At 68.4% G+C, this 55,834-nt stretch carries 55 protein-coding genes (2 of these 55 only partly in view); 31 read left to right on the top strand and 24 right to left on the bottom strand.

The features are described 5' to 3' along the window. A protein-coding gene (gene flgK, locus FB547_RS21570) for a flagellar hook-associated protein FlgK (protein WP_145745721.1) crosses the window boundary here: on the top strand, positions 1-885 show its end. It extends 1,074 nt beyond the left edge of the window; 885 of the gene's 1,959 nt are visible here — the last part of the coding sequence; its start codon lies beyond the left edge, outside the window; the stop codon is at positions 883-885. Positions 886-921: 36 nt separating this feature from the next. Next, positions 922-2,130 (top strand): flagellar hook-associated protein FlgL, encoded by a 1,209-nt coding sequence (flgL, locus tag FB547_RS21565; protein ID WP_145745720.1) that lies wholly within the window; start codon positions 922-924, stop codon positions 2,128-2,130. A gap of 18 nt (positions 2,131-2,148) precedes the next feature. On the opposite strand, the gene fliR is transcribed toward flgL, so the two are convergent. From fliR to fliF, 13 genes are all read right to left on the bottom strand, one after another. Beyond that, complete coding sequence (fliR, locus tag FB547_RS21560; RefSeq protein ID WP_145745719.1) at positions 2,149-2,943, bottom strand: flagellar biosynthetic protein FliR; 795 nt, start codon at positions 2,941-2,943, stop codon at positions 2,149-2,151. A 12-nt stretch (positions 2,944-2,955) separates the two neighbouring features. Beyond that, positions 2,956-3,225 carry a flagellar biosynthesis protein FliQ gene (gene fliQ, locus FB547_RS21555; protein ID WP_015866953.1) on the bottom strand — a complete coding sequence of 90 codons (270 nt, stop codon included), beginning with the start codon at positions 3,223-3,225 and terminating at the stop codon, positions 2,956-2,958. 9 nt (positions 3,226-3,234) lie between these two features. Next, positions 3,235-3,996, bottom strand: coding sequence for a flagellar type III secretion system pore protein FliP (gene fliP, locus FB547_RS21550; protein ID WP_145745718.1), 762 nt, complete (start codon positions 3,994-3,996; stop codon positions 3,235-3,237). Next, positions 3,993-4,478, bottom strand: coding sequence for a flagellar biosynthetic protein FliO (gene fliO, locus FB547_RS21545; RefSeq protein ID WP_145745717.1), 486 nt, complete (start codon positions 4,476-4,478; stop codon positions 3,993-3,995). The genes fliP and fliO overlap by 4 nt, the downstream gene beginning before the upstream one ends. Then, positions 4,475-4,942 carry a flagellar motor switch protein FliN gene (gene fliN, locus FB547_RS21540; protein WP_015866950.1) on the bottom strand — a complete coding sequence of 156 codons (468 nt, stop codon included), beginning with the start codon at positions 4,940-4,942 and terminating at the stop codon, positions 4,475-4,477. Before fliN ends, fliO begins: the two co-directional genes overlap by 4 nt. Beyond that, on the bottom strand, positions 4,935-5,936 hold the full coding sequence (fliM, locus tag FB547_RS21535; RefSeq protein WP_124956755.1) for a flagellar motor switch protein FliM: 1,002 nt from the start codon (positions 5,934-5,936) through the stop codon (positions 4,935-4,937). Before fliM ends, fliN begins: the two co-directional genes overlap by 8 nt. 21 nt (positions 5,937-5,957) lie before the next feature. Further along, positions 5,958-6,455 carry a flagellar basal body-associated protein FliL gene (gene fliL / locus FB547_RS21530; RefSeq protein ID WP_145745716.1) on the bottom strand — a complete coding sequence of 166 codons (498 nt, stop codon included), beginning with the start codon at positions 6,453-6,455 and terminating at the stop codon, positions 5,958-5,960. A 107-nt stretch (positions 6,456-6,562) separates the two neighbouring features. Further along, positions 6,563-7,927, bottom strand: coding sequence for a flagellar hook-length control protein FliK (locus FB547_RS21525; RefSeq protein WP_145745715.1), 1,365 nt, complete (start codon positions 7,925-7,927; stop codon positions 6,563-6,565). A gap of 15 nt (positions 7,928-7,942) precedes the next feature. Next, positions 7,943-8,398, bottom strand: a complete 456-nt coding sequence (fliJ, locus tag FB547_RS21520; protein WP_145745714.1) for a flagellar export protein FliJ — start codon at positions 8,396-8,398, stop codon at positions 7,943-7,945. A 26-nt stretch (positions 8,399-8,424) separates the two neighbouring features. Continuing rightward, entirely contained in the window at positions 8,425-9,861 is a 1,437-nt protein-coding gene (gene fliI / locus FB547_RS21515) for a flagellar protein export ATPase FliI (RefSeq protein ID WP_145745713.1), read from the bottom strand. 6 nt (positions 9,862-9,867) lie between these two features. Continuing rightward, on the bottom strand, positions 9,868-10,611 hold the full coding sequence (gene fliH, locus FB547_RS21510) for a flagellar assembly protein FliH (RefSeq protein WP_225612655.1): 744 nt from the start codon (positions 10,609-10,611) through the stop codon (positions 9,868-9,870). Between the two features lie 118 nt (positions 10,612-10,729). After that, entirely contained in the window at positions 10,730-11,725 is a 996-nt protein-coding gene (gene fliG / locus FB547_RS21505; RefSeq protein ID WP_145745712.1) for a flagellar motor switch protein FliG, read from the bottom strand. Next, the gene (fliF, locus tag FB547_RS21500) at positions 11,722-13,401 is read right to left on the bottom strand and encodes a flagellar basal-body MS-ring/collar protein FliF (RefSeq protein ID WP_145745711.1); all 1,680 of its coding nucleotides are present in this window, start codon (positions 13,399-13,401) and stop codon (positions 11,722-11,724) included. The genes fliG and fliF overlap by 4 nt, the downstream gene beginning before the upstream one ends. 293 nt (positions 13,402-13,694) lie before the next feature. Between fliF and fliE the strand changes: the two genes are divergently transcribed. From fliE to FB547_RS21395, 21 genes are all read left to right on the top strand, one after another. Next, entirely contained in the window at positions 13,695-14,012 is a 318-nt protein-coding gene (gene fliE / locus FB547_RS21495) for a flagellar hook-basal body complex protein FliE (RefSeq protein WP_015866941.1), read from the top strand. 166 nt (positions 14,013-14,178) lie between these two features. Further along, a complete protein-coding gene (locus FB547_RS21490; protein ID WP_145745710.1) occupies positions 14,179-15,417 on the top strand; it encodes a FliC/FljB family flagellin in 1,239 nt (412 codons plus the stop codon). Positions 15,418-15,540: 123 nt separating this feature from the next. Then, the gene (locus FB547_RS21485) at positions 15,541-15,888 is read left to right on the top strand and encodes a flagellar protein FlaG (RefSeq protein WP_145745709.1); all 348 of its coding nucleotides are present in this window, start codon (positions 15,541-15,543) and stop codon (positions 15,886-15,888) included. 42 nt (positions 15,889-15,930) lie between these two features. Beyond that, positions 15,931-17,379, top strand: a complete 1,449-nt coding sequence (fliD, locus tag FB547_RS21480; RefSeq protein ID WP_145745708.1) for a flagellar filament capping protein FliD — start codon at positions 15,931-15,933, stop codon at positions 17,377-17,379. A 27-nt stretch (positions 17,380-17,406) separates the two neighbouring features. Beyond that, complete coding sequence (gene fliS / locus FB547_RS21475; protein ID WP_145745707.1) at positions 17,407-17,829, top strand: flagellar export chaperone FliS; 423 nt, start codon at positions 17,407-17,409, stop codon at positions 17,827-17,829. A gap of 25 nt (positions 17,830-17,854) precedes the next feature. Continuing rightward, entirely contained in the window at positions 17,855-18,184 is a 330-nt protein-coding gene (locus FB547_RS21470; RefSeq protein WP_261380349.1) for a flagellar protein FliT, read from the top strand. Positions 18,185-18,208: 24 nt separating this feature from the next. Further along, positions 18,209-19,444 (top strand): flagellar hook-length control protein FliK, encoded by a 1,236-nt coding sequence (locus tag FB547_RS21465; protein ID WP_145745706.1) that lies wholly within the window; start codon positions 18,209-18,211, stop codon positions 19,442-19,444. Then, positions 19,441-19,734 (top strand): EscU/YscU/HrcU family type III secretion system export apparatus switch protein, encoded by a 294-nt coding sequence (locus FB547_RS21460; protein ID WP_145745705.1) that lies wholly within the window; start codon positions 19,441-19,443, stop codon positions 19,732-19,734. Before FB547_RS21465 ends, FB547_RS21460 begins: the two co-directional genes overlap by 4 nt. 201 nt (positions 19,735-19,935) lie before the next feature. Beyond that, the gene (gene flhD, locus FB547_RS21455; RefSeq protein ID WP_186454215.1) at positions 19,936-20,274 is read left to right on the top strand and encodes a flagellar transcriptional regulator FlhD; all 339 of its coding nucleotides are present in this window, start codon (positions 19,936-19,938) and stop codon (positions 20,272-20,274) included. Next, positions 20,271-20,879, top strand: coding sequence for a flagellar transcriptional regulator FlhC (gene flhC, locus FB547_RS21450; RefSeq protein ID WP_145745703.1), 609 nt, complete (start codon positions 20,271-20,273; stop codon positions 20,877-20,879). The genes flhD and flhC overlap by 4 nt, the downstream gene beginning before the upstream one ends. A 63-nt stretch (positions 20,880-20,942) precedes the next feature. Beyond that, complete coding sequence (gene motA / locus FB547_RS21445) at positions 20,943-21,803, top strand: flagellar motor stator protein MotA (protein WP_145745702.1); 861 nt, start codon at positions 20,943-20,945, stop codon at positions 21,801-21,803. An 18-nt stretch (positions 21,804-21,821) separates the two neighbouring features. Beyond that, on the top strand, positions 21,822-22,769 hold the full coding sequence (motB, locus tag FB547_RS21440; RefSeq protein WP_145745701.1) for a flagellar motor protein MotB: 948 nt from the start codon (positions 21,822-21,824) through the stop codon (positions 22,767-22,769). A gap of 43 nt (positions 22,770-22,812) precedes the next feature. Beyond that, entirely contained in the window at positions 22,813-24,876 is a 2,064-nt protein-coding gene (gene cheA, locus FB547_RS21435; RefSeq protein WP_145745700.1) for a chemotaxis protein CheA, read from the top strand. A 26-nt stretch (positions 24,877-24,902) separates the two neighbouring features. Further along, entirely contained in the window at positions 24,903-26,216 is a 1,314-nt protein-coding gene (locus FB547_RS21430; RefSeq protein ID WP_145745699.1) for an EAL and HDOD domain-containing protein, read from the top strand. Between the two features lie 12 nt (positions 26,217-26,228). Then, on the top strand, positions 26,229-27,050 hold the full coding sequence (locus FB547_RS21425; RefSeq protein WP_145745698.1) for a CheR family methyltransferase: 822 nt from the start codon (positions 26,229-26,231) through the stop codon (positions 27,048-27,050). A gap of 61 nt (positions 27,051-27,111) precedes the next feature. After that, positions 27,112-27,753, top strand: coding sequence for a chemoreceptor glutamine deamidase CheD (cheD, locus tag FB547_RS21420; protein WP_145745697.1), 642 nt, complete (start codon positions 27,112-27,114; stop codon positions 27,751-27,753). Continuing rightward, entirely contained in the window at positions 27,750-28,832 is a 1,083-nt protein-coding gene (locus FB547_RS21415) for a chemotaxis response regulator protein-glutamate methylesterase (RefSeq protein WP_145745696.1), read from the top strand. The genes cheD and FB547_RS21415 overlap by 4 nt, the downstream gene beginning before the upstream one ends. A 30-nt stretch (positions 28,833-28,862) precedes the next feature. Continuing rightward, positions 28,863-29,258: a chemotaxis response regulator CheY gene (cheY, locus tag FB547_RS21410; RefSeq protein ID WP_026284205.1), complete on the top strand. Its 396-nt coding sequence runs from the start codon at positions 28,863-28,865 to the stop codon at positions 29,256-29,258. A gap of 1 nt (position 29,259) precedes the next feature. Further along, the gene (gene cheZ, locus FB547_RS21405) at positions 29,260-29,916 is read left to right on the top strand and encodes a protein phosphatase CheZ (protein WP_124956710.1); all 657 of its coding nucleotides are present in this window, start codon (positions 29,260-29,262) and stop codon (positions 29,914-29,916) included. Between the two features lie 78 nt (positions 29,917-29,994). Further along, positions 29,995-30,546 carry a nucleotidyltransferase family protein gene (locus tag FB547_RS21400; protein ID WP_145745731.1) on the top strand — a complete coding sequence of 184 codons (552 nt, stop codon included), beginning with the start codon at positions 29,995-29,997 and terminating at the stop codon, positions 30,544-30,546. A 16-nt stretch (positions 30,547-30,562) separates the two neighbouring features. Then, positions 30,563-31,036: a VOC family protein gene (locus FB547_RS21395; RefSeq protein WP_145745695.1), complete on the top strand. Its 474-nt coding sequence runs from the start codon at positions 30,563-30,565 to the stop codon at positions 31,034-31,036. Here the strand turns inward: FB547_RS21395 and FB547_RS21390 are convergent. The 11 genes from FB547_RS21390 to ugpB all read right to left on the bottom strand — a co-directional run bounded on the left by FB547_RS21390 (position 31,033) and on the right by ugpB (position 45,814). Further along, entirely contained in the window at positions 31,033-31,764 is a 732-nt protein-coding gene (locus FB547_RS21390; RefSeq protein WP_145745694.1) for an RNA polymerase sigma factor FliA, read from the bottom strand. The two genes, FB547_RS21395 and FB547_RS21390, sit on opposite strands and share 4 nt — an antisense overlap. Beyond that, positions 31,739-32,635, bottom strand: a complete 897-nt coding sequence (locus FB547_RS21385; RefSeq protein WP_145745693.1) for a MinD/ParA family protein — start codon at positions 32,633-32,635, stop codon at positions 31,739-31,741. Before FB547_RS21385 ends, FB547_RS21390 begins: the two co-directional genes overlap by 26 nt. After that, a complete protein-coding gene (gene flhF, locus FB547_RS21380) occupies positions 32,632-34,986 on the bottom strand; it encodes a flagellar biosynthesis protein FlhF (protein ID WP_145745692.1) in 2,355 nt (784 codons plus the stop codon). Before flhF ends, FB547_RS21385 begins: the two co-directional genes overlap by 4 nt. Further along, positions 34,983-37,076, bottom strand: coding sequence for a flagellar biosynthesis protein FlhA (gene flhA / locus FB547_RS21375; protein ID WP_145745691.1), 2,094 nt, complete (start codon positions 37,074-37,076; stop codon positions 34,983-34,985). The genes flhF and flhA overlap by 4 nt, the downstream gene beginning before the upstream one ends. Next, the gene (gene flhB, locus FB547_RS21370; RefSeq protein ID WP_145745690.1) at positions 37,073-38,221 is read right to left on the bottom strand and encodes a flagellar biosynthesis protein FlhB; all 1,149 of its coding nucleotides are present in this window, start codon (positions 38,219-38,221) and stop codon (positions 37,073-37,075) included. The genes flhA and flhB overlap by 4 nt, the downstream gene beginning before the upstream one ends. A gap of 125 nt (positions 38,222-38,346) precedes the next feature. After that, complete coding sequence (locus FB547_RS21365; RefSeq protein ID WP_145745689.1) at positions 38,347-40,797, bottom strand: DUF3772 domain-containing protein; 2,451 nt, start codon at positions 40,795-40,797, stop codon at positions 38,347-38,349. Between the two features lie 74 nt (positions 40,798-40,871). Next, positions 40,872-41,621 (bottom strand): glycerophosphodiester phosphodiesterase, encoded by a 750-nt coding sequence (gene ugpQ / locus FB547_RS21360; RefSeq protein WP_145745688.1) that lies wholly within the window; start codon positions 41,619-41,621, stop codon positions 40,872-40,874. A 3-nt stretch (positions 41,622-41,624) separates the two neighbouring features. Further along, complete coding sequence (locus FB547_RS21355; protein WP_145745687.1) at positions 41,625-42,632, bottom strand: sn-glycerol-3-phosphate import ATP-binding protein UgpC; 1,008 nt, start codon at positions 42,630-42,632, stop codon at positions 41,625-41,627. Between the two features lie 3 nt (positions 42,633-42,635). Beyond that, positions 42,636-43,487, bottom strand: a complete 852-nt coding sequence (gene ugpE, locus FB547_RS21350) for a sn-glycerol-3-phosphate ABC transporter permease UgpE (protein WP_145745686.1) — start codon at positions 43,485-43,487, stop codon at positions 42,636-42,638. A gap of 33 nt (positions 43,488-43,520) precedes the next feature. Further along, positions 43,521-44,402: a sn-glycerol-3-phosphate ABC transporter permease UgpA gene (gene ugpA / locus FB547_RS21345; RefSeq protein WP_015866909.1), complete on the bottom strand. Its 882-nt coding sequence runs from the start codon at positions 44,400-44,402 to the stop codon at positions 43,521-43,523. Positions 44,403-44,500: 98 nt separating this feature from the next. Beyond that, positions 44,501-45,814, bottom strand: coding sequence for a sn-glycerol-3-phosphate ABC transporter substrate-binding protein UgpB (ugpB, locus tag FB547_RS21340; protein WP_145745685.1), 1,314 nt, complete (start codon positions 45,812-45,814; stop codon positions 44,501-44,503). Between the two features lie 228 nt (positions 45,815-46,042). Between ugpB and serA the strand changes: the two genes are divergently transcribed. The 8 genes from serA to ubiB form a co-directional block, all read left to right on the top strand. Then, on the top strand, positions 46,043-47,275 hold the full coding sequence (gene serA / locus FB547_RS21335; RefSeq protein ID WP_145745684.1) for a phosphoglycerate dehydrogenase: 1,233 nt from the start codon (positions 46,043-46,045) through the stop codon (positions 47,273-47,275). Positions 47,276-47,469: 194 nt separating this feature from the next. After that, on the top strand, positions 47,470-51,348 hold the full coding sequence (locus tag FB547_RS21330) for a DUF3683 domain-containing protein (protein WP_145745683.1): 3,879 nt from the start codon (positions 47,470-47,472) through the stop codon (positions 51,346-51,348). After that, the gene (locus FB547_RS21325) at positions 51,345-51,782 is read left to right on the top strand and encodes an HIT family protein (RefSeq protein WP_145745682.1); all 438 of its coding nucleotides are present in this window, start codon (positions 51,345-51,347) and stop codon (positions 51,780-51,782) included. Before FB547_RS21330 ends, FB547_RS21325 begins: the two co-directional genes overlap by 4 nt. Next, a complete protein-coding gene (locus FB547_RS21320; RefSeq protein WP_145745681.1) occupies positions 51,782-52,195 on the top strand; it encodes a gamma-butyrobetaine hydroxylase-like domain-containing protein in 414 nt (137 codons plus the stop codon). Before FB547_RS21325 ends, FB547_RS21320 begins: the two co-directional genes overlap by 1 nt. Before the next feature lie 155 nt (positions 52,196-52,350). Further along, on the top strand, positions 52,351-53,082 hold the full coding sequence (gene ubiE / locus FB547_RS21315; protein ID WP_124956674.1) for a bifunctional demethylmenaquinone methyltransferase/2-methoxy-6-polyprenyl-1,4-benzoquinol methylase UbiE: 732 nt from the start codon (positions 52,351-52,353) through the stop codon (positions 53,080-53,082). Positions 53,083-53,116: 34 nt separating this feature from the next. After that, positions 53,117-54,127: a Tim44 domain-containing protein gene (locus FB547_RS21310; protein WP_145745680.1), complete on the top strand. Its 1,011-nt coding sequence runs from the start codon at positions 53,117-53,119 to the stop codon at positions 54,125-54,127. 48 nt (positions 54,128-54,175) lie between these two features. Beyond that, complete coding sequence (locus tag FB547_RS21305; RefSeq protein ID WP_145745679.1) at positions 54,176-54,748, top strand: hypothetical protein; 573 nt, start codon at positions 54,176-54,178, stop codon at positions 54,746-54,748. Further along, positions 54,745-55,834: the 5' portion of a ubiquinone biosynthesis regulatory protein kinase UbiB gene (gene ubiB / locus FB547_RS21300; protein ID WP_145745678.1), read on the top strand. It continues 476 nt past the right edge of the window; 1,090 of the gene's 1,566 nt are visible here — the first part of the coding sequence; it begins with the start codon at positions 54,745-54,747; its stop codon lies off the right edge, out of view. The genes FB547_RS21305 and ubiB overlap by 4 nt, the downstream gene beginning before the upstream one ends.

The following is a 55,834-nucleotide window of genomic DNA, read 5'->3' as shown; positions in this document are numbered from 1 at the left end:
AGCGACTATTCGGTGCAGGTGAAGGACGTGGCGGGCACGCTCACCTACAGCGTCACGCGGCTGTCGGACAAGCAGCCGATGGGCGACTTCACCACCTTTCCCGCCAGCTTCGACGGCGTGAGCCTCGCAGTGGCCAGCGGTACCGCGCAGGCCGGCGATTCCTTCCTGGTGCAGCCGACGCGCAGCGGCGCGCGCGACATGGACGTGCTGGTGCGCGACACGGCCAAGGTGGCCGCCGCATCGCCGCTGGCCACGGGCAAGGCGGTGGGCAACAAGGGCACCGGCGCGCTGAGCCCCGCCGTGGTCGACGCGGGCTACCTGGCCACGCCGCTGGCCGCGACGGTCACGCTCGCCTACGACGCCGCGGCCAACGCGCTGTCGGGCTTTCCGGCCACCTCCCCCGTGACGGTGACGCTGGCCGATGGCACATCGACCAACTATGCGGCCGGCACGGCCGTGCCCTACACCGCGGGCGCCTCCATCCGCTTCGACGGCATCGAGGTCAAGCTCAGCGGCGCGCCCGCCGATGGCGACACCTTCACCATCGGCAAGAACGCGGGCGGCGTATCCGACGGCAGCAATGCATTGCTGCTTGGCGCGCTGCAGCGCAAGACCGCGATGGACGGCGGCACATCCACCTTCAACGGTGCCTTCGCCAAGCTGGTGAGCGAGGTGGGCAACCGCGCCATGGAAATCCGCGTGGCAGAGAAGACGCAGGAAAGCGTGACGGGCCAGATCCGTGCGAGCCGCGACTCGATCTCGGGCGTGAACCAGGACGAGGAAACCGCCAACCTGCTGATGTACCAGCAGATGTACCAGGCCAATGCCAAGGTGATCCAGACCGCATCGACCATGTTCGACGCGATCCTGGGCATCCGCGGCTGAGCTGGCCGCCTTTAGAAAAGAACCTACGGAGCCGCGATGCGCATCAGCACCCAATCCTTCTACGCCCAGAGCATGAGCTCGCTGGGTTCGCAGCAGCAGCAGCTGTTCCGCATCCAGCAGCAGCTCGCCGCGGGCACCAAGTTCCTGACGGCTGCCGACGATCCGGTGGCCGCCGCGCGTGCGCTGGGCGTGAGCCAGTCGATGGCGGAGTCGGCGCAGTACGCCACCAGCCGCAGCCGCGCGATGCTCTCGCTCTCGCAGGAAGAGACCGCGCTGAAGTCGGCCACCTCGATCATGCAGAACATGAAGACGCTCGCGGTGCAGGCCGGCAACGGCACGCTGTCGGACGCCGACCGCGCCTCGCTGGCCACCACGCTGCAGGGCAACCTGGACCAGCTGGTGAACGTGGCCAATGCCGACGACGGCAACGGCCAGTTCCTGTTCGCCGGCTTCAAGAGCGCGAGCCAGCCCTTCGTGGCGGGGGCCGGCGGCATCCAGTACATGGGCGACCAGGGCCAGCGCCTGATGCAGATCGACGTGTCGCGCCAGATGTCGACCACGGACGACGGACGCAGCGTGTTCCAGTCGGTGCAGGGCGGCGCGGGCTACGTGAGCTCGGCGGGTGCCGGCAACACCGGCTCCGGCGTCTTCGGCGCCGTGGGCGTGACCGATGCGAGCGCGGCCAACTACGGCAAGGACTTCGTGATCAGCTTCAGCGGCGGCAACTACACGGTGGCCACGCAGGACACGCCGCCCGTGGTGGCCGCATCGGGCGCCTACGTGCCGGGCGCCGCGATCTCGTTCGGCGGCCTGCAGATCACCATGAGCGGCGCGCCGGCCGACGGCGACACCTTCCAGGTGGCCACGGCGCGCAATGCCGGCACCGACGTGTTCGCCGCCATCGGCGAGCTGGTCACTGCGCTCAGGCAGCCGCTGGCCGGCAACGGCGACGCGGCGAAGGCCGATCTGCTCAACGCGCTGAGCACCTTCAACGTCAAGATCATCAATGCGCACGACAACGTGCTCACGGTCATGTCGTCGGTCGGCTCGCGCATGAACGAGCTCGACGCGCTCAACACCAGCGGCGCCTCGCGCGACCTGATCGACAAGGGCTACCTCTCGGAGCTGGTGGACCTGGACCCGGCCAGCGCCATCTCGGAATTCCTGCAGCGCCAGACCTCGCTCCAGGCCACCCAGCAGACCTTCGCGCGGCTGCACAGCATTGCGCTGTTCAACTACCTGTGAATGCGAGCGGCGTGCGGCTCAGGGCCGCAGCGCCTGCATCAGCTGGGGCAGCGAAGACAGCGCGGCGGCAAAGCGCGGCTCCATGAAGGCGCCGAGCTGCGGCATCAGCAGCTGCAGCATGCCGATGCCCGCCAGCAGCGTGAGCGGAAAGCCGACCGCAAAGATGCTGAACTGCGGCGAAGCCCGGTTCAGGATGCCCATCGCAAGGTTGAGCGTGAGCAGCGCGGTCACCAGCGGCAGCGCCAGCATCAGCCCGTTGGCAAAGATCCGTCCGCCGCCGGACACCAGCAGCATCCAGCCCTGCGCGGCCAGCGGCGCATCGGCGATCGGCAGCGTGTGGAAGCTCTCGGCCAGCGCCGCGAGCATCAGCAGGTGGCCGTCCACCGCCAGGAAGAGAAGAATGGCCAGCATGTGCATGAGCCGCGCAATCACCATGGTGGCGCCGCCGGCCATGGGATCGAAGAAGGACGCGAAGGACAGGCCCATCTGCAGGCCGATGTACTCGCCCGCGGCCAGCACGGCCGCGAACACCATGCGCATCGCGAAGCCGATGGCACCGCCGATGAGCACCTGCTGCACGATGATCCACACGCCGCCCGCGGAGACCACCGGCACCGCGGGCATGGGACCGAGCGTGGGCGCAATGGCCACCGCCAGCAGCGCGGCAACAGCCACCTTGGTCTGGCGCGCGACGCCGGGCTCGCCGAACACCGGTGCGGTGCTCACCAGCGCCAGCATGCGCACGAAGGGCCACAGGAAGGCCGTCAGCCAGGCGGTCAGCTCCGCCGAGGTGACGGAGAAGATGGCGGGCATGTCAGCGCGCGCTCAGGCGACCAGCTGCGGGATGCTCGAGAACAGCGTGCGGATGTAGTCGAGCATCTGCGCCAGCATCCAGGGGCCGGCAAGCACCAGCACCGCGAACACCGCCAGCAGCTTGGGAATGAAGGACAGCGTGGCTTCGTTGATCTGCGTTGCAGCCTGGAAGATGCTGATGACCAGGCCCACCACGAGCGCCACCAGCAGCATCGGCGCGCCCAGCAGCAGCGAGACGTGGATGGCCTGGCTGCCCAGGGACATGACGGATTCGGGAGTCATTGCGCGCCTCTAAAGATAAAAGCTCTCGGCCAGTGCGCCGATCAGCAGCTGCCAGCCGTCGGCCATGACGAACAGCATCAGCTTGAAGGGCAGCGCGATGGAGGCGGGCGGCACCATCATCATGCCCATCGACATCAGCACGCTGGCCACCACCAGGTCGATGATCAGGAACGGAATGAAGATCGTGAAGCCGATCTGGAACGCGGTCTTCAGCTCGCTGATCACGAAGGAGGGCAGCAGGATGCGCAGCGGCACTTCCTCGGGGCCCTGCATGTCGGGGATCTTGGCGAGCCTGGCGAACAGGGCCAGGTCGTTCTCGCGGGTCTGCTTCAGCATGAAGGACTTGAAGGGCGCAATGCCCTTCTCGAGCGCCTTCTCGGCCGTGATCCTGTTTTCGGAGAAGGGCTTGTAGGCCTCGTCGTGGACCTTGTCGAACACCGGCGCCATCACGAAGAAGGTGAGGAACAGCGACAGGCCCACCAGGATCTGGTTGGGCGGCGACGACTGCGTGCCGATGGCCGTGCGCAGCAGGCCCAGCACGATGAGGATGCGCGTGAAGCTCGTCATGCTCAGCAGCAGCGCCGGCAGGAAGCTGAGCGAGGTCAGCATCACCAGCGTCTGCACGCTGAGCGACCAGGTCTGGCTGCCGCCCGGGCCGGGCGTGCTGGTGAGGCCGGGCAGGCCCTGCGTCCAAGCCGCCGTCGGCAGCGCGAGGGCGAGCAGCATCAGCGCGAAGCCGGCAAGGCTTCGCTGGCGGGCGGTGCGCATCATGGGTGGGGCCGCTGCGCAAGGCCGAGCGAGTCGCGCAGCTTCTGGGCGAACAGGCCCGCCGCGCCGGCCAGGCGGGCGTCGGGCACTGCGCGTGCAGGGGCCGCCGCGGGCAGCGCCTGCGCCGGCAGCGAATGCAGCGCATTGACCCGGCCGGCCGCAACGCCCAGCACCAGCCAGGTGCCGCCGACCTCGACCACGACCACGCGCTCGCGCTGGCCGACCATGGTGCTGGAGACCACCTTCACCGATTGGCCGCCGCCCAGGCGCTGCAGGCCGAAGCGGCGCGCGGCCCAGGCGCACAGGAAGATCAGGGCCAGCACCGCGAACATGCCGAAGCCGGCCTGCAGCAGGCTGGAGGCGCCGACGGCCGGCGCCGCCTCGGCGGGCGAGGGCACGGTCGGCAGCGCCGCGTGGGCTGCGAAGCATGCGGCAGCCGCAATCGATGCGGCGGCCTGCGGCAGCCGCCTGGCAAGGAGATTCATGACCGCCCGAGCTTCTGCATGCGCTCGGAGGGCGTGACGATGTCGGTCAGGCGGATGCCGTACTTCTCGTTGACCACCACCACCTCGCCCTGCGCGATCAGGTAGCCGTTGATCAGCACGTCCAGCGGCTGGCCGGCCAGGCCGTCGAGCTCGACCACCGAGCCCTGCGAGAGCTGCAGCAGGCTCTTGATGGTGATGCGGGTGCGGCCGAGCTCGGCCGTGAGCTGCACCGGCACGTCGAGGATGCGCTCCACGTCCACGGGCGAGCCGGCGCCGGTCGCCATGGCCTGCAGCGGCTGGAACACGCGGCTGCCGGCGGGCGCGGCGGCCGGTGCGGGAGCGGGAGCGATCGCCGGCGGGGCGGCGGGAGCGAAGGCGGGAGCGGGAGCGGAGGCCGCGGTCTGTTCGGCCAGCGCGCTGGCCCAGTCGTCCGCATCGCTGGTGGATGGGGTGTTGTCAGTCATGGTCGTTCTTCGGATCGCTGTCTTGGTGGGAGATCATCTGCAGCACGCGCAGGGCATAGCGTTCGTTCGACACCCCGTAGCCGCATTCCATGACCGGAATGCCGTCCACGCGCGCGGTGATCGAGGAAGGGAGCTCGATGGGCAGCACGTCGCCCACCTGCAGCTTGAGCACCTCGCCGATGGTCGAGGGCAGCGTGATGAATTCGGCGCTGAGCTCCACGTCGGCGCTCTGCATCTGCTGCGACATCTGGCGCACCCAGCGCTTGTCGACCTCGATCTCGTCCTGCACCGGGTTGGACAGCAGGTCGCGGATCGGCTCGATCATCGAATAGGGAATGCACACGTGCAGGAAGCCGCCCACCGGGCCGAACTCGATCTGCAGCGTGGTGTTGATCACCACTTCGTTGGGCGCGACGATGTTGGCGAGCTTGCCGTGCATCTCGGCGCGCACGTAGTCGAAGCTCAGCGGGAACACCGGCTGCCAGGCGTCGGCATAGCACTGCAGCGTGAGGTTCAGGAGCCGCTTGATGATGCGCTGCTCGGTGCGCGTGAAGTCGCGCCCCTCGACGCGCACGTGGTAGCGCCCGTCGCTGCCGAACAGGTTGTCGACCACCAGGAACACCAGCTTCGGATCGAACACGAACAGCGCCGTGCCGCGCAGCGGCTTCATGTGCAGCATGTTGATGTTGGCCGGCACCGGCAGGTGGCGCACGAATTCGCCGTACTGCTGGATGTGCACCGGCCCGACCGAGATGTCGGGGCTGCGCCGCATGAAGTTCAGCAGCGAGCTGCGCAGGTGGCGGGCAAAGCGCTCGTTGATGACCTCCAGCGTGTGCATGCGGCTGCGCACCACGCGGTCGGGCGCGCCCAGGTCGTACACCGGCAGGCCGTCCGTGCGGGCGGCGGCGCCGTCGCTCTGCTCGGGCGCGCCGCCGGTGACGCCCTGCAGCAGCGCGTCGACCTCGTCCTGGGAGAGCACTTGTTCATAGGCCATGGATCGGCGGTCCGGAAAGGGTTACTGCACCACGAAGGTGTTGAAGGACACGCTGGCGATCTCCTGCGGCGGCAGGCCTGCGCCCAGCGGGCGGCTCAGCTCGGCGCGGATCTCCTCGGCCAGGCGGGCCTTGTCGGCGGTCGTCACCAGCGATTCGGGCGGGCGGTTCGACAGCAGCAACAGCACCCGGCTGCGGATCTCGGGCATGAATTCGACGATGCGCGCCTTGGCCTGTTCGTCGCGCACCTTGAGGGCGATGCCCACGTGCAGGAAGCGGCCGCGGCCTTCGGACTGCACGTTGACAGTCAGCGGCTCGAGGGTCACGAAGATCGGCTTCTCAGGCACGGGTGCAGCGGCTGCGGCGGGTTCGGCCGCGGCGCGCTGGCGCAGCAGGAAATAGCCGCCGGCGGCGGCCAGCGCGCCGGCCAGCACGACGATCAGGAGCACGATCCACAGCCTGGACGAACGTGCGGGGGAAGGGGGAACGGGAGCGAGTGCGACAGGAGGACTGGTAGCCATATGGGTGCTGCGAAGCGAATCGGTTTCGGACTATTCTTTGCCAGGTGGCTGGCAGGCGAAGGGCTGATCAAGCGCGGGAAAAGCTCTCAGATCCCGCGTTCGCCATCTCATGCGAAGGTGTCGACGCCGGCACTGGGCCTGCGAAGCGCCGCAGGCGCCGGCATGCTGCGCAGCGGCTCGGTGGTGGCGATGGCTTGTGCGCGGCTGGCCGCGGCGTAGTTGGCCTGCCGCGGCGATCCCTGCTGCTGGGGCTGCTGGCCGAAGGCGCCGCTTTGTCCGGGCGAGGGATGCGATTCCGCGCCGACCGAGGCCTGGCCCAGGCTGATGCCGTGGTCGGCAAGGCTCGCGCGCAATTGCGGCAGCGCGACTTCGAGCGCCTTGCGCACGCTCTCGTGGGCCGAGGCGAACATCGCCTGCGCCTGGTTGTCGCCCATGGTGAGCGTGACCTTGAGCGGGCCGAGGCCGGCCGGGTTGAGGTTCAGCTCGGCCACCTGATAGCCCGCGGCGGTCATGCGCAGCACCTGGTGGCCGATGGCCTTGCCCCAGGCGGCCGAGCCGACCGACGGCTCCACGCTGAGGATGGGCGTGTGCGGCGAGGCCGGCGGCACGTTCGTGCGCGCGGCGGCGGCCGCGGCCGGCGTGAACGGCATCGGGGTGGGCACGCTGTCGGAGGCGGGCGCCGCCGCGTCGGATGCGGCGGCCAGGTCGGCGGTCTTGTCGGCGGAGATCATGGCGGTGGCCGGTGCCGAGTGGGTGTCGGCATCGGCGGAGAGGGAGGCGGTGGATGCGCCGCGTGGGTCGGTGGCGGCCGCTGCAGGAGCCGCGGCGATGTGGGTGCCGGTTTCGGGCGCCGCAGCGTCGGCGGCCGGGGTCGCGGCCGTGTCTGTGCCTGTGCCAGCGGCCGGCGGCGGCACAGCGGCTGCGGCCTGCACGGCGGCGCGTGCATCCGCCGGCTGCGCGGCGTCCGGGGCTGGCGCCTGCTGCGCACCGTGTGTCGGCTTCGTTGGCGCAGTTGTTTCGCCTTCGGCATCCGCCGCAATGGCTGTCTTGCCTGCCGCAGCGTCTGCGGTCTCTCCAGCCAGCGTGTCGGCCGGCGCATCGCCCGGCAGCACGGCCTGGATGCCGTCGGGCATCGAGGCCGCCGCGGGTGCACCGGCCGCCAGCGCAGCGGTGGCGGCGGAGGGTGGCGCCACCAGCGGCGCGAAGAAGGACATCGGCAACAGCTCGGCGGCAAGCTCGTCCTTGCGATCGCCGGCGCGCGAGGCCTTTCGGCGGTGCGTGGCTTCGAGTGCGGACGATTCGGCCTCTTCGGGCGCCTGCGCTGCGCCCGCGTTGCGCGAGCGGGCCAGCGCCGCATCGAAGCTGCGGCCGCCGGGCTCCTCGGCGTTGCGGCCGCGTGCACCGGAGGCAGCGGAAGAAGCCGAGGAGGCAGCCGCACTTGGGCTGAAGGAAGGGGCAATGGGAGAAGGCATGGCGGGGCGGGTGCGTCAGGGTGTCGGTTGGGAGGCGCGGTCGAAGAACTTGCGTGCCGTGCGTTCGTCGCTGTCGCGCTGCTCGCGCCGCGCACCGACCACGAGTTCCTGCCGCCGCGCGCGTTCGGCCAGCGCATCGAAGGAGTTGAGGCGCCGCTTGTGCTGCTGCCATTCGCTGCGGCCATGGTCGAGCCGGCTGGCCGCCTGCGCGGCGATGGCCTGCTGCTGCTTGATGGCGCCGTCGAGCGTGCCGAGGAAGTTGCGGTAGTTGTGCCACTGGGCCGAGGGCAGGCCGTTCGCCATCAGCACCTGCAGCTGGTCGCTGTAGTCCTGGCGGTATTGCAGCAGCAGCTCCAGCTTCTGGTGGGCGCTGACCTGCGCGTTCTGCAGCAGGCCGAGCTGGCGCGCCGCATCGTCGGTTCGGGTGCGGGCGAGGTCGGTGAGCGTGTCGAGCGGAAGCTTGTGCGGCATGGCGACTCCTGTGAAAGGGGATGGGATCAGGCGGGTTCGAAGAGGCGGCCCATGCGCTCGATGGACGCGGCGTAGTCGCAGCGCTCGTGCATCGACTGCTGCAGGAAGGCCTCGATGCGCGGATAGAGCGCAATGGCCTGGTCGAGCTGCGGGTCGTGGCCGGCCGCATAGGCGCCGACGCTGATGAGGTCGCGGTTGCGCTGGTAGCGCGAGAGCGCCTGCTTGAAGCGCCGCACGGTGTCGAACTGCGAGGGCTCGATCAGCGCCGTCATCGCGCGGCTGATCGAGGCCTCGATGTCGATCGCCGGGTAGTGGCCGGCCTCGGCCAGCGTGCGCGACAGCACCACGTGGCCGTCGAGGATGGCGCGCGCCGAATCGGCGATCGGGTCCTGCTGGTCGTCGCCTTCGGACAGCACGGTGTAGAAGGCCGTGATCGAGCCGCCGCGGCCGTTGGCATCGCGCGCGCCGTTGCCGGCGCGCTCCACCAGCGCGGGCAGCTTGGCGAACACCGAGGGCGGATAGCCCTTGGTGGCCGGCGGCTCGCCCACGGCGAGCGCGATCTCGCGCTGCGCCATCGCATAGCGCGTGAGCGAATCCATGATCAGCAGCACGTCGCGGCCCTGGTCGCGGAAGTACTCGGCCAGGCAGGTGGCATAGGCCGCGCCCTGCAGCCGCATCAGCGGCGAGTTGTCGGCCGGCGCGGCCACCACCACCGAGCGGGCCAGGCCTTCCTCGCCCAGCGTGTTCTCGATGAAGTCCTTGACCTCGCGGCCGCGTTCGCCGATGAGGCCGACCACGATCACTTCGGCGCTGGTGTAGCGCGCCATCATGCCCAGCAGCACGCTCTTGCCCACGCCGGAGCCCGCGAACAGGCCCATGCGCTGGCCTCGGCCCACGGTGAGCATGGCGTTGATGGCGCGCACGCCCACGTCGAGCACCGAGTCGATCGGCGCACGCGCGAGCGGATTGATCGGCGGCGCGCCCAGCGGCACCCTGCGGCTCGCGTCGAGCGGACCGAGCCCGTCGAGCGGCCGTCCGGCGGCGTCGACCACGCGCCCGAGCATGCCTTCACCCACCGGCAGCCGCTTGGTGTGGGCATCGCCGGAAGCGCCGCCCGCGAACTGCGCGGGGCCGGGCCGCGCAAACACGCGCGCACCGGGCAGCAGGCCGGCCACTTCGCTTTGCGGCATCAGGAACAGGCGGTCGCCGGCAAAGCCGACCACCTCGGCCTCGGCATGGCGCTGCGGATAACCGGGCGGCAACTCGATCAGGCAGTCGCTGCCGACCGGCAGTTGCAGGCCCACGGCCTCCAGCACCAGGCCGACGGCGCGCGTCAGGCGACCCGAGGTGGCGATGGTCGCGCACAGGCCGACCTCGCTGCGGGCCTGCGCGAGCGTGCCGAGCCAGGACTTGAGGTGCGGATTGACCGCGCCGGGCGCGGCGGTGATTGTGGCGGCTTGCATGGTTTCTCAGGCTCCATCGGGTTCGGCATCGCGCGAGAAGGCGCCGGCCACGCGCTTCCAGCGGGTCGCGAGCGTGGCGTCCATCTCGCCGCTCGTGCTGCGCACGCGGCAGCCGCCGCGGGCCAGGGTGTCGTCGGCGCGCAGCTGCCAGCCGGCGGCCTGCAGTTCGCCGCCGAGGCTGTTCTTCACCAGTGCCAGGTCCTCGGGGTGCAGCAGCAGGCGCGGCTCGCCCTGCAGCGCGGGTTCGGTGTGCAGCAGGTCCTGCACCAGCGCCAGCACCCATTCGGGCTCGACGCGCAGGGTGCGGTGGATCACCTGGCGCGCGGCATCGAGCGCGAGCGCCAGGACGGCATCGCCCAGCTCGCTCTCCGCGCTGCGCAGCGCGGCCGGCAGCGCCGCCGCCAGTGCGCGCAACTGCTCGGCATGCGCGCTGGCCGCGGCCAGGCCGGCGGCCAGGCCTTCGGTGCGCCCTTCGGCATGGCCCTGGGCCCAGCCCTCGCGGCGGCCTTCGGCTTCGCCGGTGGCGCGCGCTTCCAGGCGCAGGCGTTCGAGCTCGGCCTCGCGTGCCAGCGCGGCCGGGTCGATGCGCGGCGGTGCGGGCGCTTCGATGCCGGCGCTGTGCGCCGCGATCGCTTCCGCGTCGATCGCGCCCATCTCCCAGCGCTGCCAGGCGGACAGGCGCGGCTGGGAGAGCATCGGCGGCGTGTCCTGCCGCGCGCGAGCGCCGAAGGAATGAGGGAAGGAGGTCATCTCATCGACTTCCAGGAACACCGCAGAACCGGCTTCGCCGGGCTGCAGGTGTTGCCCCCGGCGAGGGGGTTGGCGCAGCGACACGAAGTGCGCGAAGCTTGGGGGGAGAGCAACATGTCTAGACGAAATCATCGGTTCCAGGCGCGGCAACGACGATCTCGCCGGCATCGGCCAGGCGGCGCACGACCTGCAGGATCGCCTTCTGCTCGGTCTCGACCTGCGACACGCGCACCGGGCCGCGCAGCTCGATGTCCTCGCGCAGCGTCTCGGCCGCGCGCTGCGACATGTTCTTGAGGAACTTCTCGCGCAGCTCGGGCGCCGAGCCCTTGAGCGCGACGATGAGCGAATCGGACTCGATGTCCTTGAGCAGGCGCTGGATGTAGCGGTCCTCCAGGTCGAGCAGGTTCTCGAACACGAACATCTCCTCGACGATGCGCTGGGCCAGCGCCTCGTCGTGGGCGCGCACGTGGGCAATGGCCTCTTCTTCCTGCGCGCTGTTCATCAGGTTGACGATCTCGGCCGCGGTGCGCGCGCCGCCCAGGCGGCTGCGCTTGAGGCCTTCGCCCGAGAGCATCTCGGTGAGCACGTCGGTCAGCTCGGCCAGCGCGGCCGGCTGCACGCCGCCGAAGGTGGCCACGCGCAGGATCACGTCGTGGCGCAGGCGCTCGGGCAGTCTTTCGAGCACCTCGGAGGCCTTCTTGCGGTCCAGGTGGACCAGCAGCGTGGCCAGAATCTGCGGATGCTCGTCGCGCACCAGTTCCACCACTTCGCTGGCTTCCAGGTCGTTGAGCCGCTCGATGCCGCCGTGCGGCTCGTCGGGCTGCAGGATGTCTTCGAGCAGGTTGCTGGCGCGGTCGTCGCCCAGCGCCTTGCGCAGCACGGCGCGGATGTAGCTGCCCGAGCCCAGGTGCAGCGCGGACAGCTGCTCGGTCTCCATGCGGAACTCGGCCAGCACGGCCGCGAGTTCGTCCTTGGAGACCTGGCTCAGCTTGGCCATTGCGACGCCCAGCGCCTGCACCTCGGTGGCGGGCAGGTGGTGCAGCGTGGCGGCGGCGCGGTCTTCGCCCAACGACATCAGCAAGATTGCGCTTTTCCGGGTGCCTGCGTCGCTCATGAATTCATCCAATGCTTGATCAGCGTGGCCACCAGGCGCGGATCCTGGTCGGCGGTCTGGTGCGCGTAGTCGAGGTCGGCCTTCTGGCGCTCGATCTCGCGCAGCCGCGCGTTGTTCTGCGAGGCCGCCTCGTCGTCGGCTGCGCCAGGGGCGGCCGGCGCCGTTTCGGGCACCGCGGCGGCGGGCGGCGCGAGGTGCCTGCGCAGCAGCGGCCGCAGCACCGCGAACCAGGCGAACAGCGCGAGGCCGGCCACCAGCAGGTACTGCGCGATGGTCATGGCGAGCCCGAGGTTGGCGGGGTCGCGCCAGAACGGCAGCGCGGGGCCGGCCTGCTCGTCGCCGCCTTCGCGGGCGAAGGCGCTGTTGACCACGTTGAGCGAGTCGCCGCGCTCCTGGCTGAAGCCCATCGCTTCCTTGACGAGGTTCCGGATCTGCTCGAGCTCGGCCGGCGTGAGCGCGCGCTGGCTCGGCTTGCCGGCGCTGTCCGCGGCTTCGCGGTGGTTCACCACCACGGCCACCGACAGCCGCTTCACCCCGCCCGCGCCTTGCTGCACATGGCGGATCGAACGGTCGAGCTCGTAGTTGGTCGTCACGTCCTTGCGTGAGCTGCCCGGTGCCGTGCCGGCCGCCGTGGTGGTTGCGGCAGTTCCCGGCGCCGGTGCCGCGGCGTTCGGCGGCGCGGTGATGGGCGCGCTCGGCGCCTGCGGCGGCTGGTTCGACAGCGCGCCCGGCACGCCGCCCGGCGGCGTGGCGCCCTGCTGCATCGACTCGCTCGACTGCTGGCTGCGGACAGCCGCGGTGCGCGGGTCCTGGTTCGGCTTGTAGCTTTCCTCGGTGCGCTCGACCACGGAAAAGTCGATGTCGGCCGCCACCTGCGCGCGCACGTTGCTCGCGCCCACGATGGGCTGCAGGATCGCCTCGATGCGGCGGATGTAGCCCTGCTCGATTTCCTGCGCGTATTTCAGCTGGCTCACGTCCAGTCCGCGCGCGCCGGCGTTGGCGGCCGACAGCAGGTTGCCGTGCTGGTCGACCACGGTCACGCTCTTGGCGTTCAGGTCGGGCACGCTGCTGGAGACCATGTGCACGATCGCGCTGACCTGGCCCTCGTCGATGCTGCGGCCGCGGTGCAGCGTCAGGATCACCGAGGCCGAGGGCTTCTTCTGGTCGCGCACGAAGAGCGAAGGCTTGGGCAGCGCCAGGTGGATGCGCGCCGACTCGACCGAGCCGATCGATTCGACCGAGCGCGCCAGCTCGCCTTCGAGCCCGCGCTGGTAGTTCACCTGTTCAGCGAAGTTGCTGGTGCCGAACTTCTGGTTGTCCATCAGCTCGAAGCCGACCCCGCCGCCCTTGGGCAGACCCTGGGCGGCGAGCTTCAGGCGCAGCTCGGGCACCTTGTCGCGCGCCACCATGATCGCGCCGCCGCCTTCGGCGAACTTGTAGGGCACGTTCATCTGCTGCAGCGACGCGATGATGGCGCCGCCGTCGCGTTCCGTCACGTTGGTGTAGAGCACGCCGTAGTCGGGCGCGCGGCTCCACAGCAGGAACGCCGCGGCGGCCGCGGCGATGGCGGCCGCGCCGACGATCAGCGGCAGCTTCGGCTGGGCGCGCAGGCGCTCCGCAAGGCCGGAGGCGGGCGAGGGCGCCGGGCTGGCGCCCGCGGGGGCCGCCGAACTCATTGCGCAAGCTCCGCCGCGGCCAAATGCACGGGGCGGCGCGGGGTCATGGCGAGGGGCTGGAGGCTTCGATGTTCTGGGGTCATGCCGAGGGGGCCGTGGTGTCGTCAGCGAGCTATGGGTTCGGCGTTGATTCTCAGCAGCCGGGCCATATTCGATTGGTCGAACAACTGCGGGTTTTGCCGTCAGTTGGGCGCATGTCTCCGAGGCTTCGCCTGCTACGCTGAAAACACGCGGGAAGGCCCCTGGGCCTCCTTGTCCACACCCGGATCCAACCTATCAAGAGAAAGCCCTCCATGTCGATCACCGCCATCGAATCCGTCCTGCAGCAGATGCGCGCCACCGCGCTCCAGAGCGGCATCGCGCAACCCGCCGCCGAGGCGGCCCAGCCGGGGGGATTCGCGGCCGAGCTGCGGCGCTCCCTCGACAGCATCAGCACCGCACAGACCAAGGCCTACGGCCAGGCCGAGGACTTCGAAATGGGCAAGCCCGGCGTGGCGCTGAACGACGTGATGGTCGACCTGCAGAAGGCCAACGTGGCTTTCCAGACCGGGCTGCAGGTGCGCAACCGGCTGGTGGCGGCCTACCAGGAAGTGATGAACCTGCCCGCCTGAACCCGGAGGTTGTGGGGTGCGCATCTTTTTTTGCGCCGGACTCTAAATGTTTGAAAAGCCCTGCCGATAACTAAACCAACGATGGCTTGAGTCTCACAGTGGGAGCGGGTCCAGCGTTGCGGCCTGAGGGCCGGAGTCCACAACCTTTGTCTATCAGGAGTCGAACATGGCGCAAGTCATCAACACCAACAGCCTTTCCCTGCTCACGCAGAACAACCTCAACGCGTCGCAATCGTCGTTGAACACGGCGATCCAGCGCCTGTCTTCCGGTCTGCGCATCAACAGCGCCAAGGACGACGCCGCCGGCCAGGCCATCGCCAACCGCTTCACGGCCAACATCCGCGGCCTGACGCAAGCCTCGCGCAACGCCAACGACGGCATCTCGCTGGCGCAGACGACGGAAGGCGCGCTCAAGGAAGTGAACAACAACCTGCAGCGCGTTCGCGAACTGTCGGTGCAGGCCGCCAACGGCAGCAATTCGGCCAGCGACCTGCAGTCCATCCAGGACGAAATCAAGCTGCGCCTCGGTGAAATCGACCGCGTGTCGAAGCAGACCGACTTCAACGGCGTGAAGGTCCTCTCGTCGTCGGCCAAGCCGCTGACGGTTCAAGTGGGTGCCAACGACGGCGAAACCATCGACATCGACCTGAAGGAAATCAGCTCGAAGACGCTCGGCATGCAAGGCTTCAACGTTGCCGGCCCCGCCGCCACGGCCGCCTTCGCCTTCGACGGCGTGACCGGTTCGGCCGCAGGCGATGCGCCCACGGCTGCCCAGCTGAAGTCGCTCTACGGTTCCACCACGGCCGTCACCACGACGACCGTCGCCGAGAAGACCACCGACGACCTGTCGACCAAGCTCGGCCTGGCCGCGGGCGGCGCCACGCTCACCGGCAACACCGTTGCCGACAAGAACGGCAACCTGTTCGCCGAAGTCTCGATCACGCCCACCGGCGCAGGCGAAACCTCGTCGTTGATCAACCAGGGCTTCACCGGCGCGGTCGACGGCACCGCCATGTTCCGCTACATCGCGCTCGACCCGGCTTCCGCCGACACGGCCACGACCGCCGGCACGGCCGCTTTCACCGTCGATACCTCGAAGGTGTCCGTGGCCAGCCTGCAGACCGGCTCGACGGCCAGCCCGCTGGAAGCGATCGACGCGGCACTGAAGCAAGTCGACGACCTGCGCAGCTCGCTGGGTGCGGTGCAAAACCGTTTCGACTCGGTGATCTCCAACCTCGGCACCGCCATCACCAACCTGTCGTCCTCGCGCTCGCGCATCGAAGACGCCGACTACGCAACCGAAGTGTCGAACATGACCCGTGCGCAGATCCTGCAGCAAGCCGGTACCTCGGTGCTGGCCCAGGCGAACCAGACCACGCAAGGCGTGCTGTCGCTCCTGCGTTGATCTGAGAAGGCATTGCGCAGCCGTCGGGCGAAAGCCCGGCTCCGGCTGCGCTGTTCCCTGCGGCCTGGCTCCGGCCAGGCCGCAGACGACAGCGAAAGCAATCAAGACAAGAAGGTGGAAATCATGTCGATCCCCGTAAGCCCCGCGGCAGACGGCCCGTGGTGGATGCAGGCGCTCTCCGGGCGCACCGCCGGCAAGGCCGCCGAGGAGGCCGTGGCCGCGCCATCGGACGCCGTGGACGAAGCCACGCCCGTGCAGGTCGCGCAGGCGGTGAAGGAGGCCAATGCTTCGCTGCAGAGCCGCTCGGTCGGGCTGCAGTTCGAGATGGACGAGGACACCGACAAGCTCATCGTCAGGGTGGTCGACCGGGAAAGCGGCGAGGTCATCCGCCAGATCCCTTCCGAGGAAGTGGTGCGCATCGCCAAGGTGCTGGGCAAGGCGCCCGGCCTGCTGGTGAGCCGGGAAGCCTGACAGGCGCCGCCTTTTCATTCACAGACATCAGGAAATCTCAACATGGCATCGATCAGCAGCCTGGGCGTTGGCGCCAACCTCGAACTGGGCACCCTGCTCACCCAGCTCCAGACGGCGGAAAGCCAGCCGCTCGTGGCGCTTCAGCAGCGCCAGGTGAGCTACACGAGCAAGCTCTCGGCCTACGGCACGCTGCAAAGCTCGCTCGGCACGCTGCAGGCCGCGGCCAAGAAGCTGTCCGACCCCGCGTTGTTCCAGGGCGTGAAGGCTGCCTCCAGCGCCACCGACGTGCTGACCGCGGCGGCCGCAAGCACGGCCGCGGCCGGCACCTACGCCATCGAGGTGACGCAGCTCGCGCAGTCGCAGTCGCTGGTTGCGGCGGGCCAGGCGAACACCACCACGGCCATCGGCAGCGGAACCATCACCATCGATTTCGGCACCGTCACCGGCGGCGCGCTCGACGCGGCCACCGGCACCTACAACGGCTCGGGCTTCACCAAGGACGCCACCCGCACGGCCGTGCCGATCACCATCGACGGCAGCAACAACACGCTCGCAGGCATCCGCGACGCCATCAACGCCGCCAAGGCCGGTGTCTCGGCCAGCATCGTGAACGACGGCAGCGGCACGCCCAACCGGCTGGTGCTGACCTCCTTGCAGACCGGCGAGGCCTCGAGCATGCGCGTCTCGGTGGCCGGCGATGCGGCGCTGCAGAACCTGCTGAACAATGACCCCGCGGGCACGCAGAACCTGCGCCAGACAGTGGCAGGGCAGAACGCCAAGCTCACCGTCAACGGCATCGCCGTGACCAGCGCGAACAACACCGTCAAGGAAGCCATCCAGGGCACCACGCTGACGCTGCTCAAGACCGGCAGCAGCAGCCTCTCGACCCAGGCCGACACGGCCGCGGTGGAGACGGCCATCAACGATTTCGTCAAGGCCTACAACAGCCTGCAGGCCACGGCCAACACGCTGACCGCCTACAACAAGGACTCCAAGACCGGCGCCGCGCTGGTCGGCGATTCGACGCTGCGCAACCTGCAGACGCGCATCCGGCAGGCGCTCACCACGCCGCAGGCCGGCGGCCCCGACGACATGAAAGTGCTGTCGGAAATCGGCGTCGCCTTCCAGAAGGACGGCACGTTGGCGGTCGATTCGACCAAGCTCAAGTCGGCGCTCGCCAGCAACCTGGCCGGCGTTTCCGGGCTGTTTGCGAGCGCCACCGGCAGCACCGCCGGCTACGGCAAGCAGCTGAGCGCGCTGGTGGACGACCTCACCTCCACCGGCGGCGCGCTCAAGGTCGCCTCCGATGGCATGACCGCATCGCTCAAGCAGCTCGACGAACAGTACGCCGACATGAAGACGCGGGTCGATGCCAAGGTGGAGCGCTATCGCACGCAATTCACCCAGCTCGACCTGCTCATGAGCCAGATGAACCGGACCAGCAGCTATCTCACGCAGCAGTTCGCGAGCATGCAAAACAGCGGCAAGTAGTAGCCATTCCAGCGGAGCAAGCAGCCCATGTACACCCCCCACACCTTCAGGACCGGCGCCAGCGCGTATGCGCGCGTCGGCATGGAGACGCGCACCATGAGCGCGTCGCCGCACCAGCTCATCGTCATGCTGTTCGACGGCGTCGTCACCAGCATCGGCATGGCACGCCACCACATGGCCACCGGCGAGATGGCCGCCAAGGGCAACGCGATCTCCAAGGCCGTGAGCATCGTCGACAACGGCCTGAAGGCCGCCCTCGATGCCAAGGCCGCGGGCGCGGCTGGCGCCGAACTGGTGGGCAATCTCTCGGCGCTGTACGACTACGTGATCCGCCGGCTGCTCTATGCCAACCTGCACAACGAGCCGAAGGCGCTCGACGAGGCGGAGGCATTGCTCGAGAACGTCGCGTCCGCATGGCGCGAGATCGGCGGCGCCAGTGCCGGCAATTGACATCTTCACATTGGAAGCGCAGGCCGTGCCCGTCCGCCACGAAGTCATCCGTTGCTATGGCGAGCTCGCTGCGGCCATGTCGCTCATGGCCTCGCTGGCCCGCGCGAGGGAATGGGACCGGCTGCCCGAGCTCGAAGCCCGCTGCGCGGCGCTGGTCGACCGGCTCAAGGCCGTTGGCGCAGTGTCGCTCGATGCGGCGCAGCTCGAAGAAGTGCGCGGCCTGATCGCGCGCATCCACGCCGACCAGGCCGAGGTGTGCGGACTGGTCAAACCGCAGCTCGAACGCCTGGTGGCCAAGATGGCCCAGCTGCAGAACCGCAGCGATCTGGGCAAGGCCTACGGCCTGCCGCACTGATCGCCCGACGCTGCGCCCATGGCCATGAACAGACCGATCGGACCTGCCGTCGATGCGCTGCTTGCCGCGAAGCTTTCTTCGACGCGGCCGGACCTGGCCGTGCTGCAGACCGAGGTCGGCACCAGCATGCCCGTCGGGCCGACGGCCGAGATCCAGAAGGTCAAGAACGATGTCCGGCTGCCGTCGCACGCCATGCTCGAGGCGCCCCTTGCGGCCGGTACGCCGCCCGCGCTGCCGCGCGCCGATGCGCCGCCCTCGATCGACACGCGGTGGTCCGCGGCGGCACGCGTCATCGGCGCCGTGCTGGCGGACCTGCATGCCGAACCGGAGCCGGTGCGCGGCGCGACGCCGGTGTGGACGTCGCCACAGGAGGCGCCGGCCGGCGCCGTGCTCGCGGCCGCGCTGGGACGATCGGTGAGCGGCAGCGGACTCTTCTACGAATCGCATCTGCTCGAATTCGCCATGGGGCTGCGCACGCTGTCGCAGCTGGCCGAGGAGCCGCAGGTTCGGCTGACGCAGCTGACGCAGCCGCTTCAGCAGCCGGCCGTGCCTGGCACCTCCGGGGCGCCACCCACTGCGATGCCCCAGCCTGCTGTCGCCCAGCGTGCTGCCGCGGCGCCACTCTTCGCTGCCGGCGGGCCCACTGCGCCCGTGGCGTCCGGTGCATTGCCGCAGGCACTGCCGTCCGAAATCGCTTCGCGCGCCGGCGCGCCGTCCGCCCAGACCCACCAGGCCGCGCTTGCCTCGACAAGCCATGTGGCCGCGATGGCCGGCGAGGAGCGCACGGCCAGCCTCGGCGCCGCTGAAGCCGGTGCAGCCAATGCTCCGGCGCGCGCGGCGGCGCCCGCCGCGGCCGAGCTGATCCATCCGCAGACCGCCGCGCTGGTGCACCAGCAGCTCGACCTGCTGGCCACCGCCGTGTTCCGCTGGAGCGGCCAGGCGTGGCCGGGTGTGCCGATGGCGTGGTCGATCCACGAAGAAACCGAACAGCCCGGCGATGCGCCCGAAGGCCGCGGCGATGGGGGCGGCACGCCTGCGCGCCGCTGGACGACCACGGTGTCGCTCACGCTGCCGAAGCTGGGCGCGGTGGATCTTCGCCTGAGCCTCGCTGGCGAACTGGTCCAGGCGCACCTGTCCGCCAGCGAGGCCGCGACGCTGGTCCGGCTGCGCAGCGACGGCGGCGAACTGGCACCGCGTCTCGAGGCCGCCGGCCTGCGGCTGCAGGACCTGCAGATCACGGCCATGGAGCGCACCGCATGACGACCCCCGCGCAACCGCGCCAGAGCGCAGTGGCCCTGTCCCACGCCGACACCGCGAAGGCGCCGGTGGTGGTGGCCAAGGGCTATGGCGTGACCGCGGAATCGATCCTTCGGCAGGCGCGCGAGAACGGTGTCTACGTGCACGCCTCGCCGGACCTGGTCCGGCTGCTGATGCAGGTGGACCTCGATCGGCAGATTCCGCCGCAGCTTTACCTGGCGGTGGCCGAAGTCATGGCGTGGATCCACGGCATCGAGAACGACAGGGGCCAGGCAGCTGGCCGATCCGATTAATGTTTTTTCATTGAATCGCCATCTTTGTGAGAGCCGGTCGCGTCGGCGGAAGGCTCGTCGTGCGATTGCAACAAAGGCTTACATGTACTTGTAGCCCTGTTTACAGTTTGAGTAGTGCAGAAGGTTACAAGTGTTAAATATTGTGAATAATCCCAATCAGGACATGACTGAACGGAGTGCATTTTGGAAACGGATAACGTGATGAGCGTAGCCAACGGCGAAATCTCCCGGGAAATCGGCGACATCAACCTCGCCTACATGCTGCTGGCGCAGAAGCTGGTCAAGCAGGACCGCGTGGCGGCGATGTTTCGGCTCGGCGTGAGCAGCGAACTGGCCGACATGCTGGCCGGCATGTCGCTGGCGCAGATCGTCAAGCTGGCGGCGTCGAACTTCCTGCTGTGCAGTTTCAGGCTGGACGAGCATGCTTCGATGTCGGCCGTAGTTGGCGAAGGTAAGGACACGATGCTGCAACAAGCACACATGTCGATCCTGATGTCGGCACGAAGCCTGCAGACCCGAAAAGCAGCGGTGGCCGCATGACGCGCAAGAGCGTCCTGGGCGAGGTGCGGGAAGTCCAGCTTGCGATCCAGCTGATCCAGCTGGGCGCCCGCCTGCAGTTCCTGGAGGCGGAAGTGGGCCTGAGCCGCGAGCGGCTGATCCGCCTCTACAAGGAAATCAAGGGTGTTTCCCCGCCCAAGGGACTGCTTCCCTTTTCAACCGATTGGTACATGACGTGGCTGGCGAATATCCATTCGTCAATGTTTTACAACATGTATCAATTCATGAAAATTCATTCGGACGAAGAAAAAGTCTGGATATTGATTAAAAGCTACAAACTTTATTTGCAGCAAATTGCGGCGCAGGACAGCGAGCCAATTCTGGATTTCACGCGCGCCTACACGATGGTGCGCTTTTTCGACAGCGACATGCTGCAGCTGAGCACCTGCTGCCGCTGCTCGGGGCAGTTCGTCGCGCATGCGCACGACCACAAGAGCGGCTACGTGTGCGTGCTCTGCCGGCCGCCGTCGCGCGCGGGCAAGGCGCGCGGCGCCAAGCGCGGCGCGGCGGGCGAGGCCACCACGCTCGGCATCGAAGGCATGGGTTTTGGCGTGGAGGCGGCGCCGGGCGGCGCGGGGCTCCACTGACACGGACCCTGCCCGCCGGGCAGGGCTTTTGAATCGACGCCTCAAGGGCAATAGGGGAAGCGCGTGCTCCTTCTGGTTGGGTATCTGGTGGTGATTGGCGCCGTCTTCGGCGGCTATGCGCTGATGGGCGGGCACTTCGGCGTGCTGTTCCAGCCGGTCGAACTGCTGATGATCGGCGGCGCGGCGCTGGGCGCCTTCCTTGCGGGCAACAACGGCAAGACGATCAAGGCCACGCTCAAGGAGCTGCCGCTGCTGCTGCGCTCGTCCAAGCACAACCGGCAGCTCTACCTGGACCTGCTCGCGCTGCTCTACGAACTGCTGGCCAAGGCGCGCAAGGAAGGGATGATGAAGCTGGAGTCCGACGTGGAGGACCCGGCGCAGAGCCAGATCTTCAGCCGCTACCCCGAGATCCTGGCCGATGCCGGCGTGATGGAGTTCCTGTGCGACTACCTGCGGCTGGTCATCAGCGGCAATACCGACGCATTCGAGATCGAGGCGCTGATGGACCACGAGATCGAGACCATCAAGCACGAGGCCGAGATGCCCGTGCACAGCCTCTCGCGCGTGGGCGATGCGCTGCCGGCGCTGGGCATCGTCGCGGCCGTGATGGGCGTGGTGCATGCGCTGGGCTCGGCCGACCTGCCGCCCGCGGAAATGGGCGCGCTCATCGCGCACGCCATGGTGGGCACCTTCCTTGGCGTGCTGCTGGCCTACGGCTTCGTCTCGCCGCTGGCTTCGCTGATCGACCAGAAGGTGTCCGAAGGCATGAAGCTGTACCAGTGCGCCAAGGTCACGCTGCTCGCCAGCCTCAACGGCTACGCGCCGCAGCTGGCGGTGGAGTTCGGCCGCAAGGTGCTGTTCTCGACCGAGCGGCCCAGCTTCACCGAGCTGGACAGCCACGTGCGCGAAGTCAAGGCGCGCTGAGCGGCGCGGCGCATCGTCATGAGCACGGAAAAGCACAGGGTCGTGGTCAGGCGCGTCGCCGCCCATGGAGGCGGCGGGCACGGCGGCGGGTGGAAGATCGCCTATGCGGACTTCATGACCGCCATGATGGCGTTCTTCCTCGTGATGTGGCTCTTGTCCAATACCTCGCCCAAGCAGCGCGAGGGCATCGCCGAGCACTTCCGCATGCCGCTGAAGGTGGCGCTCAGCGGCGGCGAGAAGAGCAGCACCAGCATCAGCGTGGTGCCCGGCGGCGGCATGGATCCGAGCGCGCGGATCGACGGCGAGGTGCAGCGCGCCGACGCCGAGGACGACGCCGACGCGGACCGCCTGGCCAGCATGAAGGAGCGGCTGGACAAGCTCATCGAGAACAGCCCGGTGTTCCGCCAGTTCCGCTCGCAGATCCTGATCGACATCACGACCGAGGGCCTGCGCCTGCAGATCGTCGACAACGAGAACCGCCCGATGTTCGACCTGGCCAGCGCGCAGGTGGTGCCGCACATGCGCGCCATCCTGCGCGAGCTCGGGCCCACGCTCAACGAGCTGCCCAACAAGATCACGCTGTCGGGCCACACCGATGCCTTCGTCTACAGCAACGGCGACCGCTCCTACGGCAATTGGGAGCTGTCGGCCGACCGGGCCAACGCCTCGCGGCGCGAGCTGGTCATGGGCGGCATGGCCGAGAACAAGGTGCTGCGCGTGGTCGGCCTGGCCGACAGCATGCACCTGGACCGCGGCAATCCGCGCAACCCGATCAACCGGCGCATCAGCATCATCCTGCTCAACCACCGCACGCAGCAGCAGATCGAGCACGAGAACAGCGGCGGCGGCGGCACTGCCGGCGCCCTCCGGCCCGCAAAGTCGAAGGCTTCGCAGCCGCCGCTCTTCGCCCCCGCAGACAACCTGAAGGTGACCGTCAAAGGATCGCCGGCACCCACGCACCCTTAAAGACATTGACGCCGGCACGCATGCACGCCGGTTCGGAGCAACGATGGATCTCAGTCAGTTCACACAGGCATTTTTCGTCGAAGCCGTCGAGCTTCTGGCGCAGATGGAGCAGCTGCTTCTCGAGCTGGACGCCGAGGCGCCCGACAGCGAGCAGCTCAACGCCATCTTCCGTGCCGCGCATTCGATCAAGGGCGGCGCGGCCACCTTCGGCTTCGTCGCGCTGACCGACACCACCCACCTTCTGGAAACCCTGCTGGACCGCGCGCGCCACGGCCAGCTGACGCTGAGCCGCTCGATGATCGATTCATTCCTGGAAACGAAGGACGCCTTGCAAGAACAACTGATGGCCTACCAGGCCGAGAACGAACCCGACCCCGAGCGCGTGGCGCACATCTGCGAGGTGCTGCGCCAGCTGGCGCTGGAGAGCGACGGTGCTCAGGCGGCGCCTGCACCGGCACCCGTGCCTGCACCCGCACCCGCACCCGCACCCGCCGCCGTGCCCGCTGCTTCCGCCGCCGCGGTGTCCGCGCCGGGCGGGGCGCTGCGCATCCGGTTCTCGCGCCTGTCCGATAGCGAATGCGAGCTGCTCGCCGACGAGCTCGGCAACCTCGGCAAGCTGCTGTCGCGCACACGCAGCGGCGACCAGCTCACGGTGCTGCTCGACACCAGCTGCGCGCCCGACGACATCGTGGCCGTGTGCTGCTTCGTCATCGACGAGTCGCAGATCGAGATCACGGCCGAGCCTGCTGGCGATGCGGCTCCTGCGGCCGCGCCCATTGCCGCCGCGCCAGCCGCACCGGCGGCCGCGGCATCGCAGCCCGCTCCAGCGCCGGCCGGCCCAGCGTCCAGGCCGGCGTCTTCTTCGGCTGCCGCAGCGGGCGCCAAGGATTCGAGCTCGATCCGCGTCGACGTGGAAAAGGTCGACCAGCTCATCAACCTGGTGGGCGAACTGGTGATCACGCAATCGATGCTCACGCAGGCCGCCACCATGCTCGATCCGGTGGAGTGCGAGCGCTTCCTGAGCGGCCTCGGCCACCTGGAGCGCAATGCGCGCGACCTGCAGGAATCGGTGATGTCGATCCGCATGATGCCGATGGACTACGTCTTCAGCCGCTTCCCGCGCGTGATCCGCGACGTCAGCGCCAAGCTCGGCAAGGAAGTGCGCCTGGACACCTTCGGCAAGGAGACCGAGCTCGACAAGGGCCTGATCGAACGCATCATCGATCCGCTCACCCACCTGGTGCGCAACAGCCTGGACCACGGCATCGAGACGCCGGCACAGCGCATCGCCAAGGGCAAGGAAGCCGAAGGGCAGCTGCTGCTGTCGGCACAGCACCATGGCGGCAACATCGTGATCGAGGTCAGCGACGACGGCGCGGGCCTGAACCGCCAGAAGATCCTCGCCAAGGCCATGCAGCAGGGCCTGCCCGTGACCGACACCATGCCCGACGACGAGGTGTGGCAGCTGATCTTCGCGCCCGGCTTCTCCACGGCCGAGCAGGTCACCGACATCTCGGGGCGCGGCGTCGGCATGGACGTGGTCAAGCGCAACATCCAGGAGATGGGCGGGCACGTGGAGATCAGCTCGCGCGAGGGCTGGGGCACCACCACCCGCATCGTGCTGCCGCTCACGCTGGCCATCCTGAACGGCATGTCGGTCAAGGTGGGCAGCGAGGCCTACATCCTGCCGCTGAGCTACGTGATCGAGTCGCTGCAGCCGCGCACCGAGCACCTGCATTCGATCACCAGCGACGGCCACGTGATCAAGGTGCGCGGCGAATACCTGCCGCTGATCGAGCTGCACGGCGTGTTCGACGTGGCCGGCGCGCAGACCGACCCGACCCAGGGCATCCTGGTGATCGTGCAGGCTGGTGAGACGCGCTTCGCGCTCCTGGTGGACGAGCTGCTCGGCCAGCACCAGGTGGTGGTCAAGAACCTGGAGACCAACTACCGCAAGGTGCCGGGCATCTCGGCCGCGACGATCCTGGGCGACGGCAGCGTGGCTTTCATCATCGACGTGGATGCCATGCCGCGCATCCAGCGCGCGCACGTGGAGCGTGCCACCGTGCTGGCCCGTGCGGCGCGCGCGGAGCCGGTCGCGGCCTGACGGATACAACCCACGGAGACGATGCAATGCGTTTTGATTTTTTCCGGCGCGCCACGGCCGAGGAAACGCCGGCAGCCGAAGCGGCCCTGGGCCTGGCGGCTCCGCGCAATGCAGAGGGCTTTGTGGCCTACACCTTGCTGCTCGATGCGCACAAGCGCGTCGCAGGCTACAAGCTCGACTGGCGCGCGGCCGCCAGGCCCGAAGAAGCGCCGGATGCGATCAGCCAGTTCAAGTCGCTCGTGGCCTGCGTGACCGAGCACCTCAACCCGCCGGACACGCCGTGGCGGCTGGGGCGCAGCGAACTGTTCTTCGACGTGAATGCCGAATCGCTGGCGCTGGGCGCGCTGCAATCGCTGCCGCCCGAGTTCACCGTGCTCTGCCTGGAGCTCGGCGACCTGGCCAACGAGGAGCTGCGGCCGATCCTGCACTTCCTGCACGAGCAGGGGTTCAGCTTCATGCTGTGCCGCGCCAATGCGCTGCCGGAAGATCCCGAGCTGCTCGGCCTGGTGAGCCATTTCGACGTGGGTGCCGGCGATCCCCAGCTGGTGGCGGCCGCGCGCGGCAAGGAGCAGCCCGACCACATGCCGATCCAGCCGATCGCCACGCGCATGGCCTCGTGGAAAGACTTCGAAGCCTGCGCTGCCCGCCGCGTCGACGTGTTCGCCGATCCGAACTGCGGCCTGCCGCCGCCTGCAGCGAGCACCGGCAGCCATGCGCTGCAGCCCGAGTCGGTGCTGATCATGCGGCTCTTGCAGATGATCCAGCGCAACGAGGACCTGCGCGAGATCGAGGCGGCCCTCAAGCGCGATGCCGCGCTCACCTACCGGCTGCTGCGCCACATGAATTCACCGGCCGTGGGGGCCGGCGTCGAGATCCATTCGCTGCACCACGCGGTGACGATGCTCGGCTATTCGCCGCTGTTCCGCTGGCTCTCGCTGCTGCTGGCCACCAGCAACCCCATGGGCAGCCCGCCCTTCATGATGAAGAGGGCCATCATGCGCGGCCGCTTCGTCGAGCTGATGGGCGAGATCATGCTGCCGCGGGGCGAGTCGGACAACCTGTTCGTGGTGGGCATGTTCTCGCTGATCGACCAGCTGCTGGGCATTCCGATGCAGGAGGTGCTGAACAAGGTGCAGCTTTCCGATTCGGTCCAGCAGGCCATCCTCACGCGCGGCGGCGTGTACGGCCCCTTCCTCTCGCTGGCCGAGGCCTGCGAACTGGACACCGGCGAGGCGGCGCGCCTGGCGGAAGCGCTGCTGCTGAGCGCCGGCCAGGTGAATGCCGCACACCTGTCGGCACTGGCCTGGTCGCAGGACGTGATCCCGGCCGAAGCCGCCTAGCGAGACGCGCGCATGACCTCCGAATTTCTTTTCACCGACAGCGATTTTTCGCGCATTCGCACGCTCATCCACCGGCGCGCCGGCATCGCGCTGGGCGAGCACAAGCGGCAGATGGTGTACAGCCGGCTCTCGCGCCGGTTGCGCGAGCTCGGGCTGCCCGAATTTTCGGCCTACCTGGCCATGCTGGAAGACAGCCGCGACGGCCAGGAATGGCAGCTGTTCATCAACTCGCTGACCACCAACCTGACGTCGTTCTTCCGCGAGGCGCACCACTTTCCGGTGCTCGCGGAACTGGCGCGCAAGTGCGCCCAGCCGCCCACCGTGTGGTGCGCGGCCGCATCGACCGGCGAGGAGCCCTATTCGATCGCGATCACGCTGATGGAGGCGCTCGGCGAGCGTGCGAGCGCAGCGCGCGTGATTGCCACCGACATCGACACCGCGGTGCTGGCCCGCGCGTCGGCCGGCGTCTTCACGATGGAGCAGGTCAACCGCATGTCCACCGACCGCCTGCGGCGCTTCTTCAACAAGGGCACGGGCGCGAACGCCGGCAAGGTGCGGGTGCGCCCCGAGGTGGCTGCCATGGTCAAGTTCTCGCGGCTCAACCTGCTCGATGCCTCATGGCCCGTGAAGGAGCCGGTGGACGCGATCTTCTGCCGCAACGTGATGATCTATTTCGACAAGCCCACGCAGAAGAAGCTGCTCGACCGCTTCATGCCGCTGCTCAAGCCGCACGGCCTGCTGTTCGCGGGGCATTCGGAGAACGCCTCGCTGGTCAACCAGAGCTTCAAGACGGTCGGGCAGACGGTGTACGCGCTGGGCAAGGCGCGTGCATGAGCGCAGCGCCGGGCCGCCCCAAGCAAGCTCGCACCGCAGTGCGAAGCACGAAGGTACGCCAATGAACACGAACCTCGCTGCGCAGAAGGGCTTCCTGCCCGCGGCCGTGCCGGGTTCGGTGGCCACGCACCACTACTTCGACCGCGACTTCGATTGCGCCGCGGTCAAGCTGCTGCCGGCGGAGTACTACGTGACCGATGCCGGCATCCTCTTGACCACGGTGCTGGGCTCGTGCGTGGCCGCCTGCATCACCGACGTGGAGGCGGGCGTGGCGGGCATGAACCACTTCATGCTGCCCGACGACGCCGAGGCGGGCTCGCGCGAGCAGGCCGGCGCCATGCGCTACGGCGCCCATGCCATGGACGTGCTGATCGCCGAGCTGCTGCGCGCGGGCGCGCGCCGCGAGCGGCTCAAGGCCAAGGTCTTCGGCGGCGCCGCGGTGCTGGCGAACATGACCATGCTCAACATTGGCGGGCGCAACGCCGATTTCGTGCTGCGCTACCTCGAGAAGCAGCGCATCACCGTCGTTGCGCAGGACCTGCGCGGCCTGCATGCGCGCCGCGTGTGCCTGCTGCCGGAGAGCGGCAAGGCGGTGGTGCGCAAGCTGCGCGCACCGGTCGATATCCAGGCGGTCCAGCGCGACGAAGGCGAACTGCTGCGCAAATGGTCCGCCACATATGGCAAGGGAAGCTGGATCGCATGAAGAAAATCAAGGTACTTTGCGTCGACGACTCGGCGCTGATCCGCAGCGTGATGACCGAGATCATCAACAGCCAGGCCGACATGACGGTGGTCGGCACCGCGGCCGATCCGCTGCAGGCGCGCGACCTCATCAAGCTGACGAACCCCGACGTGCTCACGCTCGACGTCGAGATGCCGCGCATGGACGGCCTCGAATTCCTCGAGAAGCTCATGCGCCTGCGGCCGATGCCGGTGGTCATGGTGTCGTCGCTGACCGAGCGCGGCTCGGAGATCGCGCTGCGCGCGCTGGAGCTGGGTGCGATCGATTTCGTGACCAAGCCGCGGCTCGGCGTGCGCGATGGCCTCTTGCAATACACCGAGCTCATCGCCGGCAAGATCCGCACGGCCGCCGCGGCGCGGCTGCTGCCGGGCCGGCACGGCGCCTCGGCCAAGGGCGCGGCAGACAGCAACCCGCAGGAGCCGCTGCTGCGCAGCCCGCTCCTGAGCACCGAGAAGCTCGTCATCATCGGCGCCTCCACCGGCGGCACCGAGGCCATCCGCGAGGTGCTGCTGCCGCTGCCGCCCGATGCGCCCGCGGTGCTCATTGCACAGCACATGCCGGCCGGCTTCACGCGCTCGTTCGCGCAGCGCCTGAACGGCCTGTGCCGCATCACCGTGAAGGAAGCCGAGCATGGCGAGCGCGTGCTGCCGGGCTATGCCTACATCGCGCCCGGCGGCTTTCACCTGTCGCTCGGGCGAAGCGGCGCCAACTACGTGGCTCAGCTCGACCAGGAGCCGCCGGTGAACCGCCACCGGCCCTCGATCGACGTGCTGTTCGATTCGGCCGCCAGGCACGCCGGCAAGAACGCGATCGGAATGATCCTCACGGGCATGGGCCGGGACGGCGCCGAAGGCCTGCTGCGCATGAAGCAGGCCGGTGCCTACACCTTCGCGCAGGATGAGGCCAGCTGCGTGGTCTTCGGCATGCCGCGCGAGGCCATCGCATTGGGCGCCGCCGACGAGGTGGCGCCGCTGGCAGAGATGGGGCGCCGCGTGCTGGCCCATCTGCGCACCTTCGGCGAACGCACGAACCGGGTTTGAAAAACGAACTGTTGGAGTTGAAGAATCGTGATTGACAAGAGCATCAAAATTTTGGTCGTGGACGACTTCCCGACCATGCGGCGCATCGTGCGCAACCTGCTGAAGGAACTCGAGTTCCTCAACGTCGACGAGGCCGAGGACGGCGCGGCCGGCATCGAGAAGCTGCGCGGCGGCAACTTCGGCTTCGTGGTGTCGGACTGGAACATGCCCAACATGGACGGCCTCACCATGCTGCAGACCATCCGCGCCGACCCCGAACTGGCCAAGCTGCCGGTGCTGATGGTCACGGCCGAGGCCAAGAAGGAAAACATCATCGCGGCCGCGCAGGCCGGCGCCAACGGCTATGTGGTCAAGCCCTTCACGGCGGCCACGCTCGAGGAAAAGATCACCAAGATCTTCGAGAAGCTCCAGAAAGAGGCGGCCTGACATGACACACGCAGCGCTCGAACCCGCGGAGCACGGGAACACGGCCGAAGAGTTGCTCGGGCGCATCGGGCAGCTGACCCGGCAGTTGCGCGAGGGCCTGCGCGAGCTGGGCCTGGACAAGCAGGTTGCCAAGGCCGCGCAAGCCATTCCCGATGCGCGCGACCGCCTGGGCTACATCGCCTCCATGACCGAGCGGGCGGCGCACCGCGCGCTCAACGCCATCGACCTGGCGCAGCCGCTGCAGGAAGACCTTGCCAGCAATGCCAAGGGGCTGAGCCGGCGCTGGGACGAGTGGTTCGCCAACCCGGTCGAGCTGGACCATGCGCGCCAGCTCGTGATGGACACGCGCGGCTACCTGCAGGACGTGCCGCAGAAGGCCGGCGCCATCAACACGCAGCTGATCGAGATCCTGATGGCGCAGGACTTCCAGGACCTCACGGGCCAGGTCATCAAGAAGATGATGGAAGTGGTCAACGACGTCGAGACCCAGCTGCTGCAGGTGCTGATCGACAACTCGCACCTCGACAAGCACGCCGAGAAACGCCACGAGGCCGAAGCCAGCAGCCTGCAGAACGGCCCGCAGGTGGTGCCGGGCAACCCGGAGGCCGTGACGGGCCAGGCGCAGGTGGACGACCTGCTGGAGAGCCTCGGGTTCTGAGGCTGCGCGGGTCCGCCGGCTTACCATCGGGGCATGACTTCCAGCCCCAAGGCAGACCATGCGCAGAGGCTTGCCGCCATGGTGGCCGCATCGGACGAGTTGATGGCCGCACTGCGAGCCGTCCGTTCGCTCGGACTGCGGTCCTGGTGCATTGGCGCCGGCGCCGTCCGGTCCCTGGTGTGGGACACGCTTCATGGCTTCGAACGGCGCTCGGCCGTCGAAGACCTGGATGTCGTCTACTTCGACGCGGAGGCTGGTCCGGAACATGATGCCAACCTCGAGGCCCGGCTTCGTTCGGCCATGCCGGGCTTTCACTGGGAGGTGACGAACCAGGCGGGCGTGCACCGCTGGCTTGCCGCCGCCCTCGGCCAGGTGGTACCCCCTCTCGCATCTTTGGAAGAAGGCGTTGCGACCTGGCCGGAATTTGCAACCTGCGTCGGCGTCTGGCTGAACGAGGATGAATCGCTGGGCGTGGTCGCGCCGCATGGACTCGATGACCTGTTCGAGCTGCGCGTCCGGCACAACCCCCTGCGGGCGAGTGCTGCAACCTACCGGCAGCGGGTTGAGGCGAAACGGTTCGGCGAGCGGTGGCCGCGGCTTTCGGTCGAATGGCCTCGGGCTCCACACTGAGGAGGGGAAGAAGGATATGACGCTCAAACGCATGGACAACGTCCTTGTCGTTGTCGACGACCTTGAGGCGACCAAGGCGTTCTTCATCGAACTGGGCCTCAAGCTCGAGGGGGAAACGACGGTGGAAGGGCCTTTGATCGGACAACTGATCGGGCTCAAGGATGTCCGCGCCACCCTGGCGATGTTGCGGACGCCCGATGGACAGGGCATCGAGCTGGACAAGTTCCACACGCCCGGCGCGATCAGGTTTGGTCCGGTGGACCCGCCGGTGAACACGCTGGGCATCCGCCGCATCATGTTCGCCGTCGATGACATCGACGCCATGGTCGCGCGCATGCGCGCCCACGGGGCCGAGATCATTGGCGAGATGCAGTACGCGGACAGCTACCGCCTCGCCTACATCCGCGGGCCCGAGGGCATCATCGTCGGGCTTGCCGAGCAGCTCGGGGGAGGCGCGCCCGGCGCATCGAGCCATCGGCAAGATCCCTAAAGCGAATCCTTCAACTTCGCCCGCAGCCGGCTGATCGCCTGGCTGTGCAGCTGGCATACGCGCGACTGGGTCACCTCGAGGATCGCGCCGATCTCGCGCAGGTTCAGCTCTTCCTCGTAGTACAGGTTCAGCAGCAGCTGGTCGCGCTCGGGCAGCGCGGCAATCGCATCGACGAGCTCATGGCGGAAACCCGCCTCGAGCAGCTGCGCGAGCGGATCGTCGCCGCCCAGCCGGCCATCGGCTTGGGCCTGCCGCTCGAGCCAGGGGTTTTCGGCCTCGCCGTCCTGCGCGAAGTCTTCCACGTAGAGCAACTGGCAGCCCTGGATGTCCTGCAGCAGCGACTGGTAGTCGTCCAGCTCCATCTTCAGTTCCCTGGCGATCTCTCCTTCGCTGGCGGAGCGGCCCAGCCGGTGCTCCAGCGCCTGGATCGCCTGTTCCACCTTGCGCGCCGACTGGCGCAGGCCGCGCGAGCCCCAGTCGTTCGCGCGCAGTTCGTCGAGCATGGCGCCGCGGATGCGCTGGCTGGCGAAGGTCTCGAACTGCGCGCCGCGGTTGTCCTGGTAGCGCGTGGACGCGTCCAGCAGGCCGATCATGCCGGCCTGGATCAGGTCGTCGAGCTCCACGCTGGCGGGCAGCTTGGCCAGCATCTGGAGCGCCATGCGGCGCACCATCGGCTGGTGCTGCTTCAGCAGGTGGGACTTCTCAAAGGTTCCCTGCGCGGTGTACACGGCCGCCCCTTTCTTCCTCTTGTGCCACAGCCGATTCCGGCTCCGCTGCCAGCGCCTCGGGCCGCCAGAGCGCGGTGCGGGTGTCCTGCGGCCGCACGGCCGGGCGCCAGGGCCACTGCGCGACGGCGGCGGCGATGACGCGGAAATCCACGGCCGCCGGGCTGGCCGGGAAGGCCTCCACCACGGTGCGGGCGAGGCGCCTGGCATCGGCCAGGTGCGGATCGGCGCGGATCCAGCCGGCCGGCTGTATGGAGACCGCCAGGTAGCGGCTGCCGGTGTCGACCAGGTTGGCCATGGTCTGGCGCGCGGCTTCGGGGTCGGCCACCCCATTGACCAGCAGGCGAAGCTGCCGCAGCGCGTGCGCATAGTGCAGCCGCTTGATGCCCGAATAGGTGGCGGTGATGGAAGCCGGGTGGGGCTGCAGCACCACCACCAGCTCGTCCGCCAGCCGCGCGAGCGGCGACAGGTTGCCGACGGCGTCGAGCGCCGCGTCGACCAGGATCATGCTGCCGTCCCACAGCAAGCGCGGGTCGGTGTGGTCGGGCTGGCCGCCGAGCGGCGCCGGCAGCACGTGCACGCCGCACTCGGTGCGCGCGGCGGCGCCTTCGGAGGTCAGCCGCTGCGAGGCGACGTCGCCCAGCGTTCCGAGCGGATCGGCGGCCCATGCGGCACACGCCGTATCCGGCCCCGGCCCGTGCTCGTCGAGCAGCAGCACGTCCTTGCCCATGTGGGCCAGCGCGGCGCCCAGGTTCATGGCCGCCGTGGTGGCGCCCGGGCGGTTGCCCATGCTTGCGATCGCGATGATGCGTGCGGACGACTGCGCCAGCAGCCGCCGCAGCCCATCGGCTTGATCCGACACCAGCTTGCTCACGTGTCCAGCGCCTCCAGCAGGAAGAACAGCTTGCCCACGCCGGCGTACAGCACGTTGCCCGACACGGGGCGGCCGGGCCGCGCGGGCCGGCCGGTCAGCTGCGACAGCAGCGCGCGGGTGCGGCCGGCCCAGTCGCCGCCGGCCTGCTGCAGGCGCCAGACGGTGGTGGTCACCTGGCCTGCGATGAGCAGGCGCTTCATCATGTGCGGATCGCCCGCCTCGCCAAGCCCGCCCAGCACCGAAAGGCCTTGGCGCAGCAGGCGCAGGCAGGGCTCGGCCTCGGCGGCCCAGCCCTGCCACTGCGCGAGCTGCTGCGACGCGATGTCGCGGCCGATGTTGGTGAGCGCGTAGCTTTGAGCCAGCACCTTGTGGCTGCGCGCATCGGTCAGGCGCGTGGCAATGCAGCGCAGGCCGGGCAGGCCGCCGTCGGTGCGCAGCGTGACGCGCGCCTCGGCCACCGATTGCAGCGCGGCGCGGCCCTTGAAGACCACGGCGCGCGCATCGCCGAAATCGAAGTCCAGGCCGGTCAGCGTGGCGTATTCGCCGGTGCGCGGATCGGTCACCGCCGTGGAGCCCGGCGCGCGCGCCATCCATTGCTGGCGCTGCACCTGCCACTGCAGCATGAGCTCGGCCGCGGGCAGCCGCGGCAGCATGTGCACCACGGCCTTGCCGAAGTCCTGCTGGCGCAACCACTGCACCTGCCGCACGCCTGGCTTGCGCGTGGGGTCGGCGGGGCTGCGGGTCGCGGTGGTCGAGAGCCACTGGTTGGGCGCCGCGAGCGGCTGCCCGCCGCGGTCGGACAGCAGCAGGCTGCCCTGGCACTGGTAGGCATCGCCGCCTTCGTCGGACTTGAGCCCGACCTGGCCGCTGAGCGCCAGCACGTGGGTGTCGCAGCTGGCGCCGATCTCGCTCGCCGCATGCGCCATGAGCGCCTGCAGCACCGCCTTGTGGCTCACGTTCTCGTCGGCGGCCATCCGCCAGAGCGTGCGCGCCTGCTCGAATCCGAGCGGCGCGGCCGCGAGTGCCGAGGCCGCGGCGGCCACTTCCTGCGCGTCGTGCGCCATGGCGCGGATCAGCTGCCGGTACTGCAGCCGCTGGCGTTCGGCCTCCGCGTGGGCCGCGGAAGCCTCGGCATTCGCCGATCCGTCCTGCAGGTCGCCTTCGCCGGGCACGAACAGCGCGCTGCGGCTGTTGGCCTGGAACGCACTGTCCACCAGCTGGGTGCGGTCGGCGCGCATCAGGTTCTCGGGCACCTTCTGGCCGCTGGAGACGTAATGCACCGGCAGGCGGTGGCGGATCACGGTGTCGATCAGCGCGCCGGGATGCGTGGCCTCGTCGACCTTGGTGAAGATGCAGCCCGCGAGATCGCTGCCGCTGCCGTGCCGGTAGGCGTGCACCACCTCGTTGAGCGTGTCGCCATGGCTCGTGGCGTTGAGCAGCAGCAGCCGCTTCACCGGCCGCTGGCTGCTGCAGAGCATCGCGATCTGGTCGGACACGGCGCGGTCGCGCTGGCTCATGCCGACGGTATCGATCAGCACCATGTGCTTGCCCTGCAGGTCCTGCAGCACCAGGTGCAGGTCGGCCGCGTCCTTCACGGCGTAGACCGGCACGTTGAGGATCTGGCCGTAGATGCGCAGCTGCTCGTAGGCGCCGATGCGGTAGCTGTCGGTGGTGACGAGCGCGAGCTTGTCCGCGCCGAAGCGCATCACGCAGCGCGCCGCGAGCTTGGCCGTGGTGGTGGTCTTGCCGACGCCGGTGGGTCCCATCAGCGCATAGACGCCGCCCTGCGCCAGCAGCGCGTCCTCGTCCTCGTGCACCGGCAGCGTGCGGATCAGTTCGGAGCGCACGAAGGCCATGCCCTGGGCGTAGCTCTGGCCCGTGGGCAGGTGCTCCAGCATGGCCTTGGAGAGGCGGGCGCTGAAGCCGGCGCCCAGCAGCGTGCGCAGCAGGCGCCCGCGCATCGGATCGCGCCGCTGCTTCTCGTTCCATGCCACGCCGGCGAGCTGCTCCTCGATCATGCAGCGCATCGAATGGAGTTCGCCGAGCACGCTGTCCGCGGCCAGGGGGGCGGGGGCTGCGGCAGGCGCCGCGATGGAGGCCATGGCGAGCGTGGGAGCCGCCATGGCTGCCGGCAATGGCTGGGGTGCCGGCGGCGCGGCGGCCGCGCTCGCGCGCACTTCCTCCACGTCCTCCTGCACCATGGCCACGATCTCGACGCCTTCGGCGGTCACGCGGTTGGTCAGCACGATGGCTTCGTCGCCGAGCGCCTGGCGCGCGAGGCGCAGCGCTTCCCGGCTGGTGGGCGCGACGAACTTGCGCGCGCTGGTGCGGACGTCTGTCGGGATGTTCAAACTCTTCCTCCGATGGTGGCGGTGATCTTGATGTGGCGGGTGTCAGGAATCTCTGCATGCGAGAGAACCTTGAGCTGGCGGAAGCTGCGGCGCAGGAAGCGCGAGAGCAGCACGCGCAGCGAATGCTGGACGACCAGCACCGGCGCCAGGCCCAGCTGTTCCTGGCGCGCGATGGCCGCGCGGGTCTGCTGCATGAGGCTGTTGGCAAGCCCCGGCTCGATGCCGTTGTTGTTGGTGAGCGCCTGCTGCAGCACGCCGTCGAGCGCGCCGTCCAGGCCGATCACCTGCAGTTCGGAATCGCCCGGGAACAGCTGCTGCGTGATCGCGCGGCCAAGCGCCAGGCGCGTGAGCGAGGTGAGTTCGGCGGCGTCCTTGACGGTGGGCGCGTGCTCGGCCATCACGTCGAGGATGGTGCGCATGTCGCGGATCGGCACCTCTTCGTCGAGCAGGTTCTGCAGCACCTTGTGCAGCGTGCTCAGCGAGATGATCTTGGGCACCAGGTCCTCGGTGAGCTTGGGCGCGGTCTTGCCGATCTGGTCGAGCAGCTGCTGCACTTCCTGGCGGCCGAGCAGCTCGGCGGCGTGGGTCTGAATCAGGTGGTTCAGGTGCGTGGCCATGACCGTGCAGGCATCGACCACCGTGTAGCCGAGCACCTGAGCCTCCTGGCGCAGGCTGGCGTCGATCCACACCGCGGGCAGGTGGAAGGCCGGGTCCTGCGTCGGCGTGCCGGGCAGGGTGCCGCTCACCTGGCCGGGGTTGATGGCCATCCACTGGTTGGGGAAAGCCTCGCCGCGGCCGATCTCGACGCCCTTCAGGCTGATCACGTAGGTGTTGGGCGGGATTTCCAGGTTGTCGCGGATGTGGACCACCGGCGCCAGGAAGCCGATCTCCTGGGCCACCTTCTTGCGGATGCTCTTGATGCGGCCCAGCAGTTCGCCGTTCTGCGTCTGGTCCACCAGCGGGATCAGCCGGTAGCCGACCTCCATGCCCAGCGGGTCGACCAGCGCCACGTCGTCCCAGGTCGCTTCGGGCGCCTCGGCCGACGGCATGGCCGCAGCCTGGGCTGCGGCGGCCTGTTCGGCAGCGGCCTGCGGCGCGCGCCCGAGCATGCGCCGGCCGAGCCACGCCAGGCCGCCCGCGATCAGCAGGAAGGCCAGGTTCGGCATGCCGGGGATCATCCCCATCAGGCCGATCAGGCCGGCCGTGAGGAACAGCACCTGCGGATTGGAGAACAGCTGGCCGGTCAGCTGGCGGCCCACGTCTTCGTCGGTGGTGACGCGCGAGACGATCACGCCCGCGGCGGTCGAGATCACCAGCGCCGGAATCTGCGCCACCAGACCGTCGCCGATGGCCAGCAGCGTGTAGGTCGTGCCGGCGGTGCCGAAGTCCAGCCCGTGCTGCAGCATGCCCACCACCAGCCCGCCGATGATGTTGATCACCATGATCAGCAGGCCGGCAATCGCGTCGCCGCGCACGAACTTGCTGGCGCCGTCCATCGAGCCGTAGAAGTCGGCTTCCTGCGCGACTTCCTGGCGGCGCTTGCGCGCCACCTCCTCGCCGATCAGGCCGGCGTTCAGGTCGGCGTCGATCGCCATCTGCTTGCCGGGCATGGCGTCGAGCATGAAGCGCGCGCCGACCTCGGCGATGCGTCCCGCGCCCTTGGTGATGACCATGAAGTTGATCAGCACCAGGATGATGAACACCATCACGCCGACCGCGAAGTTGCCGCCCACCAGGAAGTGGCCGAAGGCCTCGATCACCTTGCCCGCCGCGTCCGGCCCGGTGTGGCCGTGCATCAGCACCACGCGCGTGGAGGCCACGTTGAGCGACAGGCGCAGCAGCGTCGAGAACAACAGCACGGCCGGGAAGGCCGCGAAGTCCAGCGCCTTCATGGTGTACATGCTCACCAGCAGCACCATCACCGACATCGCGATGTTGAAGGTGAACAGCAGGTCCAGCAGGAAGGGCGGCAGCGGCAGCACCATCATGCTCAGGATCAGCACGATCAGGATGGGACCGGCGAGGCCCTTCCACTGGGTGCCGGAGAACAGCTGCGCCTGCAGGCGCGTGAGGGTGGCCATGGCGTTCATGCGGCGGCAGTCTTCGGCGAGTATTCGAGCGATTCGGGGATCGGCAGGTCGGCCGGCGTGCGCGGCGCTTCACCGCCTTCGCTTTGCCAGCGCTTGAGCTGGTAGACCCAGGCCAGCACCTCGGCCACCGCGGTGTAGAGGCCGGCCGGGATCTCGTCGCCGAGCCGGGTGTGCTTGAAGAGTGCGCGCGTGAGCGGCGGCGCCTCGAGGATCGCGACCTTGTTCTCGCGCGCGATCTCGCGGATGCGCGCGGCCATCAGGTCGCTGCCCTTGGCCACCACGCGCGGTGCGCGCATGTCGTGGTCCACATACTTGAGCGCCACCGCGAAGTGCGTGGGGTTGGTCACCACGATGTCGGCCTTCGGCACCTCGGACATCATCCGCCGGCGCGCCACCTGCTGCTGCTGGCGGCGGATCTGCGCCTTGACGTGCGGATCGCCCTCGCTTTCCTTGTGCTCCTGGCGCAGGTCTTCGCGCGACATGCGCAGCTTGCGGTGGTAGCTCCACAGCTGGTAGGGAACGTCGACCAGCGCCACCAGGAACAGCGCGGAGGCGATCAGTGCGCAGTTGTGCGCCACCAGCACGATCATCTGCGGCAGCGCGGCGCGCTCCGACTGCGCCATCAGTGCCGAGACCTCGTTCACGTTGCCCATGATCACCAGCCAGGCCACGCCGCCGATCAGCAGCGACTTGGCCAGCGCCTTGAACAGCTCCGACAGGGCCTGCGCGGAAAACATGCGGCCCACGCCGGCCACCGGATCGAGCTTGCTGAACTTGGGCGCCAGGGCCTTGGCCGAGAGCAGCCAGCCGCCGAGCATCAGCGGCGCCGCCAGGGCTGCCACCAGCATCATGCCGAACAGCGGCGCAAGCGCGAGCAGCGCCTGCTGGCCCATGAGCCCGGCGCGCGCCAGCATGTGGGAAGGGTCGAATGCCGCGGCGCGGTCGAAGTGCATCCCCTGGGCCAGTGCGCCGCGCAGGGTGGCCCCCAGCGAATCGGCCGTGAGCCACAGGCCGGCGACGGCGGTGCCCAGCAGCACGAAGGTCGCGAGCTCGCGCGACCGCGCCACGTCCCCTTGCTCGCGCGCCTTTTCGAGGCGCTGCGGTGAGGCGGGTTCGGTTTTTTCGAGGTCGCTTTCTTCAGCCATTGATGCTCCGGGCGAGCGTTGGCGACAGCACGCCTGCTCATGGCTGATTGTTGGTTTGGGAGCCTCCGGACAATTGATCGATCAGCGCGGGCATTCGCCCGCTGCTTGGACGATCGGTGCGGCGCCTAGGCGGCCGGGGTGGCGGCGGCCGGGCCGGCGCCGTCCGCGGCGTGCGGCGTGGGCGCGGACGCAGGCATTGGCGCAGGCGGCGCCGCATACGGCATCAGCGGCAGCTGCTCCGCGTCCAGCCGCTCCAGGATGGTGAACAGCAGGTCGCTGCGCACGCTGCCCGCCAGGCGCGGGCTCGGCACATAGGCAATGGCCTGGAAGATGAGCAGGCCGCCCTCGATGCCTTCGAGCGTGAGCGAAGGCGCCGGCGTTTCCAGCACGCTCTCGTGTGCGCGGCATGCGTCCAGGATGAGCTCGCGAACGCGCTGCGCGTTGGTGGTCAGCGGCATCGGCAACCGGATGAGCACCCGACCCTCCGCGTTGGTCAGCGTCATGTTGCGCACGGTCTTCGTGATGAACTCGGAGTTCGGCACGATCACCGTCGAGCGGTCTCCGAGCTGGATCTCCGTGGCACGCACGTTGATGCGCCGCACGTCGCCCTCGGTGGTGCCCAGCACCACCCAGTCGCCCACCTTCACCGGCTGCTCGGCCAGCAGGATGAGGCCCGAGATGAAGTTCTGCACGATGGCCTGCAGGCCGAAGCCGATGCCCACCGACAGCGCGCTGGCCACCCACGCGATGCGCTCGATGCCGATGCCCAGCGCCGACAGCGAGAACGCGACCACCAGGATGCCGCCCACGTAGCCCAGCAGCGTGGTGATCGAGCTCTGCATGCCCGGCTCGAACTGAGTGCTGGGCAGGTAGCTGCGCGCGAGCCAGCGCTTGAACACCCTGAGCACGATGAAGCCGATCACGGCCACGGCCACGGCGCTCAGGATGGCGCCCGGCACCAGCTGGAACTCGCCCACCTTCACGCCGGTGCCGAACTTGCCGCTGCGCTGGAACACTTCGCTGGGACCGGTGCCCAGCGGTGCCGCCAGTGCGATCAGCATGTAGAAGAACAGCGCCACCCGGCTCAGGCCCGAGAGCACGGTGGCGGCCTGGTCGAGCGTCTGCGGCGCCAGCCCGAAGCTCTTCTGCAGTCGCTGGCCGAAGGTGCTGCGCGATGACACGCCGGCCATGAAGACGTCGTCGGCAAACTTGAACAGCACGTAGAAGGCGGCCGCGACGATGCCGCTCCAGGTGAGCTGCGAGGCCAGGAAGCTCGCGAGCGCCACGTAGCCCACGGCCACCAGCACCCAGATGGCCACCATCAGCGCGCCGATGCAGGCCACCAGCAGGCCCACCCACATCGGCCGCTCGGGCGGATCGGCGTCCGGCGCATCGGCGCGCAGCGGCCTCAGTCGATGGAGCACCGCGCCAACGAGCGCAGTGAGCACCAGCGCCGTGAGCACGTGCGTGGCCACCACGGCCGCAAAGCTTGCTTCCACCAGCGCGTTGATCTCCACCGGTGCCCAGGCCAGCGCCGCCACCGCCGCAACCAGCCAAGGCAGCGGCGCCAGGCGCGTGGCCATGGCGTCGGGTATCGGCGGCAGCCGCCACGACGGCCGCCGCGTGGCCAGCAGCCCGCGGCCCAGCCCGATGACGAAGGCCATGAACACCAGCGCCTGCGCCATCGAACGCATCGCCTTGCGCGCCTGCGGCTCCCAGGTGGCGTATTCCTCGAGCACCCACACGAAGCCGTGCGCCGCCACGGCCACCAGCAGCACGTGGCTCGCGACGATGGCAATCACCAGCAGCGAACGCCGCAGCCGGCCCGCCGGCAGCAGCCGCGCGGCGATCCGCGTCAGCAGATGCTCGGCCACCCAGTTGCCGAGCACCGCGAACAGCACCGCCAGGAGCAGCGCCCAGAGCACCGCCATGCGCGGGCCTTGCTGCATGGCCTGCGAGAACCCGTCGCGCAGGTCGGAGGCCATGGCCTGCAGGCGCGCCAGGTCGCTCGGCCAGGCTTCCTGCAGGTCGCGCCAGAACTCGCCGGTGAGCGGCGAGGGCGCGCGCTCGGTGATCTGTGCCTCGAAAAGCGCGCGGCGCTGGGTCACCAGTTCGGCGGCACGCTGCCGCACGTCGATGGCCAGCAGCCGAGCGAGCCGGATGTCGGCGTCCAGCGCGTTGCGCTCCTTCGTGAGGCGGGCGCGCTGGCGCGTGATGTCGGGGTCTTCGGTGGCGCCCGCGGCCGGCGGATTGCCGAGCTCGCCGAGGCGGGCGTTCAGGTCGGCCAGCTCGCCGGTGCGCGCGGCAACGAACTTGTCGGCCTGTGTGCCGATGTCGTTGATCTGTGCGAGCAGCTGGCGCAGGTCCCCGGTGGAATCGGCATCGGTGCTGATCTTGGCGAACTGTGCGCGCAGCTCGGCCACCGTGGGTTCGGGCGTCGGGGCCGCGGCAGCAGCGGCGATGGTGCCGCCGACGCCGCTGGTGCCCGGCTGGGCCGTCGCGGCGCCGCACATCAGCAGCAGGGCGGCCAGGCAGAAGGCCATCAGGCGGGGGATCGAACGCATGGCTGCCATCATAGAAGGCGCCATTTGCGGCCCGCGGCGGGGGGCGTGACAGCGTGTGTCTGCCGGGCCGCGCCGGCGGGAAGCGGTCAACCGGCCGGGCTGAACAGGTCGACCCGATCGGTGATGATGCCGTCGGTGCCCAGTTCAATGAGCCGCTGCGCGGCCCATTCGTCATTGACGGTGTAGCTCAGCGCGCGCATGCCCGCGCCGTGCACTTGCGCCACGGTGGCGGCGTCCCAGAGCGCGTGGTTGCAGACGACCGCGGCGCAGTCCAGGCCGGTGGCCGCGGCCAGCCAGCCGTCGCGCAGCGTGTCGAGCAGGAGCCCGCGCGGCAGCCCGGGCTGGACCGCCTTCGCTCCCGCCAGCGATTCGGCCTGGAACGAGGTGAGCAGCGGCGGTATGGCCGCGCCCTGCCACAGCCGGGCCGCCAGCCGCGCCACCGCTTCGCCGGTTTCGCGCTCGGTGCCCGGCGTGGGCTTGATCTCGATGTTGAGCAGGTGGCCGTTGGCCAGGCAGAAGCGCGCGAGGTTCTCCAGCGTGGCGAGCGGTTCGCCCGCGAAGGCGCGCGAATGCCAGCCGCCGGCGTCGAGCTGAGACAGCGCGCTCCAGGGCTGCGCACCACCGGTGCCGCGGCCGTTGGTGGTGCGCTCGAGCGTGGCGTCGTGCATGAGGAAGGCCACGTCGTCGGCGCTGAGCTTCGCATCGCACTCGAACATGCGGTAGCCGTGCGCCGCGCCAAGCCGGAAAGCGGCCAGTGTGTTCTCGGGCGCCAGCCTGCCGGCGCCGCGGTGCGCGATCCAGCGCGGATAGGGCCAGGGTTTCATCAGTGCTGGCATCGTTCAGTCGGCCCGCTTGCCGGAGCCGGCATCGAACCAATGCAGCTTGTCCTCGCGCGCCGCGATCTTCACGGTGTCGCCCGCGACCGGCGGATGGTCGCTTTCATCGGTGCGCATGATGATCTGCTCGTCGCCGATGCGGCCGTACACCAGCCGCTCGGCGCCCAGCAGCTCGACCGATTCGACCTGCACCGACCAGCCGCTTTCGTCCAGCGTCAGGTGCTCGGGGCGGATGCCCAGGATCTGGCCGGGCCGCACGCCCGGCGCGTGCTGCAGCAGGTTCATCGGCGGCGAGCCGATGAAGCTGGCAACGAAGGTGGTGGCGGGCCGGTTGTAGACCTCTTCGGGCGTGGCGAACTGGTCCATCACGCCGGCGTTCATCACGATGATGCGCTGCGCCAGCGTCATGGCCTCGACCTGGTCGTGCGTGACGAACAGCGAGGTGATGCCGAGTTCGCGGTGCAGCTTCTGGATCTCGATGCGGGTCTGCGCGCGCAGCTTGGCGTCGAGGTTGGACAGCGGCTCGTCGAACAAAAACACCTGCGGCTGGCGCACGATGGCGCGGCCCATGGCCACGCGCTGGCGCTGGCCGCCCGAGAGCTCGCGCGGCTTGCGCTCGAGCAGGTGGCCCAGCTCGAGGATCTTGGCCGCCTTGTCGACGCGGGTCTTGATCTCGGGCACCGGCACCTTGGCGATCTTCAGGCCGTAGGCCATATTCTTGAACACGCTCATGTGCGGATAGAGCGCGTAGTTCTGGAACACCATGGCGATGTCGCGCTCGGAGGGTTCGAGGTTGTTCACCACGCGCCCGCCAATGGAGATTTCGCCGGCCGAGATTTCCTCGAGGCCGGCCACCATGCGCAGCAGGGTGGACTTGCCGCAGCCCGAAGGGCCGACGATCACGATGAATTCATGGTCGGCGATCTCGGCGCTCACGCCGTGGATGACCTGGTTGGCTTTCGGCCCGTGGCCGTAGCGCTTGATGACGTTGCGTAGGGAGAGAGCTGCCATTTGTTATTTCTCGGTATCCACAAGACCCTTGACGAACCACTTCTGCATCAGCACCACCACCAGCGCGGGCGGCAGCATGGCGAGGATGGCGGTGGCCATCACCACGTTCCATTCGTTCTGGCTGTCGCCGCCGGCAATCATCCGCTTGATGCCGACCACCACGGGGTACATGTCTTCGCCGGTGGTGGCGAGCAGCGGCCAGAGGTACTGGTTCCAGCCGTAGATGAACTGGATCACGAACAGCGCCGCAATCGACGTTTTCGACAGCGGCAGCAGCACGTCGAAGAAAAAGCGCATCGGGCTTGCGCCGTCCATGCGCGAGGCCTCGGTGAGCTCGTCGGGCACCGTCAGGAAGAACTGGCGGAACAGGAAGGTGGCCGTGGCCGACGCGATCAGCGGCACCGTGAGGCCCGCGTAGGTGTTCAGCATGTTCAGGTCGGACAGCACCTTGTAGGTGGGCAGGATGCGCACCTCCACCGGCAGCATCAGCGTCACGAAGATGGCCCAGAAGCAGATCTTCTTGAACGGGAACCGGAAGTAGACGATGGCAAAGGCCGACAGCAGCGAGATGGAAATCTTGCCGATGGAGATCACCAGCGCCGTCACCAGGCTCACCCACATCATGTGGGCCACGGGCGCGTTGGAGCCGCTGCTGGTTTCGCGCCCGAAGAGCGCGCCCTTGTAGCTGTCCAGCATGTTGCTGCCGGGCAGCAGCGGCATCGGCGCCTGCACGATCTCCTGCGCCGTGTGCGTGGACGCCACGAAGGCCAGGTAGAGCGGGAAGGCGACGATGAACACGCCCAGGATCATCACCACATGGGCCAGGATGCCGTGGGTGCCGCGTTTCTCAACCATGGAACGCCTCCGCCAGATTCTTGTCTTGCTTCATCAGTATTGAACCTTCTTCTCCACGTAGCGGAACTGGATCACGGTGAGCGCCACCACGATCACCATCAGCACCACCGACTGCGCCGCCGAACCGCCAAGGTCCATGGCCTTGAAGCCGTCGTAATACACCTTGTAGACCAGGATGGCCGTGTCCTTGCCCGGGCCGCCCTGGGTGGCCGCATCGACGATCGCGAAGGTGTCGAAGAAGGCATAGACCACGTTGATCACCAGCAGGAAGAAGGTGGTGGGCGAAAGCAGCGGGAACTGCACGGTCCAGAAGCGGCGCCACGGGCGCGCGCCGTCGATGGCGGCGGCCTCGATGAGCGACTTGGGAATCGACTGCAGCCCGGCCAGGAAGAACAGGAAGTTGTACGAAATCTGCTTCCACACCGAGGCCATCACGATCAGCGTCATGGCGTGGCCGGAGTCCAGCAGGTGGTTCCAGTCGATGCCGATCTTGCCGAGCGCATAGGCCACCACGCCCAGCGACGGCGAGAACATGAACACCCACAGCACGGCCGCCACCGCGGGCGCCACGGCGTAGGGCAGGATCAGCATGGTCTTGTAGAAGGTGCCGCCGCGCGTGATGCGGTCGGCAAACACCGCGAGCCCGAGCGACAGCGTGATGCCGATGCCCGCCACCAGCACCGAGAACAGGGCGGTGGTCTTGAACGACTCCACATAGCTCGGATCGCTGAATATCTGGCGGAAGTTGTCGAGCCCGACGAACTCCACCGACGTGCCGAAGGCGTCCTGCTGCTGCAGCGACTGCAGTAGCGCCTGCGCCGCCGGCCAGAAGAAAAACACGAGGATCACCGCCATTTGCGGCGTCAGCAGCAGCCAGGGCAGCCAGCCCGAGCGAAAGAAAACGCGTTTTTCCATGAACCCTCTGCATAAAAAATCCCGCCTGGCCCGCTCTTGCGCACGAGCGAACGGGGGCGGGCGATATTAGCCGGACCCGCGGGCCCGGCCGTTAATCGTTAGCTTTTGTTGGCTTTCTGGAAGCGTTCCAGCTGCTCGTTGCCGCGCGTGACGATCGAATCGAGGGCTTCCTTGGCGGTCTTCTTGCCGCTCCAGACCTGTTCGAGCTCTTCGTCCTCGATGGCGCGCACCTGCACGTAGTTGCCCAGGCGGATGCCGCGGCTCTTGTCGGTGACCTTGCGGATCATCTGCGTGACGGCCACGTCGGTGCCGGGGTTCTGCTTGTAGAAACCCGATTCCTCGGTGAGCTTGTAGGCCGCCGTGGTCACCGGCAGGTAGCCGGTGCGCTTGTGGCTGGCCGACTGCACTTCAGGCGTCGAGATGAAGCTGAAGAACTTGGCCACGCCCTTGTATTCGGCCGGCTTCTTGCCCGACATCACCCAGAGGCTGGCGCCGCCGATCACCGTGTTCTGCGGTGCGCCGGGCACATCCGGGTAGTAGGGCAGGGGAGCGACCGCATAGGCGAACTTGGCGTTCTTGGCGACGTTGCCGTAGAAGCCGGACGAGGTGTTGATCATTGCGCACTCGCCCGAGACGAACGAGGCTTCCGGCACGTTGCCGCGGCCCTTGTAGATGAAGAGGCCCTGCTTGGCCATGTTGGCCAGGTTCTCGATGTGGCGCACGTGCAGCGGCGAATTGATCTTCATGCGGGCGTCGAGCCCGGCCAGCCCGTTGCTCTTGGTCGCGAACTCGACGTTGTGCCAGGCCGAGAAGCTCTCCAGCTGCGTCCAGCCCTGCCAGGCGGTGGTGAACGGGCACTTGTGGCCGCTGGCCTTCAGCTTGGCTGCGGCGGCCGTCACCTCGGGCCAGGTCGCGGGCAGCTTGGCGGTGTCGATGCCGGCGGCCTTGAAGGCGTCCTTGTTGATATAGAACACCGTGGTCGAACTGTTCAGCGGGAAGCTCAGCATCTGGCCGTTGGGCGCGGTGTAGTAGCCGGCCACGGCGGGGATGTAGGCGGCCGGATCGAACTTCTCGCCCGCGTCCTTCATCACCTGGCCCACCGGCACGATGGCGCCCTTGCTGGCCATCATGGTGGCGGTGCCCACTTCGAACACCTGCAGGATGTGCGGTGCGTTGCCGGCGCGGAAGGCGGCAATGGAGGCCGTCATCGATTCGTCGTACGTGCCCTTGTAGGTCGGCACGACCTTGTATTCCTTCTGGCTCTCGTTGAACTGCTTGGCCAGATCGTTGACCCACTCGTTGTTGACGGCAGTCATGGAATGCCACCACTGGATCTCAGTCTGGGCATGTGCCACATTGAACAGCGTGGTGGCGGCCAGCGCCGATGCCAGCGCGAGCGTCTTGAATCGCATGAAGACTCCTGATGGGAAAATGGAAGCGCGGATGCTAGGCCATGTGGATGACACGGCCGCGTCACATTTGCGCACGGACTGTTGCTAATTTCCAATCGGGAAAACCCCTTTGGCGCAGGGCTTCCCACGGGGTGCGCGCCTTCATGCTGCGGCGCAGCATGCTAGCATCGACCTCCCCCTTTTTTCGGCCTAGCCTGTTGCCGCGGCCGGGGCTTCCGCGAGTACGCCATGAGCAGCAAAACCTCCCTCGACAAAAGCCGGATCAAGTTCCTTCTGCTCGAGGGCATCCATCCTTCGGCGGTGGAGGTCCTGCGCGCTGCGGGCTACACCAACATCGAGACGCTGCCGGGTGCGCTGCCCGATGCGGAGCTCAAGGCCAAGATCGCCGACGTCCACTTCCTGGGCATCCGCTCGCGCACGCAGCTCACGGCCGAGGTCTTCGCGGCTGCCCACAAGCTGGTGGCGGCGGGGTGCTTCTGCATCGGCACCAACCAGGTCGACCTGGAGGCCGCGCGCGAACACGGCGTGGCGGTGTTCAACGCGCCGTACTCCAACACCCGTTCGGTGGCCGAGCTGGTGCTGGCCGAAGCCATCCTGCTCTTGCGCGGCGTGCCCGAGAAGAGCGCGGTCGCGCACCGCGGCGGCTGGCTCAAGTCGGCCGAGAACGCCTTCGAGATCCGCGGCAAGACGCTCGGCATCGTGGGCTACGGCTCCATCGGCGCCCAGCTGTCGGTGCTCGCCGAGGCGCTGGGCATGAAGGTGGCCTTCTACGACGTGGTCACCAAGCTGCCCCTGGGCAATGCGCACCAGGTGCGCGAACTGCACCAGTTGCTGGCCCAGAGCGACATCGTGACCCTGCACGTGCCCGAGACGCAGGCCACCCAATGGATGATCGGCGCGGCCGAAATCGCCGCCATGAAGCCCGGCGCGATCCTGATCAACGCCTCGCGCGGCACGGTCGTCGCGATCGAGCCGCTGGCCGAGGCGCTGAAGCAGAAGAAGCTGCTGGGCGCCGCGATCGACGTGTTCCCGGTCGAGCCGCGCACCAACAAGGACGAGTTCCAGTCGCCGTTGCGCGGGCTCGACAACGTCATCCTCACGCCCCACATCGGCGGCTCGACGATGGAGGCGCAGGCCAACATCGGCCTGGAGGTGGCGGAGAAGCTGGTGAAGTACAGCGACAACGGCACCTCGACCTCGTCGGTCAACTTCCCCGAGGTGGCGCTGCCGGCCCACCCCGGCAAGCACCGGCTGCTGCACATCCACCGCAACGTGCCCGGTGTGCTGTCGGAGATCAACAAGATCTTCTCGGACAACAACATCAACATCTCCTCGCAGTTCCTGCAGACCAACGAGAAGATCGGCTACGTGGTGATGGACATCGATGCAGCCTATTCCGACCTGGCGCTGGAAAAGCTGGCCAAGGTAAACGGCACGATCCGCAGCCGCGTGCTGTTCTAGGAAGGCACTCCCGGTCGGTCTTCCTCCCTCTCCCTCCGGGAGAGGGCCGGGGTGGGGCCGGCTGCGCCGCACCGCCTGCCGGGCGCCCAACCCAAGGGTAACGCCACCCGCCCGAGGCAAGACCCCGCCCCCTGCCCTAAAATCCCACCCCCGGCTAGATGGGCGCGCAGCGCCTGGCCGAGGTGCCACCCCCGATGAATGCTCCGACCGCGTTGACCACGCTGTTGTCGCAGGCCGCAGAGCCTGTACGACTGCGCGAGATCCCCTATAACTACACCAGCTTTTCCGATCGCGAGATCGTGATCCGCCTGTTGGGCGAGCGCGGCTGGGAACTGCTCCAGACCCTGCGCGCCGAGCGCCGCACCGGCCGATCGGCGCGCATGCTGTACGAAGTGCTCGGCGACATCTGGGTAGTGCAGCGCAACCCCTACCTCGTCGACGACCTGCTCGACAACCCGCGCCGCCGCGGCCAGCTGGTCGATGCGCTCCGGCACCGCCTGGCCGAAGTCCAGAAGCGCCGCACGCCCGACAGCGACCTGCCGCGCGACCAGCTCGTGGGCGAACTCACGGACCTCGTCGGCCAGGCCGTCGCGGCTTTCGACACCGCCTTCCGCGACGTGGCGGCCCTGCGCCGCAAGGCCACGCGCGTGCTGGGCCGCCTCACGGCCAAGGACAACATCAAGTTCGACGGCCTCTCGCGCGTCTCGCACGTCACCGACGCCACCGACTGGCGCGTGGAATACCCCTTCGTGGTGCTGTGCCCCGACACCGAGGCCGAGATGGCGCTCTTGGTCAAGGGCTGCATCGAGCTGGGCCTGACCATCATTCCGCGCGGCGGCGGCACCGGCTACACCGGCGGCGCCATCCCGCTCACCTGGAAGAGCGTGGTCATCAACACCGAGAAGCTCGAGGCCATGACCGAGGTCGAGCTGGTCCCGCTGGCCGGCCTCGACAATCCCGTGCCCACCATCTGGACCGAGGCCGGCGTCGTCACCCAGCGCGTGGCCGACGCCGCCGAGCGCGCGGGCTTCGTGTTCGCGGTCGACCCGACCTCCGCCGAGGCCTCGTGCGTCGGCGGCAACGTGGCCATGAACGCGGGCGGCAAGAAGGCCGTGCTGTGGGGCACGGCGCTCGACAACCTGGCTTCGTGGCGCATGGTCACGCCGCAGGCCGAATGGCTCGAGGTCACGCGCATCGGCCACAACCTCGGCAAGATCCACGACGCCGAGAGCGCCGTGTTCGATCTGCAGTACTACGCCGCCGACGGCAAGACGAAGCTGCGCACCGAGCGCCTGGAGATCCCCGGCCGCACCTTCCGCAAGGAAGGCCTCGGCAAGGACGTGACCGACAAGTTCCTCTCGGGCCTGCCCGGCATCCAGAAAGAGGGCTGCGACGGCCTCATCACCAGCTGCCGCTGGGTGGTGCATCGCATGCCGGCGCACACCCGCACCGTGTGCCTCGAATTCTTCGGCAACGCCAAGGACGCGGTGCCCAGCATCGTCGAGATCAAGGACTTCATGTTCGCCGAGCAGAAGCGCTCGGGCGTGCTGCTGGCCGGCCTCGAGCACCTGGACGACCGCTACCTGAAGGCCGTGGGCTACGCCACCAAGTCGAAGAAGCACGGCGGCCTGCCCAAGATGGTGCTGTTCGGCGACATCGCGGGCGACGACGCCGATGCGGTGGCGCGCGTCACCTCGGAAGTGGTGCGCATCGCCAATTCGCGCAGCGGCGAAGGCTTCGTCGCCATCAGCCCCGAGGCGCGCAAGAAATTCTGGCTCGACCGCAAGCGCACCGCGGCCATCAGCAAGCACACCAACGCCTTCAAGATCAACGAGGACGTGGTCATTCCGCTGCCGCGCATGGCCGAGTACAGCGACGGCATCGAGCGCATCAACATCGAGCTCTCGCTGCAGAACAAGCTCGCGCTCACCGACGCGCTCGAGGCCTTCCTGCTGCGCGGCAACCTGCCGCTCGGCAAGACCGACGACGCGCACGAGATCCCGGCGGCCGAGCTGCTCGAAGACCGCGTGGCGCAGGCCGTGGCGCTGGTGCAGAGCGTGCGCGCGCTCTGGGCCGAATGGCTGCGCGACGTCGATGTGCTGTTCCCGCAGCTGCAGGACCATACGTTGCGCGCCAGCTGGAAGACCCAGCTGCGCCAGCCGCTGCAGGAAATCTTCTCGGGCGCCGAGTTCACGCCGATCCTGGCCGAATGCACCGCCATCCACCAGCAGGTGCTCAAGGGCCGCGTCTGGGTGGCACTGCACATGCACGCGGGCGACGGCAACGTGCACACCAACATCCCCGTCAACAGCGACAACTACGAGATGCTGCAGACCGCGCATGCCGCGGTGGTGCGCATCATGGCGCTGGCGCGCAGCCTCGACGGCGTGATCTCGGGCGAGCACGGCATCGGCATCACCAAGCTCGAATTCCTGAGCGACGAAGAGCTTGCGCCCTTCATGGACTACAAGCGCCGCGTCGACCCCGAGGGCCGCTTCAACAAGGGCAAGCTGTTGCGCGCGCCCGCCGGCGAAGCCGCGCTGCCGCACGCCGACCTGACCAATGCCTACACGCCGAGCTTCGGCCTCATGGGGCACGAATCGCTCATCATGCAGCAGAGCGACATCGGCGCCATTGCCGACAGCGTGAAGGACTGCCTGCGCTGCGGCAAGTGCAAGCCGGTGTGCGCCACCCACGTGCCGCGCGCCAACCTGCTGTACAGCCCGCGCAACAAGATCCTCGCGACCTCGCTGCTGGTGGAAGCCTTCCTGTACGAAGAGCAGACCCGCCGCGGCATCAGCATCAAGCACTGGGAAGAGTTCGAGGACGTGGCCGACCACTGCACCGTGTGCCACAAGTGCCTCACGCCCTGCCCGGTGAAGATCGACTTCGGCGACGTGTCGATGAACATGCGCAACCTGCTGCGCAAGATGGGGCAGAAGAGCTTCCGGCCCGGCAACGCGGCCGCGATGTTCTTCCTCAACGCGACCAACCCGCAGACCATCAAGGCGGTGCGCGCGGGCATGGTGGGCATCGGCTTCAAGGCGCAGCGCCTGGCCAACGACCTGCTGCGCGGCCTCGCGAGGAAGCAGACCGCCGCGCCGCCCGCCACGCTCGGCCCGGCGCCGCTCAAGGAGCAGGTGATCCACTTCATCAACAAGAAGATGCCGGGCAACCTGCCGAAGCAGACGGCGCGCGCGCTGCTCGACATCGAGGATGCCGACTACGTGCCGATCATCCGCGACCCGAAGGCCACCACCTCGGAAACCGAGGCGGTGTTCTACTTTCCGGGCTGCGGCTCGGAGCGCCTCTTCTCGCAGGTGGGCCTCGCCACCCAGGCCATGCTCTGGCATGCGGGCGTGCAGACGGTGCTGCCGCCCGGCTATCTCTGCTGCGGCTATCCGCAGCGCGGCAGCGGCCAGTACGACAAGGCCGAAAAGATGATCACCGACAACCGCGTGCTGTTCCACCGTGTGGCCAACACGCTCAACTACCTCGACATCAAGACCGTGGTGGTGAGCTGCGGCACCTGCTACGACCAGCTGCAGGGCTACCAGTTCGACAAGATCTTCCCGGGCTGCCGCATCATCGACATCCACGAATACCTGCTCGAAAAGGGCATCACGCTGGCCGATGCGGGCGGCGGCGGCTACCTGTACCACGACCCCTGCCACAGCCCGATGAAGCTGCAGGACCCGATGAAGACCGTGAAGGCGCTGGTCGGCGACAACGTGCTCAAGAACGACCGCTGCTGCGGCGAATCGGGCACGCTGGGCGTGTCGCGGCCCGATATTTCCACGCAGATCCGCTTCCGCAAGGAAGAAGAGCTCAAGAAGGGCGAGGCCGCCTTGCGCGCGAACGGCCAGGTCGGCGAGAAGGACAACGTCAAGATCCTGACCAGCTGCCCGAGCTGCCTGCAGGGCCTCTCGCGCTACGGCAACGACCTGAACAACGGGCTGCTCGAAGCCGACTACATCGTGGTCGAGATGGCCAACAAGATCCTCGGCAAGGACTGGATGCCCGAATACGTGGCCGCCGCCAACCAGGGCGGCATCGAGCGGGTATTGGTATGAAGGTAGAAAACTGTCCCTTCTGCGAAGGCCCCGGCGGCCGCATCGTGTTCGAGGGCGCGAAGCTTCGCGTCATTCATGCCGAGGAGGCCGGCTTCCCGGCCTTCTACCGCGTGATCTGGCGCGCGCATGCGGCGGAGTTTTCCGACCTCGACGCGGCCGACCGCGTGCTGTGCATGGAGGCGGTGACGGTGGTCGAGCAGTGCCTGCGCGAGCATCTGTCGCCGGCCAAGATCAACCTTGCGGCGCTCGGCAACATGGTGCCGCACCTGCATTGGCACGTGATCGCGCGCTTTGTGGACGACACCCATTTCCCGGGCTCCGTCTGGGCGCCGGTGCAGCGCGAAGCGAATGCGGCCCGGGAAGCCGACGTGGCCGCGCACCTGCCCGCACTCGAGAGTGCGATGATGGCCCGACTGGGCACAAGGAGCTTCTGATGGCAGGTTTGCAAGCCGGCGCACCGACGCCGCAATCGATCACCGTGCACGGCCAGTCGCGCGTGCTCGAGGTCGGCTTCTCCGACGGCGCCACCTTCCGCATTCCGTTCGAGCTGATGCGCATCTATTCGCCGTCCGCCGAGGTGCAGGGCCACGGCCCGGGCCAGGAAGTGCTGCAGACCGGCAAGCGCGAGGTCGATCTGGTCGACCTGAAGCCGGTCGGCAACTACGCCGTGCAGCCGGTCTTCAGCGATGGCCACGACACCGGCATCTTCTCGTGGAACCTGCTGTACGAACTCGGCGCCAACCAGGTTGCGCTCTGGGCCGAATACGAGCGCCGGCTCGCCGCTGCGGGCGTCGACCGCGATGCGCCGATGATCGACAAGGGCGGCTCCGCCTGCGGCAGCCACTGACCCGCCAGACCCCGTCCGCTCCTGAAAAAATAGCCCCGCACGCAGGCGCGGCGCGCCTTGCCGCGGCCCGCGATTTCAAGAAAAAGCAACAAATGTCCGCCGTCGCCGCAGGGTCGCCTTCTTGAGCTGTGTGCTTCCGGCCTAATATCAGGCGCATGAGCACCACCCACTTCGGCTTCGAGAAAGTCGACGAAAGCGAGAAAGCGCAACGTGTCCGCGGCGTCTTCGATTCCGTCGCGACGCGTTACGACCTCATGAACGACCTGATGTCGATGGGGCTGCACCGCGCCTGGAAGGCCTACACCGTGATGGTGGCCAACGTGGGCGAGGGCTCGCGCGTGCTCGACATCGCAGGCGGCACCGGCGACCTCGCGCTGGCCTTCTCGAAGAAGGTGGGCGCCAGCGGCCAGGTGGTGCACACCGACATCAACGAAGCCATGCTGCGCACCGGCCGCGACCGCCTGCTCGATGCCGGCGTGGCGCTCCCCACGCTGGTGTGCGACGCCGAGAAGCTGCCGTTCCCCGACAACCACTTCGACGTCGTGACCGTGGCCTTCGGCCTGCGCAACATGACGCACAAGGACGTGGCGCTGAAGGAAATGAACCGCGTGCTCAAGCCGCGCGGCAAGCTGCTGGTGCTCGAGTTCTCGAAGGTCGCCAAGCCGCTGGCCAAGGCCTACGACTGGTATTCGTTCAACGTGCTGCCGCGCCTGGGCAAGCTGGTGGCCGGCGACGACGCGAGCTACCGCTACCTGGCCGAATCGATCCGAATGCATCCCGCGCAGGATGAACTCAAGACCCTCATGAAAGAGGGCGGTTTCGGGCATGTGGACTATCACAACATGACGGGGGGCGTGGTGGCCCTTCATGTTGGAATCAAATGTTGATGAGGCGAATTCTTCGCTCGAAAGAGGAGACGACATGAAAAGTTTGAGTTCTTTGTTCCTGGCTTGTGTGCTGGCCCTGGTCAGCGTCCAGGCAGACGCAGCTCGCATCGGCGGCGGCAAGTCGTTCGGCCGCCAGTCGTCCAACGTGACGCAGCGCGAATCCGCAGCGCCCACCGCACCCGCGCAGCAAAGCGCGACCAATGCGGCGCCGAAGCCCGCAACGCCGGCGCCCGCCGCCGCAGCGCCCAAGCGCCCCTGGGGCGCCATGCTCGGTGGCCTCGCCGCCGGCCTGGGCCTCGCGTGGCTCGCGAATTCGCTGGGCCTTGGCGCCGGCTTTGCGAACATCCTCTTGATCGGCCTGCTCGTGATGGCCGGGCTGTTCGTCTGGCGCATGTTCAAGGCCCGCTCGGCCGCATCGTCGGGCGCCGGCCGCCCGGGCGGCTTCGCGTTCGAAGGCGCCGGCAACCCGGCAAACGCCAGCGCGCCCGCGCAGTACAGCCCCGCCAACGTCGGCAACGACGCTTCGGCGCGGCCCTGGGAGCGCAACACGGCCGCCTTCGACGCCGGCTCCGCGCATGGCAGCAGCCTGTCCGCGGCAGGCGCGGCGGCCGGCGGCAGCATGATCGGCTCGGCGCTCTCGGGCTCGCAGTCGTGGGGCATTCCGGCCGGCTTCGACGTGGACGGCTTCCTGAGCGCCGCCAAGCGCAACTTCGTGACGCTGCAGGACGCATGGGACCGCGCCGACGTCGGCATGCTGCGCTCCATGATGACCGACGACATGGTCGAGGAAATCCGCAGCCAGCTGGCCGACCGTGCAAGCCACACCGGCGGCGCCTCGAACAAGACCGAGGTCGTCATGCTCGACGCCAAGCTGCTCGGCATCGAGGAACTGGCCGATGCCTACCTCGCGAGCGTGGAGTTCTCCGGCATGATCCGCGAAGATGCCTCCGCCGGCCCGGGTCCGTTCCGCGAAGTCTGGAACATGACCAAGCCCACCAGCGGCACCAGCGGCTGGCTGGTGGCGGGCGTCCAGGCCCTGCAGTAAGCACATTCGGGCGGCCGCGGGGCCGCCTGCAGAACCGATAATGGGGACATGGCCACACCATCGTCCCCATTTTCTTTTCTCGACGAGCTGTTCAATCGCATCGGCGAGCGCCTGCAGCCGCCCGCCTGGGCGGTGCACGAGATCCAGCACCGCGCGGTGCTGTTCCTGAACCATGTGCTGCAGCAGGAACCCGAGGCCCAGCAGCGGCTGCTCAGGCAGCAGGGGCGGGTGGTGCGCTTCCAGTGGCGCTTCGTGACGATGGAGATGGTGGCCACGCCGGCCGGCTTGCTCGACCTCGCGCCCGCCGGCTCGGTGCCCGAGCTCACGCTCACCGTCACGGACGAATCCCCCTTCGAACTGGCCCGCGCCACGCTGCGCGGCGGCAAGCCTTCGGTACAGATCATCGGCGACGTGCAGCTTGCCGCCGAGGTCAACTGGCTGGTGGACCACGTGCGCTGGGACGTCGAGGACGACGTCGCCCGCCTCGTGGGCGACGTGCCGGCGCACACCATTGCCAACGGCGCGCGCCGGGTCGTGGATGCGCTGCGCCAGTTCGTTGGCGGCCGCAGGCCCGGGCAGTCCGGCGGTCCGTCGACCGGCTCGGCGAGCACGGCCGAATGAGGCGCTTCTACCGCGGAATCTTCATCGTCTGGGTCGCGCTGCGCTACGGCCTGGACGAGCTCGTGCTCACGAGCTTCCAGAAACCCTGGCTGCGCGTGGTGGCGCGCGTCGTCTCCATCGGCCGCAATCTCGACGCACCGCGCGGCCAGCGGCTGCGCGAGGCGCTCGAACGCCTGGGCCCGATCTTCGTCAAGTTCGGCCAGGTGCTGTCGACCCGGCGCGACCTGCTGCCGCCCGACATCGCCGACGAGCTCGCCTTCCTGCAGGACCGCGTGCCCCCGTTCCCCTCGTCGGTGGCCATCGCCACCATCGAGCGCGCGTTCCGCCGGCCGGTGGGCGACGTGTTCGTGCAGTTCGACGAGACGCCGATCGCCAGCGCGTCGATCGCCCAGGTCCACTTTGCGACCATCCGCACCGATGAGGGCGAGGTGCGCGAAGTCGCGGTGAAGGTGCTGCGCCCCAGCATGCGCGGCGTGATCGAGAAAGACCTGGCGCTCATGGCCATGATGGCCGGCTGGGTCGAGAAGCTCTCGCCCGACGGCAAGCGCCTGAAGCCGCGCGAAGTGGTGGGCGAGTTCGACAAGTACCTGCACGACGAACTCGACCTGGTGCGCGAGGCGGCCAACGCGGCCCAGCTGCGCCGCAACATGGCCGAGCTCGACCTGGTGCTGATCCCCGAGATGTTCTGGGACTTCTGCCACCCCGAGGTGATCGTGATGGAGCGCATGGACGGCGTGCCCATCGCCCAGCTCGACCGCCTGCGCGCGGCCGGCGTCGACATTCCCAAGCTGGCGCGCGACGGCGTCACGATCTTCTTCACCCAGGTGTTCCGCGACGGCTTCTTCCATGCCGACATGCACCCGGGCAACATCCAGGTGAGCCTGGCGCCGGAGACCTTCGGGCGCTACATCTCGCTCGACTTCGGCATCATCGGCACGCTGACCGAGTCGGACAAGGAATACCTGGCGCAGAACTTCGTGGCCTTCTTCCGGCGCGACTACAAGCGCGTGGCCGAGCTGCACCTGGAGAGCGGCTGGGTGCCCGAGGGCACCCGCATCGACGAGCTCGAAGGCGCGATCCGCACCG

The organism is Variovorax beijingensis (assembly GCF_007828835.1).
GTDB lineage: Bacteria > Pseudomonadota > Gammaproteobacteria > Burkholderiales > Burkholderiaceae_C > Variovorax > Variovorax beijingensis_A.
The sequence above is the reverse complement of the archived record's forward strand: the minus strand, read 5'-3'. Positions and strand labels throughout refer to the sequence as shown.

What these genes read in the sequence shown, in the direction of transcription:
- FB547_RS21320 (WP_145745681.1), top strand. Translation starts at nt 51,782, where the DNA reads ATGGCAGGTTTGCAAGCCGGCGCACCGACGCCGCAATCGATCACCGTG.
- FB547_RS21395 (WP_145745695.1), top strand. Translation starts at nt 30,563, where the DNA reads ATGACGCTCAAACGCATGGACAACGTCCTTGTCGTTGTCGACGACCTT.
- flhA (WP_145745691.1), bottom strand. Translation starts at nt 37,076, where the DNA reads ATGAACGCCATGGCCACCCTCACGCGCCTGCAGGCGCAGCTGTTCTCC.
- ubiE (WP_124956674.1), top strand. Translation starts at nt 52,351, where the DNA reads ATGAGCACCACCCACTTCGGCTTCGAGAAAGTCGACGAAAGCGAGAAA.
- fliS (WP_145745707.1), top strand. Translation starts at nt 17,407, where the DNA reads ATGTACACCCCCCACACCTTCAGGACCGGCGCCAGCGCGTATGCGCGC.
- FB547_RS21425 (WP_145745698.1), top strand. Translation starts at nt 26,229, where the DNA reads ATGACCTCCGAATTTCTTTTCACCGACAGCGATTTTTCGCGCATTCGC.
- fliH (WP_225612655.1), bottom strand. Translation starts at nt 10,611, where the DNA reads ATGACCTCCTTCCCTCATTCCTTCGGCGCTCGCGCGCGGCAGGACACG.
- fliN (WP_015866950.1), bottom strand. Translation starts at nt 4,942, where the DNA reads ATGACTGACAACACCCCATCCACCAGCGATGCGGACGACTGGGCCAGC.
- flhC (WP_145745703.1), top strand. Translation starts at nt 20,271, where the DNA reads ATGACGCGCAAGAGCGTCCTGGGCGAGGTGCGGGAAGTCCAGCTTGCG.
- flhB (WP_145745690.1), bottom strand. Translation starts at nt 38,221, where the DNA reads ATGGCTGAAGAAAGCGACCTCGAAAAAACCGAACCCGCCTCACCGCAG.
- cheD (WP_145745697.1), top strand. Translation starts at nt 27,112, where the DNA reads ATGAACACGAACCTCGCTGCGCAGAAGGGCTTCCTGCCCGCGGCCGTG.
- FB547_RS21305 (WP_145745679.1), top strand. Translation starts at nt 54,176, where the DNA reads ATGGCCACACCATCGTCCCCATTTTCTTTTCTCGACGAGCTGTTCAAT.
- cheZ (WP_124956710.1), top strand. Translation starts at nt 29,260, where the DNA reads ATGACACACGCAGCGCTCGAACCCGCGGAGCACGGGAACACGGCCGAA.
- ugpB (WP_145745685.1), bottom strand. Translation starts at nt 45,814, where the DNA reads ATGCGATTCAAGACGCTCGCGCTGGCATCGGCGCTGGCCGCCACCACG.
- fliE (WP_015866941.1), top strand. Translation starts at nt 13,695, where the DNA reads ATGTCGATCACCGCCATCGAATCCGTCCTGCAGCAGATGCGCGCCACC.
- serA (WP_145745684.1), top strand. Translation starts at nt 46,043, where the DNA reads ATGAGCAGCAAAACCTCCCTCGACAAAAGCCGGATCAAGTTCCTTCTG.
- ugpA (WP_015866909.1), bottom strand. Translation starts at nt 44,402, where the DNA reads ATGGAAAAACGCGTTTTCTTTCGCTCGGGCTGGCTGCCCTGGCTGCTG.
- FB547_RS21525 (WP_145745715.1), bottom strand. Translation starts at nt 7,927, where the DNA reads ATGCCTTCTCCCATTGCCCCTTCCTTCAGCCCAAGTGCGGCTGCCTCC.
- fliF (WP_145745711.1), bottom strand. Translation starts at nt 13,401, where the DNA reads ATGAGTTCGGCGGCCCCCGCGGGCGCCAGCCCGGCGCCCTCGCCCGCC.
- ugpQ (WP_145745688.1), bottom strand. Translation starts at nt 41,621, where the DNA reads ATGCCAGCACTGATGAAACCCTGGCCCTATCCGCGCTGGATCGCGCAC.
- fliR (WP_145745719.1), bottom strand. Translation starts at nt 2,943, where the DNA reads ATGCCCGCCATCTTCTCCGTCACCTCGGCGGAGCTGACCGCCTGGCTG.
- fliJ (WP_145745714.1), bottom strand. Translation starts at nt 8,398, where the DNA reads ATGCCGCACAAGCTTCCGCTCGACACGCTCACCGACCTCGCCCGCACC.
- FB547_RS21465 (WP_145745706.1), top strand. Translation starts at nt 18,209, where the DNA reads ATGAACAGACCGATCGGACCTGCCGTCGATGCGCTGCTTGCCGCGAAG.
- FB547_RS21330 (WP_145745683.1), top strand. Translation starts at nt 47,470, where the DNA reads ATGAATGCTCCGACCGCGTTGACCACGCTGTTGTCGCAGGCCGCAGAG.
- FB547_RS21415 (WP_145745696.1), top strand. Translation starts at nt 27,750, where the DNA reads ATGAAGAAAATCAAGGTACTTTGCGTCGACGACTCGGCGCTGATCCGC.
- flgL (WP_145745720.1), top strand. Translation starts at nt 922, where the DNA reads ATGCGCATCAGCACCCAATCCTTCTACGCCCAGAGCATGAGCTCGCTG.
- FB547_RS21490 (WP_145745710.1), top strand. Translation starts at nt 14,179, where the DNA reads ATGGCGCAAGTCATCAACACCAACAGCCTTTCCCTGCTCACGCAGAAC.
- FB547_RS21430 (WP_145745699.1), top strand. Translation starts at nt 24,903, where the DNA reads ATGCGTTTTGATTTTTTCCGGCGCGCCACGGCCGAGGAAACGCCGGCA.
- FB547_RS21325 (WP_145745682.1), top strand. Translation starts at nt 51,345, where the DNA reads ATGAAGGTAGAAAACTGTCCCTTCTGCGAAGGCCCCGGCGGCCGCATC.
- fliL (WP_145745716.1), bottom strand. Translation starts at nt 6,455, where the DNA reads ATGGCTACCAGTCCTCCTGTCGCACTCGCTCCCGTTCCCCCTTCCCCC.
- fliO (WP_145745717.1), bottom strand. Translation starts at nt 4,478, where the DNA reads ATGAATCTCCTTGCCAGGCGGCTGCCGCAGGCCGCCGCATCGATTGCG.
- ugpE (WP_145745686.1), bottom strand. Translation starts at nt 43,487, where the DNA reads ATGGTTGAGAAACGCGGCACCCACGGCATCCTGGCCCATGTGGTGATG.
- fliG (WP_145745712.1), bottom strand. Translation starts at nt 11,725, where the DNA reads ATGAGCGACGCAGGCACCCGGAAAAGCGCAATCTTGCTGATGTCGTTG.
- fliP (WP_145745718.1), bottom strand. Translation starts at nt 3,996, where the DNA reads ATGATGCGCACCGCCCGCCAGCGAAGCCTTGCCGGCTTCGCGCTGATG.
- fliQ (WP_015866953.1), bottom strand. Translation starts at nt 3,225, where the DNA reads ATGACTCCCGAATCCGTCATGTCCCTGGGCAGCCAGGCCATCCACGTC.
- FB547_RS21400 (WP_145745731.1), top strand. Translation starts at nt 29,995, where the DNA reads ATGGTGGCCGCATCGGACGAGTTGATGGCCGCACTGCGAGCCGTCCGT.
- fliI (WP_145745713.1), bottom strand. Translation starts at nt 9,861, where the DNA reads ATGCAAGCCGCCACAATCACCGCCGCGCCCGGCGCGGTCAATCCGCAC.
- motB (WP_145745701.1), top strand. Translation starts at nt 21,822, where the DNA reads ATGAGCACGGAAAAGCACAGGGTCGTGGTCAGGCGCGTCGCCGCCCAT.
- cheA (WP_145745700.1), top strand. Translation starts at nt 22,813, where the DNA reads ATGGATCTCAGTCAGTTCACACAGGCATTTTTCGTCGAAGCCGTCGAG.
- fliD (WP_145745708.1), top strand. Translation starts at nt 15,931, where the DNA reads ATGGCATCGATCAGCAGCCTGGGCGTTGGCGCCAACCTCGAACTGGGC.
- flhD (WP_186454215.1), top strand. Translation starts at nt 19,936, where the DNA reads ATGAGCGTAGCCAACGGCGAAATCTCCCGGGAAATCGGCGACATCAAC.
- fliM (WP_124956755.1), bottom strand. Translation starts at nt 5,936, where the DNA reads ATGGCCTATGAACAAGTGCTCTCCCAGGACGAGGTCGACGCGCTGCTG.
- FB547_RS21485 (WP_145745709.1), top strand. Translation starts at nt 15,541, where the DNA reads ATGTCGATCCCCGTAAGCCCCGCGGCAGACGGCCCGTGGTGGATGCAG.
- FB547_RS21460 (WP_145745705.1), top strand. Translation starts at nt 19,441, where the DNA reads ATGACGACCCCCGCGCAACCGCGCCAGAGCGCAGTGGCCCTGTCCCAC.
- FB547_RS21310 (WP_145745680.1), top strand. Translation starts at nt 53,117, where the DNA reads ATGAAAAGTTTGAGTTCTTTGTTCCTGGCTTGTGTGCTGGCCCTGGTC.
- FB547_RS21355 (WP_145745687.1), bottom strand. Translation starts at nt 42,632, where the DNA reads ATGGCAGCTCTCTCCCTACGCAACGTCATCAAGCGCTACGGCCACGGG.
- FB547_RS21365 (WP_145745689.1), bottom strand. Translation starts at nt 40,797, where the DNA reads ATGATGGCAGCCATGCGTTCGATCCCCCGCCTGATGGCCTTCTGCCTG.